46 protein-coding genes are annotated in these 57,671 nt (G+C 72.3%); 19 read left to right on the plus strand and 27 right to left on the minus strand.

Translation table 11 applies throughout. The annotated features are described in order from the left end of the window. Nucleotides 1–132: 132 nt before the first annotated feature. The 9 genes from ACFY8O_RS24185 to ACFY8O_RS24225 form a co-directional block, all read right to left on the minus strand. Nucleotides 133–3,840: a ThuA domain-containing protein gene (locus tag ACFY8O_RS24185; RefSeq protein ID WP_387905611.1), complete on the minus strand. Its 3,708-nt coding sequence runs from the start codon at nt 3,838–3,840 to the stop codon at nt 133–135. Nucleotides 3,841–4,316: 476 nt separating this feature from the next. Continuing rightward, entirely contained in the window at nt 4,317–5,321 is a 1,005-nt protein-coding gene (locus tag ACFY8O_RS24190) for a sugar phosphate isomerase/epimerase family protein (protein WP_145810604.1), read from the minus strand. A 12-nt stretch (nt 5,322–5,333) separates the two neighbouring features. Continuing rightward, nucleotides 5,334–6,554 (minus strand): Gfo/Idh/MocA family protein, encoded by a 1,221-nt coding sequence (locus ACFY8O_RS24195; protein WP_387905614.1) that lies wholly within the window; start codon nt 6,552–6,554, stop codon nt 5,334–5,336. A gap of 47 nt (nt 6,555–6,601) precedes the next feature. Continuing rightward, nucleotides 6,602–7,639: a substrate-binding domain-containing protein gene (locus ACFY8O_RS24200; protein ID WP_387905617.1), complete on the minus strand. Its 1,038-nt coding sequence runs from the start codon at nt 7,637–7,639 to the stop codon at nt 6,602–6,604. Between the two features lie 77 nt (nt 7,640–7,716). Next, a complete protein-coding gene (locus tag ACFY8O_RS24205) occupies nt 7,717–8,772 on the minus strand; it encodes an ABC transporter permease (protein WP_145810597.1) in 1,056 nt (351 codons plus the stop codon). Further along, entirely contained in the window at nt 8,769–10,292 is a 1,524-nt protein-coding gene (locus tag ACFY8O_RS24210; protein ID WP_387905620.1) for a sugar ABC transporter ATP-binding protein, read from the minus strand. Before ACFY8O_RS24210 ends, ACFY8O_RS24205 begins: the two co-directional genes overlap by 4 nt. A gap of 335 nt (nt 10,293–10,627) precedes the next feature. Next, the gene (locus ACFY8O_RS24215) at nt 10,628–11,809 is read right to left on the minus strand and encodes an ROK family transcriptional regulator (RefSeq protein WP_145810593.1); all 1,182 of its coding nucleotides are present in this window, start codon (nt 11,807–11,809) and stop codon (nt 10,628–10,630) included. 266 nt (nt 11,810–12,075) lie between these two features. Next, a complete protein-coding gene (locus ACFY8O_RS24220) occupies nt 12,076–12,753 on the minus strand; it encodes a GntR family transcriptional regulator (protein WP_387905624.1) in 678 nt (225 codons plus the stop codon). Nucleotides 12,754–12,910: 157 nt separating this feature from the next. Next, nucleotides 12,911–13,861, minus strand: a complete 951-nt coding sequence (locus tag ACFY8O_RS24225) for a beta-ketoacyl-ACP synthase III (protein ID WP_145810589.1) — start codon at nt 13,859–13,861, stop codon at nt 12,911–12,913. 280 nt (nt 13,862–14,141) lie between these two features. Between ACFY8O_RS24225 and ACFY8O_RS24230 the strand changes: the two genes are divergently transcribed. The 6 genes from ACFY8O_RS24230 (at nt 14,142) to ACFY8O_RS24255 (ending at nt 21,985) form a co-directional block, all read left to right on the plus strand. After that, nucleotides 14,142–15,131: a 2-dehydropantoate 2-reductase gene (locus ACFY8O_RS24230; protein WP_387905627.1), complete on the plus strand. Its 990-nt coding sequence runs from the start codon at nt 14,142–14,144 to the stop codon at nt 15,129–15,131. Next, a complete protein-coding gene (locus tag ACFY8O_RS24235) occupies nt 15,128–17,086 on the plus strand; it encodes a molybdopterin oxidoreductase family protein (RefSeq protein WP_387905629.1) in 1,959 nt (652 codons plus the stop codon). The genes ACFY8O_RS24230 and ACFY8O_RS24235 overlap by 4 nt, the downstream gene beginning before the upstream one ends. Further along, a complete protein-coding gene (locus ACFY8O_RS24240; RefSeq protein ID WP_387905632.1) occupies nt 17,077–18,948 on the plus strand; it encodes an NAD(P)H-dependent oxidoreductase subunit E in 1,872 nt (623 codons plus the stop codon). Before ACFY8O_RS24235 ends, ACFY8O_RS24240 begins: the two co-directional genes overlap by 10 nt. Beyond that, entirely contained in the window at nt 18,945–19,805 is an 861-nt protein-coding gene (locus ACFY8O_RS24245) for a 2Fe-2S iron-sulfur cluster-binding protein (RefSeq protein WP_387905635.1), read from the plus strand. The genes ACFY8O_RS24240 and ACFY8O_RS24245 overlap by 4 nt, the downstream gene beginning before the upstream one ends. Before the next feature lie 5 nt (nt 19,806–19,810). Next, nucleotides 19,811–20,659: a formate dehydrogenase accessory sulfurtransferase FdhD gene (fdhD, locus tag ACFY8O_RS24250; RefSeq protein WP_387905638.1), complete on the plus strand. Its 849-nt coding sequence runs from the start codon at nt 19,811–19,813 to the stop codon at nt 20,657–20,659. 246 nt (nt 20,660–20,905) lie between these two features. Further along, nucleotides 20,906–21,985 carry a hypothetical protein gene (locus tag ACFY8O_RS24255; protein ID WP_387905640.1) on the plus strand — a complete coding sequence of 360 codons (1,080 nt, stop codon included), beginning with the start codon at nt 20,906–20,908 and terminating at the stop codon, nt 21,983–21,985. 177 nt (nt 21,986–22,162) lie between these two features. Here ACFY8O_RS24255 and ACFY8O_RS24260 read toward each other — a convergent pair whose 3' ends face one another. Then, nucleotides 22,163–23,194, minus strand: a complete 1,032-nt coding sequence (locus ACFY8O_RS24260) for a bile acid:sodium symporter family protein (RefSeq protein ID WP_387905643.1) — start codon at nt 23,192–23,194, stop codon at nt 22,163–22,165. 115 nt (nt 23,195–23,309) lie between these two features. Here ACFY8O_RS24260 and ACFY8O_RS24265 point away from each other — a divergent pair, with 115 nt between their 5' ends. The 4 genes from ACFY8O_RS24265 to ACFY8O_RS24280 all read left to right on the plus strand — a co-directional run bounded on the left by ACFY8O_RS24265 (nt 23,310) and on the right by ACFY8O_RS24280 (nt 28,625). Next, nucleotides 23,310–24,203 (plus strand): LysR substrate-binding domain-containing protein, encoded by an 894-nt coding sequence (locus ACFY8O_RS24265; protein WP_387905645.1) that lies wholly within the window; start codon nt 23,310–23,312, stop codon nt 24,201–24,203. A 227-nt stretch (nt 24,204–24,430) separates the two neighbouring features. After that, nucleotides 24,431–26,230, plus strand: coding sequence for an AMP-dependent synthetase/ligase (locus ACFY8O_RS24270; RefSeq protein ID WP_387905648.1), 1,800 nt, complete (start codon nt 24,431–24,433; stop codon nt 26,228–26,230). Nucleotides 26,231–26,366: 136 nt separating this feature from the next. Next, the gene (locus tag ACFY8O_RS24275) at nt 26,367–27,203 is read left to right on the plus strand and encodes an aldo/keto reductase (RefSeq protein ID WP_145810573.1); all 837 of its coding nucleotides are present in this window, start codon (nt 26,367–26,369) and stop codon (nt 27,201–27,203) included. 459 nt (nt 27,204–27,662) lie between these two features. Then, nucleotides 27,663–28,625, plus strand: coding sequence for a LysR family transcriptional regulator (locus ACFY8O_RS24280; RefSeq protein ID WP_387905652.1), 963 nt, complete (start codon nt 27,663–27,665; stop codon nt 28,623–28,625). A gap of 28 nt (nt 28,626–28,653) precedes the next feature. Here ACFY8O_RS24280 and ACFY8O_RS24285 read toward each other — a convergent pair whose 3' ends face one another. The 5 genes from ACFY8O_RS24285 to ligA form a co-directional block, all read right to left on the minus strand. Further along, on the minus strand, nt 28,654–28,959 hold the full coding sequence (locus ACFY8O_RS24285) for a 4a-hydroxytetrahydrobiopterin dehydratase (RefSeq protein ID WP_387905654.1): 306 nt from the start codon (nt 28,957–28,959) through the stop codon (nt 28,654–28,656). A 106-nt stretch (nt 28,960–29,065) separates the two neighbouring features. Continuing rightward, a complete protein-coding gene (locus ACFY8O_RS24290) occupies nt 29,066–29,806 on the minus strand; it encodes a YoaK family protein (RefSeq protein WP_387905655.1) in 741 nt (246 codons plus the stop codon). 118 nt (nt 29,807–29,924) lie between these two features. Beyond that, on the minus strand, nt 29,925–32,219 hold the full coding sequence (gene secD / locus ACFY8O_RS24295) for a protein translocase subunit SecD (protein ID WP_387905657.1): 2,295 nt from the start codon (nt 32,217–32,219) through the stop codon (nt 29,925–29,927). A gap of 312 nt (nt 32,220–32,531) precedes the next feature. After that, complete coding sequence (locus ACFY8O_RS24300) at nt 32,532–33,125, minus strand: hypothetical protein (RefSeq protein ID WP_387905660.1); 594 nt, start codon at nt 33,123–33,125, stop codon at nt 32,532–32,534. Nucleotides 33,126–33,300: 175 nt separating this feature from the next. Then, the gene (gene ligA, locus ACFY8O_RS24305; RefSeq protein WP_387905662.1) at nt 33,301–35,391 is read right to left on the minus strand and encodes an NAD-dependent DNA ligase LigA; all 2,091 of its coding nucleotides are present in this window, start codon (nt 35,389–35,391) and stop codon (nt 33,301–33,303) included. Between the two features lie 239 nt (nt 35,392–35,630). Between ligA and ACFY8O_RS24310 the strand changes: the two genes are divergently transcribed. From ACFY8O_RS24310 to ACFY8O_RS24320, 3 genes are all read left to right on the plus strand, one after another. After that, a complete protein-coding gene (locus ACFY8O_RS24310; RefSeq protein WP_145810562.1) occupies nt 35,631–36,563 on the plus strand; it encodes a DUF1996 domain-containing protein in 933 nt (310 codons plus the stop codon). Nucleotides 36,564–36,640: 77 nt separating this feature from the next. Then, nucleotides 36,641–37,231 carry a DUF305 domain-containing protein gene (locus ACFY8O_RS24315; protein WP_387905666.1) on the plus strand — a complete coding sequence of 197 codons (591 nt, stop codon included), beginning with the start codon at nt 36,641–36,643 and terminating at the stop codon, nt 37,229–37,231. A gap of 202 nt (nt 37,232–37,433) precedes the next feature. Further along, complete coding sequence (locus tag ACFY8O_RS24320; RefSeq protein WP_387905669.1) at nt 37,434–38,486, plus strand: LacI family DNA-binding transcriptional regulator; 1,053 nt, start codon at nt 37,434–37,436, stop codon at nt 38,484–38,486. 4 nt (nt 38,487–38,490) lie between these two features. Here ACFY8O_RS24320 and ACFY8O_RS24325 read toward each other — a convergent pair whose 3' ends face one another. After that, nucleotides 38,491–40,767 carry an alkaline phosphatase family protein gene (locus tag ACFY8O_RS24325; protein WP_387905671.1) on the minus strand — a complete coding sequence of 759 codons (2,277 nt, stop codon included), beginning with the start codon at nt 40,765–40,767 and terminating at the stop codon, nt 38,491–38,493. Nucleotides 40,768–40,869: 102 nt separating this feature from the next. Next, a complete protein-coding gene (locus ACFY8O_RS24330; protein WP_145810555.1) occupies nt 40,870–41,286 on the minus strand; it encodes a hypothetical protein in 417 nt (138 codons plus the stop codon). Nucleotides 41,287–41,465: 179 nt separating this feature from the next. Here ACFY8O_RS24330 and ACFY8O_RS24335 point away from each other — a divergent pair, with 179 nt between their 5' ends. After that, complete coding sequence (locus ACFY8O_RS24335; protein ID WP_145810553.1) at nt 41,466–42,242, plus strand: MBL fold metallo-hydrolase; 777 nt, start codon at nt 41,466–41,468, stop codon at nt 42,240–42,242. Beyond that, entirely contained in the window at nt 42,239–42,859 is a 621-nt protein-coding gene (locus tag ACFY8O_RS24340) for a DedA family protein (protein ID WP_145810551.1), read from the plus strand. The genes ACFY8O_RS24335 and ACFY8O_RS24340 overlap by 4 nt, the downstream gene beginning before the upstream one ends. A gap of 27 nt (nt 42,860–42,886) precedes the next feature. Here the strand turns inward: ACFY8O_RS24340 and ACFY8O_RS24345 are convergent, their stop codons facing one another. From ACFY8O_RS24345 to ACFY8O_RS24360, 4 genes are all read right to left on the minus strand, one after another. Beyond that, a complete protein-coding gene (locus ACFY8O_RS24345) occupies nt 42,887–43,912 on the minus strand; it encodes an MBL fold metallo-hydrolase (protein WP_145810549.1) in 1,026 nt (341 codons plus the stop codon). Between the two features lie 13 nt (nt 43,913–43,925). Further along, entirely contained in the window at nt 43,926–45,164 is a 1,239-nt protein-coding gene (locus ACFY8O_RS24350) for an aminotransferase class I/II-fold pyridoxal phosphate-dependent enzyme (protein WP_145810548.1), read from the minus strand. A gap of 115 nt (nt 45,165–45,279) precedes the next feature. Next, a complete protein-coding gene (locus ACFY8O_RS24355; RefSeq protein WP_145810547.1) occupies nt 45,280–46,128 on the minus strand; it encodes an SMP-30/gluconolactonase/LRE family protein in 849 nt (282 codons plus the stop codon). Next, the gene (locus tag ACFY8O_RS24360) at nt 46,125–46,898 is read right to left on the minus strand and encodes an IclR family transcriptional regulator (protein WP_145810546.1); all 774 of its coding nucleotides are present in this window, start codon (nt 46,896–46,898) and stop codon (nt 46,125–46,127) included. Before ACFY8O_RS24360 ends, ACFY8O_RS24355 begins: the two co-directional genes overlap by 4 nt. A 215-nt stretch (nt 46,899–47,113) precedes the next feature. On the opposite strand from ACFY8O_RS24360, the gene ACFY8O_RS24365 reads away from it, so the two are divergent. The 3 genes from ACFY8O_RS24365 (at nt 47,114) to ACFY8O_RS24375 (ending at nt 50,132) form a co-directional block, all read left to right on the plus strand. Continuing rightward, nucleotides 47,114–48,610 (plus strand): bifunctional phosphatase PAP2/diacylglycerol kinase family protein, encoded by a 1,497-nt coding sequence (locus ACFY8O_RS24365; protein ID WP_387905677.1) that lies wholly within the window; start codon nt 47,114–47,116, stop codon nt 48,608–48,610. Nucleotides 48,611–48,742: 132 nt separating this feature from the next. Further along, nucleotides 48,743–49,552 (plus strand): methyltransferase domain-containing protein, encoded by an 810-nt coding sequence (locus tag ACFY8O_RS24370; protein ID WP_387905679.1) that lies wholly within the window; start codon nt 48,743–48,745, stop codon nt 49,550–49,552. Between the two features lie 226 nt (nt 49,553–49,778). Continuing rightward, nucleotides 49,779–50,132: a VOC family protein gene (locus ACFY8O_RS24375; RefSeq protein ID WP_145810542.1), complete on the plus strand. Its 354-nt coding sequence runs from the start codon at nt 49,779–49,781 to the stop codon at nt 50,130–50,132. Between the two features lie 5 nt (nt 50,133–50,137). Here the strand turns inward: ACFY8O_RS24375 and ACFY8O_RS24380 are convergent, their stop codons facing one another. From ACFY8O_RS24380 to ACFY8O_RS24390, 3 genes are all read right to left on the minus strand, one after another. Then, nucleotides 50,138–51,049: an arginase family protein gene (locus ACFY8O_RS24380; protein ID WP_387905682.1), complete on the minus strand. Its 912-nt coding sequence runs from the start codon at nt 51,047–51,049 to the stop codon at nt 50,138–50,140. 79 nt (nt 51,050–51,128) lie between these two features. Continuing rightward, complete coding sequence (locus ACFY8O_RS24385; protein ID WP_387905684.1) at nt 51,129–52,169, minus strand: NAD-dependent epimerase/dehydratase family protein; 1,041 nt, start codon at nt 52,167–52,169, stop codon at nt 51,129–51,131. A gap of 34 nt (nt 52,170–52,203) precedes the next feature. Then, on the minus strand, nt 52,204–53,388 hold the full coding sequence (locus ACFY8O_RS24390; protein WP_387905687.1) for an alcohol dehydrogenase catalytic domain-containing protein: 1,185 nt from the start codon (nt 53,386–53,388) through the stop codon (nt 52,204–52,206). Between the two features lie 326 nt (nt 53,389–53,714). Between ACFY8O_RS24390 and ACFY8O_RS24395 the strand changes: the two genes are divergently transcribed. Beyond that, nucleotides 53,715–54,176: an SRPBCC family protein gene (locus tag ACFY8O_RS24395; RefSeq protein WP_387905690.1), complete on the plus strand. Its 462-nt coding sequence runs from the start codon at nt 53,715–53,717 to the stop codon at nt 54,174–54,176. A 14-nt stretch (nt 54,177–54,190) separates the two neighbouring features. On the opposite strand, the gene ACFY8O_RS24400 is transcribed toward ACFY8O_RS24395, so the two are convergent. The 3 genes from ACFY8O_RS24400 to ACFY8O_RS24410 all read right to left on the minus strand — a co-directional run bounded on the left by ACFY8O_RS24400 (nt 54,191) and on the right by ACFY8O_RS24410 (nt 57,580). After that, nucleotides 54,191–55,279 carry a glutamate--cysteine ligase 2 gene (locus ACFY8O_RS24400; protein ID WP_145810536.1) on the minus strand — a complete coding sequence of 363 codons (1,089 nt, stop codon included), beginning with the start codon at nt 55,277–55,279 and terminating at the stop codon, nt 54,191–54,193. Between the two features lie 193 nt (nt 55,280–55,472). Further along, nucleotides 55,473–55,709, minus strand: coding sequence for a lipopolysaccharide assembly protein LapA domain-containing protein (locus ACFY8O_RS24405; protein ID WP_145810535.1), 237 nt, complete (start codon nt 55,707–55,709; stop codon nt 55,473–55,475). A gap of 116 nt (nt 55,710–55,825) precedes the next feature. Continuing rightward, on the minus strand, nt 55,826–57,580 hold the full coding sequence (locus tag ACFY8O_RS24410) for a CocE/NonD family hydrolase (protein WP_387906095.1): 1,755 nt from the start codon (nt 57,578–57,580) through the stop codon (nt 55,826–55,828). Nucleotides 57,581–57,671: the final 91 nt, after the last annotated feature.

Consider the following 57,671-nt stretch of genomic DNA (forward strand, 5'->3'; position numbering starts at 1 on the left):
CCCCTCCCCCCCCCCCCGCGGCCGCCGGGGGGGGGGGGCGCGGGGGGGCCCGGGGGGGGGGGCGGGGGGGGGGGGGGGGGGGGGGGGGGGATGGCTGTGCTTCCCCCGCCCGCCGGCGCAGGAGGTACCGCCCTACGTGGAGGGCAGCTCCTTCAGCTGGATGTCGCGGAAGGACACCTGGTCGTCGGCTCCGTGGTTCTGGAGGCCGATGTAGCCGTTCTTCAGGCTTCGGGCCGGGTCGGTGTTGGTGAAGTCGTTGATCTTGACTCCGTTGAGGAAGACCTGGAGCCGTTCGCCCTGGACCTTGATCTCGTAGCTGTTCCACTGGCCGGGCGGCCTCAGAACCTGGTCACGGGCCTTGATGTTGGCGGATTTGAAGGTGTAGACGGCCCCGGTCGTGCGGTCGGCGGCGTCCGTCGCGTCGATCTGCACCTCGTAGCCGTTGTTCACCGCGGACCACGGGTCGTCGGACTCCGGGAAGCCCACGAAGACACCGGAGTTGTCGTCGCCCGCCATCTTCCAGTCGAGCTTCAGCGAGTACGACTTCAGTTCCTTGGCCTGGTAGGTCAGCAGGCCCATTCCGCCCTGCGAGCGCAGCTCACCGTCGACGACGTCGAAGGTGCCCGGGCCCGCCTGCTTCCATCCTTCGAGCGTCTTGCCGTTGAAGATCGACCGGTAGCCGGTGTCCGGCTTGCAGTTGGCCTTCACCTGCCCCGCCGCGTATCGCAGTCCGCCCAGCAGGTGCTGGCGGAAGGCGGGTTCGGCGTAGGACTCCTTGGTGTGGCCGAGTCCGGTGTAGAAGGACCGCCCGCCCTGGTACGCCTGGCACCAGGAGATGGGGTGGTCGCCCTTCATGGTGCCGCCGGTGTAGGTGGTCTCGTCCAGCGTGGCGAGGACCTGGGCCTTGTCCCGGGGGTTGGTGCGGTAGTTGTACCACTCGTCGGTGCGGTCCCAGGCCTCGTCCAGATGGGCGGTCGCCGGGTGGTCGTGGTTCTCCACACGGACGGTCGCCGGCTGGATCTGCGGGTGCGAGTGGAAGTAGGCCCCGACCAGACCGCCGTAGAACTCCCAGTCGTACTCCGTGTCGGCCGCGGCGTGGATGCCCATGTAACCGCCGCCGGTGGAGACGAAGTTCTCGAAGGCCTTCTTCTGGTCGGCGTTCAGGACGTCACCGGTCGTCGACAGGAAGACGACGGCGTCGTAGCGCGCCAGGTTGCTGGTCGTGAACTGGCCGGCCTCCTCCGTGGAGTCGACGGTGATGTTGGTGTCCTTGCCCAGCTCCTTCAGCGCGGCGATGCCCGCGGGGATCGAGTCGTGCCGGAAGCCGCCCGTCTTGGAGAAGACCAGGACGCGCTTGGCGGTCCGGTCCACCGGGCTGTCGGAGAGTTCGAAGTCGTCCACGTCGTACAGCGCTCCCGCTCCGCCCTTGAAGACCAGGAAGAGTTCCGTGACCTTCTTCGGTGCGCCGCGCAGCGGCACGTCGATGTCCTGGAAGGAGTCCCAGCTGCCGGTCACCGGCACCGGTGCCGAACCGAGGATCTTGCCGGTCGGCGACCCGGCCCGCACCTCCAGGAAGCCTCCCGCGCCCGCCGACGAGGTACGGGCGGTGAGCTTGGTGGCGCCGTCGAGGATGTACGGCTCGAAGGAGATCCAGTCGTTGTTGTCGATGTCCCCGACGGTCCTGCCGCCGTGGGCGCTGGCCTTGCCCGGCGTGCTGATGCCCGAGGAGTCGCTGAAGTGCTCGGCCTGACGGTGGCGCGGCTGGAGCTGCGCCTGGTCACGGCCGGTCAGTGCGGCCTGGCCGCCGCCTCCGCCGTCGGTGTAGGAGGCCGAGATGCCGCCGTAGATGTTGGCGTTGGGGTCGTGGCCGCCCTCCATGGCCGTCTTGATGGTGCCCTCGCAGCCGTGCTCGGTGGTGATGTCGTGCCCGTGGCTGTCGTGGCCCAGGGTGAACTTGACCTCGACCTTGGTGCAGTCGATCGTGCCGTCCTCCGGGTCGGTCACGCTCACCTTGAAGGGCACTTCGTCACCGAACTCGAACAGCTGGCCGTCCAGCGGGGTCTGCAGGACGACGGTGGGCGCCGTGTTGCCGACGGTGACGTGCACGCTCGCCGAACCGGTGCGCCCCGAGGGGTCCTTGGCGGTGACGGTGGCGGTGTAGGTGCCGTTCTTCTTGTACGTGTGGGTGGGGTCGGCCGCCGTGGACGTGCCGCCGTCCCCGAAGTCCCAGGCGTACGTCAGGGCGTCGCCGTCACCGTCGGTGGTTCCGGCCGAGGAGAACTTCACCTTGAGCGGTGCGACGCCCGAGGTCTTGTTCGAGGACGCCTCCGCGATGGGCGAGCGTCCGCCGGTGGCGTTCTCGATGCGGTAGAGCGCGGAGTGCTCGTCGCCGCCGAACCAGGAGAGGCCGTAGTCCAGGACGTACAGCGCGCCGTCGGGTCCGAAGGCCATGTCCATCACCTGCGTCCCGGTCCACGGGATGTCGTTGACGGACTGGACGCCACCGTCGGCGTCCTGCTCGATGCGCTTGATCCACTGTCGGCCGAACTCCCCCGCGAAGAAGTCCCCGTCGTACTCCTCGGGGAACTTCACGGGCGAGTCGAGGTCCGCGTCGTAGCGGTAGACGGGCCCGCCCATCGGGGACTCGGAACCGGTGCCGAACTCGGGCACGGACGCGCCGTCGTACGGGATCCAGGCGGCCTGCGCCGGCGGCAGGTCGACCAGGCCGGTGTTGTACCGCGATTCGTTCTTCGGGGCGGCGCAGTCGAAGGCGGGGCCGGAGGTGCCCGTCGCGAAGTCATAGTCGTTGAAGGCGTCGTTGTCGCCGGTGCAGAACGGCCAGCCGAAGTTGCCCGGCTCGGTCACCCGGGCGAACTCGACCTGTCCGGCCGGTCCGCGGTTCGGGTCGGCGGCACCCGCGTCGGGGCCGTAGTCACCGACGTAGAGGATGCCGGTGGCCTTGTCCACGCTGAAGCGGAAGGGGTTGCGGAAGCCCATGGCGTAGATCTCGGGGCGCGTCCTGTCCGTGCCCGCGGCGAAGAGGTTGCCCTCGGGGACGGTGTACGAGCCGTCGTCGGCGACCTTGATACGGAGGATCTTGCCGCGGAGGTCGTTGGTGTTGCCCGCGGTGCGCCGGGCGTCGAAGGCGGGATTGCGCCCGTCCCGGTCGTCCAGCGGCGAGAAGCCGTCGGAGGCGAAGGGGTTGGAGTCGTCACCCGTCGAGAGGTAGAGGTTGCCCTGCGCGTCGAAGTCGATGTCACCGCCCACGTGGCAGCAGATGCCACGGGTGGCCGGGACGTCGAGGACCTTCTTCTCGCTGGCGTTGTCGAGGGTGCCGTCCTCGTTGAGGACGAAGCGCGAGAGCCGGTTGACTCCGTCGAACTTGGCGAAGTCGGCCGCGGTGCCGTTCTCCGGAGCGTCACCGGCGGGGGTGTCCAGCGGGGGCGCGTAGTAGAGGTAGATGGCGCGGTTCTCGGCGAAGTCGGGGTCGACGCCGATGCCCTGGAGCCCTTCCTCGTCGTGAGAGTAGACCGGGATGGTGCCGGAGATCCGGGTGTTGCCGGCGCTGTCCGTGATCCGCAGCTCGCCGCTGCGCGAGGTGTGCAGCACGCTGCGGTCGGGGAGCACCGCCAGCGAGATGGGTTCGCCGGTCTCGGCCGCGCCCTTGGCGAGCGTGACCTGCTGGAAGTCCTCGGCCGCGTCCTGCGCGGCCGTCGCCTGCGCGGTGTCCGCGGTCGCGGCGGGCGAGGAGCTCAGGGTGAGTGTCGCGGCGGCGAGCAGTCCGCCGGTGAAGAGGGCGAGTGTTTTTCGGGCGCGGAGCCGTCTGCTGCTTCTGTGCACGTGCGTCCTCCGGAGTGTGCCGGTTGTTCGGGCGGGTGCGTTCTGCCGTTCCGCGCGGGGACTGCCGCGCTCGTCCACGGGGCTGTCGGGGCCCCGGTGACGCGAGTCATGTCGTGTACACGTTGGGGACGGTAGCCGGGTTCGTCCCCGTCGGAAAGCCCTTGCGCAGGAGTTGGGTTGAGCTTTTACCCGCGTGAGGACAAAGCCGTTCGAGGGCACGCCGAACCGGCCCCTGGCCCTGGCGGGCGGGGTTCACCGCTGCCCCGACCGCCGGCCCCGCGCGGGCGGAGCGGGCCGCTCCGGGCACTGCCCGCCGAGGCGGGCGGCCGGGGCGCGGCACGGCTGGACCGGGCGGGGCCGGCGATCGGGACGCGGTGGGCGTGCGGGGCAGGGGCGCGTGGGTCCGGGGCGTGCGGGTCAGGGCCCGCGATCGGGACGCGGGCCCGGTGTGCCGTCCCCGCGAGGCGCCGGGCCCCTTACTCCCCGCCGCCGAACGCCGCGTCGAAGGACGCGCTCGGCGGGTCGAAATCGAAACGCTTCAGCGACGCCAGCGCTTCGGGCGCTCCCGTCAGCCGGTCCATTCCGGCGTCCTCCCACTCCACGGAGACCGGACCCTGGTAGCCGATCGACCGCAGCATCCGGAACACGTCCTCCCAGGGGACGTCGCCGTGCCCGGCCGAGACGAAGTCCCAGCCGCGCCGGGGGTCGCCCCACGGCAGGTGGGAGCCGAGACGGCCGTTGCGTCCGTCGAGGCGCTTACGGGCCTCCTTGCAGTCCACGTGGTAGATGCGGTCACGGAAGTCGTACAGGAAGCCCACCGGATCGAGGTCCTGCCACACGAAGTGGCTCGGGTCGAAGTTCAGCCCGAAGGCCGGACGGTGGCCGACCGCCTCCAGGGCACGGTGCGTGGTCCAGTAGTCGTACGCGATCTCGCTCGGGTGCACCTCGTGGGCGAAACGCACCCCCTCGGTGTCGAAGACATCCAGGATCGGGTTCCACCGCTCCGCGAAGTCCTCGTAACCGCGTTCGATCATGTGCGGTGGTACCGGAGGGAACATGGCGACCAGGTGCCAGATGGACGAGCCGGTGAAGCCGATGACCGTGTCGACCCCGAGCGCGGCAGCCGCGCGCGCGGTGTTCTTGATCTCCTCGGCGGCCCGCCGGCGTACGCCCTCGGCCTCCCCGTCCCCCCAGATGCGGCCGGGCAGGATGCCCTGGTGGCGCTCGTCGATCGGGCTGTCGCAGACCGCCTGGCCGACCAGATGGTTGGAGATCGCCCAGCAGGCGAGGCCGTACTTGTCGAGCAGCTCCCGCCGCCCGGCGACGTAACCGGGGTCCGACAGGGCCTTGTCGACCTCGAAGTGATCTCCCCAGCAAGCGAGTTCGAGACCGTCGTAGCCGAAGTCCCGGGCGAGCCGGCAGACCTCCTCGAGAGGCAGGTCGGCCCACTGGCCGGTGAAGAGGGTGAAGGGACGGGGCATGTGCACAACCTCCTAGAAGGGGATCGGGGTGTACGCGGAGTTCTTGGCGGCGCTCTCCTCGACTGCCGCGAGCACCCGCTGCACCTGGAGTCCGTCGGCGAACGACGGGACGGGGGCGCGTCCTTCGGTGATCGTGCGCACGACGTCACGGGCCTGGTGGACGAAGGTGTGCTCGTATCCCAGTCCGTGCCCCGGCGGCCACCACGCCTCCAGGTAGGGGTGTTCCGGTTCCGTGACCAGGATCCGGCGGAAGCCCGCGGACACGGCGGGCTCCGTGTGGTCGTGGAAGGAGAGCTCATTGAGCCGTTCCAGGTCGAAGGCGATCGACCCCAGCTCGCCGTTGATCTCCAGGCGCAGGGCGTTCTTGCGGCCCGCCGCCATCCGGGTCGCCTCGAAGGAGGCGAGGGCCCCGGAGGCCATGCGGCCCGTGAACAGCGCGGCGTCGTCGACGGTGACGGCCCCCCGTGCGGTGCCGTCCGCGGTGCCCGAGAGCCCGGCGGCCGGACCGGCGAGCACGGGCCGCTCCCGTACGAAGGTCTCGCTGACCGCCGACACCCCGGCCAGCGGCTCCCCCGCCAGGTACTGGGCGAGGTCCACGATGTGCGCCCCGAGGTCTCCCAGCGCGCCGGAGCCTGCGTGCTCGCGCTCGAGTCGCCAGGTCAGCGGCGATTCGGGATCGACGAGCCAGTCCTGGAGGTAGGTGGCCCGCACGTGCCGGAGGGTGCCCAGCCGGCCCTCCTCGATCAGCGCGCGTGCGTAGGTGAGGGCGGGCACCTTGCGGTAGTTGAATCCCACGATCGCGACCTGGCCGCGGGCCGCTGCCCGCTCCGCGGCCTCCGCCATCGCCTCCGCCTCCTCGACCGTGTTGGCGAGCGGCTTCTCGCACAGCACGTGCTTGCCCGCCTCCAGTGCCGCGATGGCGATCTCCGCATGGCTGTCGCCCGGCGTGCAGATGTCCACCAGCTGCACATCGTCGCGGGCGATCAGCGCGCGCCAGTCGGTCTCCGCCGCCGCCCAGCCGTGCCGGGCGGCGGCGGCCTCGACGGCCGTACGGTCGCGTCCGCAGATCGCGGCGAGAGCGGGTCTCACCGGCAGGTCGAACACATGGCCCGCGGTGCGCCACCCCTGCGAGTGGGCGGCGCCCATGAAGGCGTATCCGACCATGCCGACACCGAGCGTCGCCGTCGGCGGCGGTGCTTCGGTCTCCTGCTCCGTCTCTTCCCTACGGGCCATGCGGGCTTCCTCCTCGTCGGTGGTTCGGGGGCGGCGGCGGTGCGGGATCAGCTGAAGCCGGTCGGCAGGTACTGGTCGATGTTCTCCTTCGTGACCACGGCCGAGTACAGGGTCAGCGAGGTCGGGATCTCCATCTCGGAGAGGCCGGCGACACCCTTGTTCTGACCCAGTGCGCGGGCCAGGTCGATGGCGGACGCGGCCATCGTGGGCGGGTAGAGGACAGTGGCCTTCAGGACACTGTTGTCCGCCTTGATGGCGTCCATGGCGGACTTCGCGCCGGCCCCGCCGACCATGATGAACTCGTCGCGGCCGGCCTGCTGGATGGCCCGCAGCGCGCCCACGCCCTGGTCGTCGTCGTGATTCCACAGCGCGTCGAACTGCTTCTGCGCCTGGAGGAGCTGCGCCATCTTGGCCTGGCCCGACTCCACGGTGAAGTCGGCGGCCTGACGGGCCACCAGCTTGATGTTGGAGTAGTTCTTCAGCGCGTCGGCGAAGCCCTGGCTGCGCTGCTTGGTCAGTTCCAGGTTGTCGATGCCTGCCAGCTCGACGACCTTCGCGTTCGCCATGTCCTTCAGCTGCTCGCCGATGTAGTGCCCGGCGTTGAGGCCCATGCCGTAGTTGTCCCCGCCGACCCAACAGCGGTAGGCCTGCGGCGAGGCGAAGATGCGGTCCAGGTTGACGACGGGGATGCCCGCCTTCATGGCCTCCAGACCGACCTGGGTGAGCGCCTTGCCGTCGGCGGGCAGGATGACGAGGACGTCGACCTTCTTGTTGATCAGGGTCTTGACCTGGCCGATCTGAGCGGCCGTGTCGTTGGAGCCCTCAGTGATCTCCAAGGTCACCTCGGAGTACTTCTCGGCCCGCGACTTGGCGTTGACGTTGATGGCGTTGAGCCATCCGTGGTCGGCCTGGGGTCCGGCGAATCCGATGGTGACGGGGGCGCCCGGTTTGTCGTCGGCGGCGGGCTGGTTGCTCTGGGCGACCGCCTTCTCCTTGGGCTCGTTGCTCGTGCAGGCGGTGAGGAAGGCTCCCGCGGAGACGGCCGCGGTGCCGAAGAGCAGTCCTCTGCGGCTGGTTTCTGGCATGGCTGTCAAACCCTTCATCCGGTGCGTGCGTACGGAACAGCGGGTGGGTGATCAGTGCTCTGTCACGGAGCAGGTGCTCAGGTCTCGCCGTCCCGCAGTGTGCGGCGCTGGACGAGCACGGCGGCGACGATGATGGCGCCCTTGGCGATCTGCTGGACATCGCTCTGCAGGTTGTTCAGAGCGAAGATGTTGGTGATCGTCGTGAAGACCAGGACGCCGAGCACGGACCCGACGATCGTGCCCCGTCCGCCGCTCAGCAGGGTGCCGCCGATGATCGCCGCGGCGATGGCGTCGAGTTCGTACAGGTTGCCGTTGGTGTTCTGGCCCGATCCGGACAGGATGACGAGCATGAAGGCGGCGATGCCGCAGCACAGGCCCGAGAGCAGGTAGAGGTAGAGCCGCTGGCGGCGGACGTCGATGCCGGCGAGCCTGGCCGCCTCCGCGTTGCCTCCGATGGCGACCGTACGGCGCCCGAAGGTCGTCCGGTTCAGGATCAGCCAGCCCGCCACGGTGACCGCGGCGAAGACCAGGACCAGCGGCGGGATGCCCAGTACGTAGCTGTCGGGCAGTCCGAGGTCCAGGACGGACTGGACGGTGACGATCTGGGTCTTGCCGTCGGTGATCTGCAGGGCGAGCCCACGCGCCGAGGCGAGCATGGCCAGGGTCGCGATGAAGGGGACCATGCGCCCGTAGGCGATGAGGACCCCGTTGACGAGACCGGCGGCGAGGCCGACGACCACGGCGGTGAAGAGGACTCCCGCGAAGCCGAAGTCCTGGGTGGCGAGGGTCGTCGCCCAGACGGAGGCGAGGGCGACCATCGCGCCGACCGACAGGTCGATGCCGCCGCCGATGATGACCAGGGTCATGCCGACGGTGACGACCCCGATGACGGAGGACTGCGTCAGGATCAGCTGGAGGTTCCCGGTGTCCAGGAAGGCGTCGGGTTCGGTGAGACCGCCGACGGCGACCAGCACGGCGAGGACACCGAGCAGCGACAGGTTACGGACGTCGGCGCGCAGGCCGAGCGCGCGCAGCCCACCGCCCTGTTTCGACGAGGGCGGCGCGGCGGCGGGGCCGGTCACGGTCCCCTTCTCCGGCCCGTGGTGCTGCGCCGACGGTGCGGGCTGTGTCATGACGTCGGGCTCCCTTCCATGACGAGGTCGAGGACACGGTGCTCGTCGAGCTCCCTGGCATCGGCCGTGTGCACGACACGGCCTTCCCGGAGCACCAGCACCCGGTCGGCGAGGCCCAGCACTTCGGGCACTTCGCTGGAGACGAGCAGGACGGCGAGGCCTTCGTCGGCCAGCCGGCGGATCACGGCGTAGAGCTCGGCGCGGGCGCCGACGTCGACGCCGCGGGTGGGTTCGTCGAGCAGCAGCACCCGGCAGCCACGTAGCAGCCAGCGGGCCAGGACCGCCTTCTGCTGGTTGCCGCCGGAGAGCGTGCGGACCGCGGCGTCGGGGTTGTCCGGACGCAGGGACAGTTCACGGGTGGCGGCCCGTGCGGCCTTGCGTTCGGCACCTCGGTCGAGCCACCCCGCGCGGGCGAAGCGCGACAGGGAGGAGACCGAGACGTTACGGGTGACGGATTCCGTCAGCAGGAGCGCCTGCGCCTTGCGTTCCTCGGGTGCCAGGCCGACTCCGGCGGCCACGGCGGCGCGGACGCTGCCGGGGCGCAGCGGTGCGCCGGCGACGAGGACCCGGCCGGCGGTCGGCTTGCGTGCGCCGAAGACGGTCTCCAGGATCTCGGACCGTCCTGAGCCGACGAGGCCCGCCAGGCCGACGATCTCACCGGGCCGGAGTTCCAGGTCGACGGGCTCGAACTCGCCCTCACGGCAGAGCCCTTCGACCACGAGCACGGGTTCGGCCGTGTCCTGGGAGCCGGGCGCTGGCCGGTCGGGGAAGACGTACTCGACGTTGCGTCCGGTCATCAGCGCGACGACGTCGCGGGTGGGGGTGGACTTGGCGGGGAGGCCCACGGCGACGGCGCGCCCGTCCTTGAGCACGGTGACGCGGTCGCCGATGCGGCGGATCTCCTCCAGCCGGTGCGAGATGTAGACGACGGCCACGCCGTCGGCGGTCAGCCCGTCGACGATGCGGAAGAGGTTGTCGACCTCGTCCGGGTCCAGGGCCGCGGAGGGCTCGTCCATCACGATGAGCCGTACGTCGTGGGAGAGCGCGCGGGCCATGGAGACGATCTGCTGGTGGGCGGCGGAGAGGTCGCCGACGGCGCGGGCGGGGTCGATCTCCGGGTGCCCGAGCCGTTCGAGGAGGGCCGCGGCTCCCTGACGCGCCTCGCGGGTACGGACGACGAAGCCCGCGCTGGTGGGTTCGTGGCCCAGGAAGACGTTCTCGGCGACCGACAGGCCTTCCACCAGGTCGAGTTCCTGGTAGATCGTGGCGATGCCCAGCCGCATCGCTGTGATCGGCGAGGAGAGCTGGACAGGCTCGCCGCGCCAGGTGATGGCCCCGTCGTCGGGCTGGTGCGCTCCTGCCAGCACCTTGATCAGGGTCGACTTGCCGGCGCCGTTCTGGCCGAGGAGGCAGTGGACTTCGCCGGCCTGCACCTCCAGGTCCACGCCGTCGAGGGCGCGCACTCCGGGGAATGACTTGGTGATGCCGGACATGGTGAGCAGGGGCGGTTCTGGTGCCATGACGAATCCCCTCGGCGAGTGGGGTCTCCCCTGCCCGGGCGATGCCGGGAGCGGGGGAAAGCCGGTGAGCGGGCAGGGGGCAGTGCCGGCGGTGCCGTACTGCTGACGGAACTGCTGGGTGGTACAGCGGTGCTCGTGCGGGCGGTCGCTCCGGGCTCTGCGGCCCGGTCGCGCCGCGGGGCGGTCGCGTCGTGCTCTGCGGGGCGGCTCTGCTGTGCTGGTGCGGTCGCGCTGTGCTCCGGCGGGGCGGTCCTGCGGTGCGGGTGCGGATGCGGATGCGGATGCTTACGGTGGTGGCTTCGTGTCGCTCGCCGAACGGCGCGCCGGCCCGGACATCAGGCCGGCGAGAAGAGGTGGTCGCTGATGAGCCTGGCCGCGCCGGTCACCCCGGCGACGGGCCCCAGCTCCCCCAGGACGATGGGGAGGTTTCCCGTGGCCAGCGGCAGGGACTGCCGGTAGACCTGGGTACGGACGCTGGCCAGCAGGTTGTGGCCGAGCCCGGTCACCCCGCCGCCGATCACGACGAGGCCGGGGTTGAAGAAGCTGACCAGTCCGGCGATGACCTGTCCGACCCGGTTGCCGCCTTCGCGGATCAGGTCGAGCGCGGTGGGGTCGCCGGCCGCCGCCGCGGCGGCCACGTCCACGGCGGTGAGTTTCCCGGCCGCGTCCAGCCGGGCCGCCAGCTCCGCCGAACGGCCGGCGCGGGCCGCGTCCTCGGCGTCACGGGCCAGGGCCGCCCCGCTGAAGTGTGCTTCCAGGCAGCCCTTGTTGCCACAGGCACAGGCGCGGCCGTCGGGCTCCACCTGGATGTGGCCGATGTCCCCGGCGCTGCCGGTCGTGCCGCGGTAGACCTGACCGCCGACGACGATGCCGCAGCCGATACCCGTACCGATCTTGACGCAGAGGAAGTCGCCCACGGAGCGGGCCACGCCCGCGTGCTGCTCCCCCAGGGCCATCAGGTTCACGTCGTTGTCGACCATGACGGGGCAGCCCAGTTCCTGGCTGAGCGCCTCGCGGACCGGGAAGCCGTCCCACCCCGGCATGATCGGCGGTGCGACCGGCACACCCTCGGGGAAGCGGACGGGTCCCGGTACGCCGATGCCGGCGCCGTCGAAGCCCTCGGCGAGACCGGAGGCCCGGAGCTTGGCCGCCATGGCCAGCACCTGCTCGAAGACGGCTACGGGGCCTTCGCGTACGTCCATGGGGTGATTGAGGTGACCCAGGACCTCCAACTCGGCGTTGGTGACGGCCACGTCGATGGAGGTGGCGCCGATGTCCACGCCGAGGAAGCGGAGTTCGGGAGCGAGCCGGATGTTGTGCGAGCGGCGCCCGCCCCGCGAGGCCGCGAGCCCGTCGGCCACGACGAGCCCGGTCTCCAGGAGCCGGTCCACCTCGACGGCGAGCTTGGAGCGGGAGAGCTCGATCTGATCACCGAGCTGCGCCCGGGAGTTGGGGCCCCCGTCGCGCAACAGCCGCAGCAGTCGCGCCTGATGCGTGTTCGCGGGTCGTGCCGTCATGCGTCTCACGCGTCCCTCCCCGCCACATCGGCCAGTCCGTCGGGCTTTCGAGGGGAACGTAGCAGCGGTTCACCGGAGTGGGAAGAAGTTGCGCACGAATCCGATCCAACTTTCTCCACACTCAGGACAAAGATGGGCTCGGCGCCCCGCGTCCGGGATCGGTGACGCACCTCCTCACCGCGCCGTGGAGGCCCACGGTCCGGGTCCGGGCCCGCACCCGGGCACGCGAAAGGCCGGGGTGGTCGGCCCCGGCCTCGCGTGCGCGATCAGCCCTGTTCGCGCTGGTGGTACGTCTGGCGCGTGTGCTCGGTGTGCGCGCGCATGACCTCCGTCGCCCGCTGTTCGTCCCGTGCCGCGATGGCCGCGATCAGCTCGCGGTGCTCGATCCAGGACTGGGTGCCGCGCTGCCGGGCCACCGGGGTGTAGTACCAGCGGACCCGACGGTCCACCTGACCGGCGAGCTCGGACAGGACGAGGTTGCCGGCCAGCTCCATGACCTTGGCGTGGAAGGCGGCGTTCGTCGCGACGGCGAGGTCCACGTCGTCGGCGGCCACGGCCCGCTCCCCCTGGGAGCAGAGCTCCTCCAGCGCCTCGATGCCCGGGCGCCCGGAGTTCGCGGCGGCGAGCCGGGCCGCCTCGGCCTCCAGGAGGGTGCGGACCGAGAGCAGCTGGTCCGCCTCGTCCTCCGTGGGTTCGTGGACGAACGCCCCCTGGGCGGGCCGCAGGTCGACCCAGCCCTCGGTGTTCAGCCGCTGGAGCGCCTCGCGGACGGGCTGCCGTGAGACGCCGAGATGGCCCGCGAGTTCGCTCTCGACGAGATGCTGACCGGGGCTGAGGGCGCGCGTGGTGATCAGTTCGAGCAATGCCTCGTACACCCGCTCACGCAGCGGTCCCGGCCGCTCCAGCTTCGGCACCGTTCCTTGCGGCAGTCCTGCGGACAACATCGCGGTCCCCCTCCGGGCGCCGGGCAATTGCTTATCGTCTACAGTCTACCGAGCCACAATGCCACCGCGGGGCGCTTCAGGCCCACCGGACCGGCGGCCCGGAGCCACCTGACGGGCGTCGAGGGCGTTTCGCCCTCCGCCCGCACGGCTCGCTCCGTCAGGGGCAGCGGATCACCTGACCCGCGTACGAGAGATTCCCGCCGAAGCCGAAGAGCAGGGCCGGCGCACCGCTCTCGACCTCACCCCGTTCCACCAGCTTGGACAGGGCCATCGGGATCGAGGCGGCGGAGGTGTTGCCGGAATCCACCACGTCACGGGCGATGACCGCGTTGACCGCGCCGATCTTCCGGGCGACCGGCTCGATGATGCGCAGGTTGGCCTGATGCAGCACCACGGCGGCGAGATCCTCCGGGGTGATCCCGGCCCGTTCGCAGACCTTGCGGGCGATCGGCGGCAGTTGCGTGGTGGCCCAGCGGTAGACCGACTGGCCTTCCTGCGCGAAGCGCGGGGGCGTGCCCTCGATGCGCACGGCGTTGCCCATGCCGGGCACAGACCCCCACAGCACGGGGCCGATGCCGGGTGCACCGCTTCCGTCAGGTTCGGCGGTGACGACGGCGGCACCCGCCCCGTCGCCCATCAGGACGCAGGTGGAGCGGTCGGTCCAGTCGACGATGTCGCCCATCTTGTCGGCGCCGATGACGAGGGCCCGGCGGGCGGCACCCGCCCGGATCGCGTGGTCGGCGGTCGCCAGGGCATGGGTGAAGCCGGAGCAGACCACGTTGATGTCCATCACCGCGGGCGAGTCCATCCCCAGCCGGGCGGCGACGCGGGCGGACATGCTCGGGGAACGGTCGATCGCCGTGGACGTGGCGACGAGCACCAGGTCGATGTCGGCGGGCTGGAGTCCCGCCGTCGCCAGCGCCTTGGCCGCGGCGTGCGCGGCGAGCTCGTCCACGGGTTCGTCGGGGCCGCCCACGTGCCGGGTCCTGATGCCGACCCGGCTGGTGATCCACTCGTCGCTGGTGTCGACCATGGCCGCCAGGTCGTCGTTGGTGAGGACCTTGGCGGGCTGATAGTGGCCGAGCGCCACGACACGTGAGCCGGTCATGTACGGGTTCCCCTCGCTACGTTCTGCAGGAGCTAACCAGTCTTGGTTGCTACCGATCGGTACAAGGGCACGTAACCCCACAGGAATCCGGCCCCGAGCTTGGAGCGTCTCGAACAGCTCCCCGGGAACTCACGCGGACACTCCGGAGTCTCCCGGCCGATTTCGTGAGGGGACGAGGCACCCACCGTCACGAGTATTGACCCCCCACAAAGGCATACTGTAGACAATATTCTGTCGACTTGACACCCTCGCTCGGTCCTCTCACCGAACGGAGAGCCCCGTGAAAGTCGCAGTTGTCGGCGCCGGAGCCATCGGCGCCTATGTCGGGGCCGCGCTGCACCGCGCGGGCGCCGAGGTCCATCTCATCGCCCGGGGCCCGCACCTGGCGGCCATGCGCCGCGACGGCGTGCGCGTGCTCAGCCCGCGCGGTGACTTCACCGCACGGCCCGCCGCCACCGACGACCCGTCGGACGTCGGGCCAGTCGACTACGTCTTCCTCGGCCTCAAGGCCCACTCGTACGCACGGTCGGGACCGCTGGTCCATCCGCTCATGCACGAGCACACCGCCGTGATCGCCGCGCAGAACGGCATCCCCTGGTGGTACTTCCACGGCCTGCCCGGCCCGTACACCGGCCGCCGCCTCGACAGCGTCGACCCTGCGGGCTCGGTGAGCGCCACCCTGCCGCCCGAACGCGCCATCGGATGCGTGGTGTACGCCGCCACCGAGATCGAGGCGCCCGGTGTCGTACGCCATCTCGAAGGAACCCGGTTCTCCGTCGGCGAGCCGGACAGCTCGGTCTCGCGGCGCTGCCTGGACTTCAGCGAGGCCATGGTGGCCGGCGGCCTCAAGTGCCCCGTGGAGTCCGATCTGCGCAAGGACATCTGGATCAAGCTGCTCGGCAACATCTCCTTCAACCCGATCAGCGCCCTGGCCCGGGCCACCATGGGCCAGATCTGCCGCCATCCGGACACCCGCGCCCTCGTCGAGTCGATGATGCGCGAGACCCTCGACGTCGCGGCGGCCGTCGGCTGCCGCCCCGAGATCTCCGTGGAGCGGCGCATCGCCGGCGCGGAACGCGTCGGCGACCACAAGACATCCACCCTCCAGGACCTGGAGAAGGGCAAACCTCTCGAACTCGACGTGCTGCTCGCGGCCGTCGTCGAGCTGGCCGAGCTGGCCGGAACGCCCGTACCGACGCTGCGCGCCGTGCACGCGCTCGCGGATCTCCTCGCCACCACCTCCTCGGCCCCAGCAGGGAGCGCACCATGAAGAGCAGCGACCGCACCGGCGGCAGGAACCGCCCGGGCCGGCAGCCCACGTCGTACGAACGCCTCACCCACCCTCTCGTGCGCGCGCGGGACGGCGTGCTGCGCCGGGCGAGCTGGGACGAGGCCCTGACCCGGGCCGCTGCCGGTTTCCGGCAGACCCGGGACGCCTACGGCCCCGACGCCTTCGCGATGCTGTCCTGCGCCCGCGCCACCAACGAGATGAACTACGTGGCGCAGAAGTTCACCCGTGTCGTGATGGGGACCAACAACGTCGACTCGTGCAACCGCACCTGTCACGCACCGAGCGTCGCCGGACTCTCGGCCGCCTTCGGCTCCGGCGGGGGCACCTCGTCGTACGAGGAGGTGGAACACACCGACCTGATCGTGATGTGGGGCTCCAACGCCCGTTTCGCGCACCCGATCTTCTTCCATCACGTCCTCAAGGGCATCCGCAACGGGGCCCGGATGCACGTCGTCGACCCGCGCCGCACCTCGACCGCCGAATGGGCGGAGAGCTGGCTCGGTCTCGATGTCGGCACGGACATCCCGCTCGCGCACGCCATCGGCCGCGAGATCATCCACGCCGGCCTGGTCAACCGGGCCTTCGTGGACCGCGCGACCAGCGGGTACGAGGAGTACGCGGCGCTCGTCGAACCCTGGACCCTGACCGCCGCGGAGAAGGTGACCGGGGTGCCGGCCGCAGCGATCCGGGACCTCGCCCACGCCTACGCCACGGCCGAACGCGCCCAGCTCTGCTGGACCCTGGGCATCACCGAGCACCACAACGGCACCGACAACGTGCGCGCGCTGATCAACCTCTGCCTGCTCACGGGCCATGTGGGCCGGTACGGGTCCGGCGTCCAGCCCCTGCGCGGGCAGAACAACGTCCAGGGCGGCGGCGACATGGGCGCCATCCCCAACAAACTGCCCGGCTTCCAGGACATCCTCGACGCGCCCGTGCGGCAGAAGTTCGAGCGGTCCTGGGACACCGTCATCCAGCCCCGCCACGGCAAGACGCTCACCCAGATGTTCGAGGCGATGGAGACCGGCGAGCTGCGCGCGGTGTACTGCATCGGCGAGAACCCCGCGCAGTCGGAGGCCGACAGCGAGCAGGCGGTGCGCCGGCTGAGGTCCCTCGACCACCTCGTGGTGCAGGACATCTTCCTGACGAGGACCGCCGAACTGGCCGATGTCGTCCTGCCCGCCACGGCCGCCTGGGCCGAGACCGACGGCACCACCACCAACAGCGAGCGGCGGGTGCAGCGGGTCCGTGCCGCGCTCACCCCGCCTGGCGAGGCCCGCGAGGACATCGACATCCTCTGCGCGATGGCCGGACTGCTGGGCCACGACTGGAAGTTCGACGACGCCGAGACCGTCTGGAACGAGCTGCGCTCGCTCTCCCCCGACCACTTCGGGATGACGTACGAGCGACTGGCCGAGCACCAGGGTCTGCAGTGGCCCTGCCCCGACACGGACAAGCTGCCCTCCAGCTTCCTGCACGCCCGGCTCTGGGAGACCGATCCCGTGCGACGCGGCCCGGCGGCGCCGTTCGGCCTGGTGCAGCACGATCCGCCGGTCGATCTCACCGACGAGTCCTACCCCCTGCGCCTCACCACCGGACGACGACTGGACTCCTACAACACCGGTGTGCAGAGCGGGAGTTACGCCTCCCCGCTGCGCCGGGGCGAATACATCGAGCTCTGCCCCGAGGACGCCGCGTCGTACGGCGTCACCGTGGGCGAGGAGGTACGCGTCTCCTCCCGCCGCGGCAGCGTCACCGCTCCCGTCTGGATCGATCCGGGACTGCGGCCGGGGCTGGCCTTCATGACGATGCACTTCCCCGACGAGGTCGACACCAACCAGCTGACCATCGAGGCGAACTGCCCGATCGCGGGCACCGCCGAGTTCAAGGCCTCCGCCGTTCGGATAGAGAAGCTGGTGCGCGCATGGACCTGAAGTACACCGGTGCCGTCCCCTCCGACGCCGAACGGGACGCCGTGGACACCCTGCTGGGCCCGCCGCCGTCCGGCTGGGAGGGCGGGGACGAGCGGACGGCCGGGGACCTGCGCTGGGCCACGGGCGGGGCGTCGGCCGTCAGGGACCGCCGCGACCAGCTCCTTCCCGCGCTGCACGCGGTGAACGACCGCGTGGGCTGGATCAGCGAGGGCGCGCTGGACTACATCTGCCGGCGGCTGACGGTGGCGCCGGCGGAGGCGTACGGCGTCGCGACGTTCTACGCCATGTTCTCGGTGCGGCCCCGCCCCGCGAAGGTGCTGCACGTCTGCACGGACCTGGCGTGCGCGGCGCGCGGCTCGGCATCGGTCTGCGCGGACCTCACCGAGCGCCTGGGCCCGCCGGGCACACCGGCCGAGGGGGCGGTCTGGCAGGAGAGCCCGTGCCTCGGCCTGTGCGAACGGGCCCCGGCGGCCCTCCTGCTCCGGGCCGGGCCGGAGTCCGGGCAGCCCTCCTCCCAGGACGCCCCCCGTCTCTCGGCGGTCGTCGCTCCCGCCACCCCGGCGGACCTCCTCGCCACCGCCCGGACACCCGAGGCCGGCCCGCCGGAGCCGCCGGCCGCGGCGGCCGTCCCGCAGGCCGGCGACCCGGACCTCGTACTCCTGCGGCGCGTCGGCAGCGTGGACCCCGCCTCGCTGGACGATTACCGCGCGAACGGCGGCTACTCCGCTCTCCGGCGGGCCTTCTCCCTCGGCCCCGCCGGCGTGATCCGCGAGGTGCTGGACGCCGGGCTCGTCGGCAGGGGCGGTGCGGCCTTCCCCACCGGGCGCAAGTGGCAGGCCACCGCCCAGCAGGCCGGCGGACCGCACTACCTGGTCTGCAACGCGGACGAGAGCGAACCCGGCACCTTCAAGGACCGGGTGCTGATGGAGGGCGACCCGTACGCCCTGATCGAGGCGATGACGATCGCCGGGTACGCGATCGGCGCCCACCAGGGCTTCATCTACCTGCGGGGCGAGTACCCCCGGGCGTACGGACGCCTCGGTCACGCGCTGACGAGCGCCCGCACGCGCGGCCTGCTGGGCCCCGACGTCCTCGGGCAGGGGTACGCCTTCGACATCGAGATCCGGCGCGGGGCGGGCGCCTACATCTGCGGCGAGGAGACCGCGATCTTCAACTCGATCGAGGGACAGCGCGGCGAACCCCGCTCCAAACCGCCCTTCCCGGTGGAGAAGGGCCTCTTCGGCAGACCGACCGCCGTGAACAACGTCGAGACGCTGGTGAACGTGCTGCCGATCCTGGAGCGCGGTGCCGCCGCGTACGCCGCGACCGGCACCGGGACGTCCACCGGCACCAAGCTGTTCTGCGTCTCCGGGCAGGTGGCACGCCCCGGCGTCTACGAGCTGCCGTTCGGCGCGAACCTGCGGGAACTGCTCGAACTGGCCGGCCCGCCCGAGCGGTTGCGGGCCGTCCTCCTGGGCGGCGCGGCGGGCGGTTTCGTACGCCCCGACGAGCTGGACGTCCCGCTGACCTTCGAGGGCACCCGCGCCGCAGGGACGACGCTCGGTTCCGGGGTGGTCATGGTCCTGGACGACTCGGTGGAGCTCCCCCGGGTGCTGCTGCGGATCGCGGAGTTCTTCCGCGACGAGTCGTGCGGCCAGTGCGTGCCCTGCCGGGTGGGCACGGTCCGCCAGGAGGAGGCGCTGCACCGGATCGTCGACCGTACGGGGGCCGGGGCTGCCGAGGACATCGCGCTCATGAGGGAGGTCGGGCAGGCCATGCGGGACGCCTCGATCTGCGGTCTGGGCCAGACCGCGTGGAATGCCGTGGAGTCCGCCATCGACCGTCTGGGGGTCTACAAGTGACCGCTGTGCCGCTTCAGCCGCCGCGCCGTCTCGTCTCGTTCACGCTGGACGGCGAGGAGACCCGCGTCCCCGAGGGCTCGACGATCCTGGACGCCTGCCGGTCGGCGGGCAAGGACATCCCGACCCTGTGCCAGGGGGACACGCTCACCCCGAAGAACGCCTGCCGGGTGTGCGTGGTCGAGGTCGAGGGCTCCCGCACGCTGGCGCCGGCGTGTTCCCGGCGCGCCGAGCCGGGCATGACCGTCCGCACGGACAGCGAGCGGGCCCGGCACAGCCGCAAGGTCGTCCTGGAACTGCTGGCCTCGTCCACGGACCTGTCGACGACGCCCCGGGCCGAGGAGTGGATCAAGGAGTACGAGGCGAAGCCGGAACGCTTCGGCGCGGACGCCGCCCGGGTGGACGAACAGCCGAAGATCGACAACGAGCTGTACGTCCGCGACTACGACAAGTGCATCCTCTGCTACAAGTGCGTGGACGCCTGCGGTGAGCAGTGGCAGAACACCTTCGCGATCGCCGTCTCGGGACGCGGCTTCGACGCCCGCATCTCCACCGAGCACGAGGCCGCGCTCCCCGACTCGGCGTGTGTCTTCTGCGGGAACTGCATCGAGGTGTGTCCCACGGGGGCGCTCTCGTTCAGCACCGAGTTCGGGATGCGAGCCGCCGGCACGTGGGACGAGCCGGCCCAGACGCAGACCACGACCGTCTGTGCCTACTGCGGCGTGGGCTGCAACGTGACCCTCCATGTCCAGGACAACGAGATCGTCAAGGTCACCTCGCCGCACGACAACCCGGTGACCCATGGCAACCTCTGTATCAAGGGCCGTTTCGGCTTCCAACACGTACAGAATCGGGATTGACGGCTATGGGACGGGTCACCGAGCGTCGCCGCACCATCCGCATCCGGGACGGGGCGGTCACGACCCGCCCCGACACCCTTGTCGCCGAGGAGCCCCTGGAGATCCGGCTGAACGGCAGGCCGCTCGCCATCACGATGCGCACCCCGGGCGACGACTTCGCGCTCGCGGCGGGCTTCCTGGTGAGCGAGGGCGTGATCGGTGAGGGCTCCGAGGTGCAGTCGATCGTCTACTGCGCCGGGGCGACCGCCGACGGCGTGAACACGTACAACGTGGTGGACGTCAAGCTCGCGCCGGGTGTCGCCGTCCCCGACATCACGCTGGAACGGAACGTCTACACCACGTCGTCCTGCGGCCTGTGCGGCAAGGCGAGCCTGGACGCCGTCCGCACCACGACCCGCCACGCCATCGCCGACGCTCCCCCGGTCCGGGTGACACCCGCGCTGCTCGCCGCCCTCCCCGACCGGCTGCGCGACGCGCAGCGGGTGTTCGACCGGACCGGGGGCCTGCACGCCGCCGCGCTGTTCTCACCGGAGGGCGAGCTGCTCGACATCCGGGAGGACGTGGGCCGCCACAACGCGGTCGACAAGCTCGTGGGGCGCGCGCTGACCGACGACCGGCTGCCGCTCTCGCAGTCGATCCTGCTGGTGTCCGGCCGCGCCTCCTTCGAACTGGCGCAGAAGGCGGTGATGGCCGGGATCCCGATGCTGGCCGCGGTCTCGGCGCCGTCGTCGCTGGCCGTGGATCTCGCGGCCGAGAGCGGGCTGACCCTCGTCGGCTTCCTGCGGGGGCAGTCCATGAACGTGTACGCGGGGGACCACCGCATCGCCCTGGAGGCGGCGGTGGGCCAGGGCTGAGACGGCCCCGCCCGCTGCACGGGGCACGGGCCCGGCCGGCGGGGAGCGCCCCCTGCGCCGGCCGGGCCCTCTCCGGCGTGGCGCCCCGTGCCCGGTCCGGCGCAAGCGGAACAGGCGCTGTCCCTTGTGATGGTCGGAACTCGCGGAGAGTACCGGCACAGGGTGGGGGTACACCCAGGCGACCGATGGACCGTGACACGGGCAGGCACCTGACCGGTGATCCTGCCCGCTTCCGAAGGGACACCGATGCCAAGACGACTGCCTCGGGCCCGCAGGCTGCTGACGCTGGCGGCACTGCTGGGGTTATCGCTCGGCGCCGCGCCCGCGACGCAGGCCGCGCCGGCGGACGAGGGCACCGCACTGCCCATCGCCTACCACTGCGATCTCGCGGTGGATGCGCTCCACGAGCGAGTGTTCATCTCCGACTACAACACGGGCAGTGTCCTGGTGGCCGACTATCAGGGCCGTATCGTCCGGACGATCCGAGACCTGCCGGGTGTGTGCGACCTGGAGCTGTCCGCCGACTCCCGCACGCTGTACGCGCCACTCGCCCTGGATGACGCCATCAGTGTCATCGACACCGGTACCGGCCGGCAGCGAGCCCGCCACGCCACCGGCGCCGGCACCGCACCGTTCCACGCGGCACTGAGCGGCCGGACACTGTTCTTCGGTTACGGGGAGCAGTGGGAGGCGAGCATCGGCTCGCTCACCGTCGGCACCTCCGCCCCGAAGGTGCGTCTGGGGCTCATTCCGGAGGGGGACTTCAGCGGTGCGCCGCTCCTGGCCACCTCGCCCGCGGCACCGGGAACTCTGGTCGCCGGAGACCAGAACACCTCCCCGAGCACCCTCTCCGTCTACGACGTCTCGGGGACCAGCCCCGTGCTCCGCACGACGGTGCGCGACCCCGGCGGGGCCTCCAGCTTCAGCGACCTGACCATGACGCCGGACGGGGAGACGCTGCTGACGGCGTCCGGGGCGCCGTACCACCACCCCTCGTTCCGGCTGCCGGACCTGACCGAGGGCCACACGTATGCCAGTACGTCGTACCCCAACGCCGTCGCCGTCTCCTCGCGCGGCGACGTCGCCGCGGGCGTGAACAGCATCGAGCCCGACCCGGACGTGTACCTGTACCGGGCCGGAGCCGACTCGCCGTACCGCACGGTGTCCCTCGCTCCCGCGACCGGATACGACGCCGGCCACCTGCGTCCCCGTGGCCTCGCCTGGGCACCGGACGGAACCCGCCTGTTCGCGATCAGTGGTCACAGCGACGAGGAGCACCTGCGTCTCGTGGTCATACCGTCAGCACATCGGTCAACGGTCGACTAGGACCTCACGGGGTGGCCCTGCCGGCGTCCCCGCGGCGCCCGGCAGGGCCGCACCCCCTGTGGCCGCCCCGGCCAGACCGCCGGACCGGCACCGTGGACGGGATCTCCTGTCCTGGCCACGGGAGGGAGAGGGAGTGGAGAGCACTGACGGGCGCGTGGGCACACCCGGCTGCCCCGGTCAGCTCACCGGCACGGGCTGCTCCGACGCGGCTGCCCCGTCCGGCAACGGATCGCGCGAGCGGCGCTTGGCGAGCACCGCGCAGACCATCAGCTGCATCTGGTGGAAGAGCATCAGGGGCAGCACCGCGAGGCCGGCGTGCGCGCCGAACAGGACGCTGGCCATCGGCAGCCCGGCCGCCAGGCTCTTCTTCGAGCCCGCGAACTGGATGGCGATCCGGTCCTCTCGGCCGAAGCCGAGCCGCTTCGCCCCGTACCAGCTCACCGCGAGCATGAGGGCCAGCAGGACGGCCTCGGCAGCGAGCAGCCCCAGGAGCCGAAGCGGGGTGACCTGATGCCAGATCCCGGCCACCATGCCCGCGCTGAACGCCGTGTAGACGACGAGCAGGATCGAGCCCCGGTCGACGTAGCCCAGCACCGTGCGGTGGCGGCCGATGAAGCCCCCGATCCGGCGCCGGAGCAGTTGCCCCGCGAGGAAGGGGACCAGCAGCTGCACGACGATCTTCAGCAGCGAGTCGGCGGAGAACCCTCCCCCGCTCCCCCCGAGCAACACGGCGGCCAGCAGGGGCGTGAGCAGGATCCCGGCGATGCTGGAGAAGGAGCCCGCGCAGATCGCGGCCGGGACGTTGCCGCGGGCGATCGAGGTGAAGGCGATCGAGGACTGGATGGTCGAGGGCACCAGGCACAGGAAGAGGAAGCCGTCCTGGAGCTGGGGGGCCAGCACGTGGGGCACCAGCCCCCCGGCGGCGAGCCCGAGCAGCGGGAACACCAGGAAGGTGCAGGCGAGGACCGTGAGATGGAGCCGCCAGTGCTTCAGCCCGTCCAGCGCGTCGGCCGTCGACAGGCGCGCCCCGTAGAGGAAGAAGAGCAGGGCCACCGCTCCGGTCGAAGCGCCGTCGGCCACCTCCGCACCGGTCCCCGACACGGGCAGCACCGCCGCGAGTCCCACCGTGCCGATCAGCGCCAGGATGTACGGGTCGACCGGCAGCCATGACGGCAGGGCGGGGATACGGCGGCTGGTGCGGCGGCTCATGTGCTCCGTGCTCTCTGGGTGGAATCGTGGCCTCCCCATCCTGCTCCTGGGCACCGCGATCGGGAATCCCGTACACCGCACTGACTGTCATCACATTTCGCGATAACCTCGGGCTGTGTACGACCCCGTTCAGCTCCGCACCTTTCTCGCCGTCGCCCAGACCCTGAGCTTCACCCAGGCGGCGCGCAGGCTCGGGGTGCGCCAGTCCACGGTGAGCCAGCACGTCCGCCGGCTGGAGGCCGAGGCGGGCCGGCAGCTGTTCACGCGCGACACGCACCGGGTCGACCTCACGGAGGACGGCGAGGCCATGCTGGGCTTCGCGCGCACGATCCTCCAGGCCAACGAGCGGGCGGCGGCCTTCTTCACGGGCACCCGGCTGCGCGGCCGGCTGCGCTTCGGGGCGTCCGAGGACTTCGTCCTCACGCGGCTGCCGGAGATCCTGGAGTCGTTCCGGCGCCGGCATCCCGAGGTCGAGCTGGAGCTGTCGGTGGAGCTGTCCGGCACACTGCACCGCCAGCTCGCGGCGGGGCGGCTCGATCTGGTGCTGGCCAAGCGCCGGGCCGGGGACACCCACGGCGAGCTGGTCTGGCAGGACACCCTCACCTGGATCGGCGCCCCGCAGCTGCGGATCGACCCCGAGCGCCCGCTGCCGCTGATCGTGTACCCGCCTCCCGGCATCACCAGGGCACGGGCGCTGGAGGTGCTGGAGGAGCACGGCAGGCCCTTCCGCTTCGCGTGCACGAGCGCCAGCCTGAGCGCCCTCGTCGCCGCGGCCAGGGCCGGCCTGGGCGTGATGGCGCACACCCGGGGGCTCATCCCGCCCGGACTCGTGCCGGTGCCGTCCCGGGCCGGGCTGCCGGAGCTCGGGGACGTGGACTTCGTGCTGCTGCACGGGCGGCGGAGAGACGCCGCCCAGGAGGCGGCGGACGCCCTGGCGGCGGCGATCCTGGCGGGCGGCGACCGGCTGCACCGGGGTCCGGCGGCGGCCACGCACCCCGCACCTGCGTAACTTCCGCGTACAGATTCGGTGGAGATTCCCGCCCGAGCTACTTACTCCACGGTCAGAAGTGCGCCCGAGCCTTGCCCATCTGGCCCGATTTCTACGGTTGGCCTGGCCGGATGCCTCGCTTTCCCGGGCGTTCGAAACCTCCCGCGGACCGGCCCGGTGAGGTAGCGTCGCGGCGCCGTGCGGAGCGCCACAAGGAGCAGTCATTGCGCGAGTTCACTGTCCCAGCCATGGCCGCCGCCCCTCAAGTCGGCGGACTTGCCGACACCGTCTTCGACTTCGCGGAGGACGACCCCCACCGGACCGCCCTCGGCCGCAAGGACGCGCAGGGGCAGTGGCACGACGTGTCGGCCGCCGTCTTCCGCGACGAGGTGCTCGCCCTGGCCAAGGGCCTGATCGCCCAAGGCGTCCGGTTCGGCGACCGCGTCGCCCTGATGTCCCGCACGCGCTACGAGTGGACCCTGTTCGACTTCGCCCTCTGGACGGTCGGCGCCCAGTCCGTGCCCATCTACCCGACGTCCTCGGCCGAGCAGGTCCTGTGGATGCTCCACGACGCCGAGGTCGCCGCCGTCATGGTCGAGCACGAGGACCACGCCATGACGATCGGTTCGGTGATCGACCGGCTGCCGAACCTGCGCCGGCTCTGGCAGCTGGACGCGGACGCCGTGACCGAGCTCATGGCCGCGGGGGCGGCGGTCGACGACGAGGTGGTCCACCGGCACAGACGTGCCGTGACCCCCGACTCCGTGGCCACCGTGATCTACACCTCCGGCACGACGGGACGCCCCAAGGGCTGCGTGATCACCCACGCGAACTTCATGTTCGAGGCCGACACCATGGTCAGCCGGTGGCACCCGGTGTTCCTCTCCAAGCCGGGCGAGGAGGCGGCGACGCTGCTCTTCCTGCCGCTCGCCCACGTCTTCGGGCGCATGGTGGAGATCGCGGCGCTGCGCGGCCGGGTGAAGCTCGGCCACCAGCCGGAGCTGTCCGCGAAGGCGCTGATGCCGGACCTGGTGTCCTTCCGGCCCACCTTCATCCTGGCGGTTCCGTACATCTTCGAGAAGGTCTTCAACGGCGCGCGCCGCAAGGCGGAGTCCGAAGGCCGTGCCGGGGCGTTCGACAAGGCCGTCGAGATCGCGGTGAAGTACGCGGAGGCGATGGAGGAACGGGCTTTCGGCACCGGCCCCGGCCCGTCCGCCGGCCTGCGGATGCAGCACCAGTTCTTCGACAAGGTCGTCTACCGCAAGGTCCGCGAGGCGATGGGCGGCCGGGTGCGGCACGCCATGTCGGGCGGCTCCGGCATGGACCGGCAGCTCGGGCTGTTCTTCGCGGGCGCGGGCGTCACGGTCTACGAGGGCTACGGCCTGACCGAGACGACGGCGGCGGCCACGGCCAACCCGCCCGAGCGGACCCGCTACGGCACCGTCGGACAGCCGATCCCGGGCTCCTCCGTGCACATCGCACGCGACGGCGAGGTCTGGGTGCACGGGGCCAACGTGTTCTCCGGATACCTCGGCGACCCCAAGGCCACGGACGCGGTGCTGCACGACGGATGGCTGGCCACCGGCGACCTCGGCGCGCTCGACGATGACGGCTATCTGACCATCACCGGGCGCAAGAAGGAGATCCTGGTGACCTCCGGCGGCAAGAGCGTGGCCCCCGCCGGCCTGGAGGAGCGGGTGCGCGCGCATCCTCTGGTGGCCCAGTGCATCGTCGTCGGGAACGACCGGCCCTACATCGCGGCGCTGGTCACCGTGGACCACGAGTCGGTGGAGCACTGGCTCGCCATGCAGGGCCGTACGCCGATGCGCCCCGCGGATCTGGTGCGCGATCCCGATCTGGAGATGGAGGTGCGGCGGGCGGTCGTCGCCGCGAACACCGCCGTGTCGCAGGCCGAGTCGATCCGTACGTTCCGCATTCTGGCCCACCAGTTCACCGAGGAGCAGGGCCTGCTGACCCCCTCGCTGAAGCTGAAGCGCAAGGCCATCGAGACGGCGTACGCGGCCGAGGTCGACGCCCTGTACCGGTGAGGCCCGCGACCACGCGCTGACGTCCGGTCAGGGTTACGTTGCTTTCACCACCCGATCCCGGCGGCCGGGAATGTCTGGGCTCCTCTGATCGTTCCCTGTGCGACGTATCGACCGACAACGTAAGGATCGACCGCTCGTGAGCCAGGTCCCCACCATCACCCTCAACAACGGCCTCGAGATGCCGCAGCTCGGCTTCGGCGTCTGGCAGGTGCCGGACGACGAGGCCACTGCGGCCGTGACCACGGCCCTGGAGGCCGGGTACCGGAGCATCGACACCGCCGCCATCTACGGGAACGAGGCGGGCACCGGCAAGGCCCTCGCGGCCTCCGGCATCGCCCGCGAGGAGCTGTTCGTCACCACCAAACTCTGGAACACCGAGCAGGGGTACGACTCGACGCTGCGCGCGTTCGACGCCTCGCTGGACAAGCTCGGGCTGGACTACGTCGACCTCTACCTGATCCACTGGCCGGTGCCTGCCAAGGACGCCTACGTCGACACGTACAAGGCCTTCGAGCACATCCTCGCCGAGGGCCGCGCGAAGGCCGTCGGGGTGTCCAACTTCCACCCGGAGCACCTGGAACGCCTGCTGGGCGAGACGTCCGTGGTCCCCGCGCTCAACCAGATCGAGCTGCACCCGCAGCTCCAGCAGGCCGAGTCCCGTGCCTTCCACGCCCGGCACGGCATCGCCACCGAGGCCTGGTCGCCGCTGGGCTCGGGCAAGGGCCTCCTGGAGGTCCCGACGGTCGTCGCCGTCGCGCACAAGCACGGCAGGACCCCGGCTCAGGCGGTGCTCCGCTGGCACCTCCAGACCGGCAACGTCGTGATCCCCAAGAGTGTGACCCCGTCGCGGATCGCGGAGAACATCGATGTGTTCGGCTTCGAGCTGGACGCCGATGACCTGGCGGCCTTCGCCGCGCTCGACGAGGGCAAGCGCCTGGGCCCCGACCCCGCCGAATTCAACCTCGGCGCCTGATCCCCGCGCCTCCGGCGGCGCCCCCACAGCTCTCCGCGCTGTGGGGGCGCCGGTGAGGGCCTGGAGCCCTGCCCGTGGGTTCGGGGTGATGCGCGGGGGCGGCCTCGGCACGACAGCGGTGGTGACGGCCGGGACGCGCCGGCGCCCGCGCACCAGGGGGATGTCCGCGTACGCGGAGGCCTCCCTGTCCGGACGGCGGCCGAGGAGGGCGCGTCCGGCTCAGCCGGGCACCCGGAAGGCCGGCAGCCCAGCAGGGTACGGGCCGCGGGAGGGACGAGCGCGAGGACGGCGTCCGCCGCGGCCCTCGCTCGGGGCAGACCCCCGGGGGGCCTGTCGTGGCGAGCCGATTCCACGTCGTAGTCCCGCACACGCACGACTCCAGGACGATCTCCGTGCTCGTGTCGCGGAACAGACCCCCTACGTATTGCCGGTGGGTGCCCGCGGCCATAACGTGCGGCCATGGAGCTGGAGTTGCGTCATCTGCGCACCGTACGGGCCATCGCCGACACAGGGAGTCTCACCAAGGCCGCAGCCGCGCTCGGGCTCGCGCAGCCCGCGCTCAGCGCCCAGTTGCGGAGGATCGAGAAGGCCCTGGGCGGGCCGCTCTTCGACCGGGACCACACGGGTGCACGGCCCACACCGCTCGGCGAACTGGTCCTGGAACGGGCGCGGGTGGTGCTGCCCGCCGTGCGTGAACTCCAGGAGGAGGCGGTGCGGTTCGCCAACGCGTCGGCGGCCGTGGAGCGCTTCCGGCTCGGCGGGACGCACGGCCCACTGCTCGGCGGGCTGGTGGACCGGCTGGCCGCGGCGCACCCGACGGCTCCGGTGACGACGTACACCTCCTGGTCGGTGGCCGAGATCGCCTCGCTGTTGATCGACGGCCGGCTGGATTTCGCCCTGATCGGTGCCTGCGGCGAGAGCCCGCCACCCATGGCGGACCGTCTGCTCTGGCAGGTCATCGGCGTGGACCCGGTGTTCGTGATGCTGCCGGAGGATCACGCGCTGGCAGGGCGGCCGGAGCTCGAACTCGCCGCGCTGGCCGACGAGTGCTGGGCGGACGTGCCCGGTGACGGCTGCTTCGCCGACTGCTTCACCGCGGCCTGCGCCCGTTCCGGCTTCACCCCGGTCTCGGTCTACGAGACGGACACGGCCTCCGTCGTGCATCTGGTGCAGGTGGGCAGGGCCGTCGGGCTGTGCAGGGCCACGTTCCCACCGGCCCCCGGCCTCGTGACGCGTCCGCTCGTGGGGTCGCCGCTGACCTGGCGGCACCTGCTGGGGAGACATCCACGGTCCCTGGCGGCCGACGCCGCCGCGAAGACGGTGGGCGGCCACACCCGCTCGGCGTACGCGGAGGCGGTGCGGCGCAGCGACAGCTACGCGGACTGGCTGGCCGCACACCCCCGCTTCGGCCCCGCGCCCTGACGCCCGGCCTGGTGTGCCGGGCCCGGACTCACTGCGCGCCGTGTCCCGCGGCGATCGCCTCGACGCGTGTGGCCAGCTCGATGTCCTTGTGCGTCACGGCGCCGCCCGCGTCGTGCGAGTTCACCGCGAGCGACACCGTGTCGTAGCCCAGCGTCAGGTCCGCGTGGTGGTTCAGCTCGTCCTGGATGCGGGCCACGTGGACGGTCAGCCCGGTGGCGGCGAAGTGGGAGGACAGCCGGTAGGTACGGGTGATCCGGTCCCCCTCCAGACGCCAGCCGGGGAGTTCGCGCAGTGCGTCCTCGATGGCGTGCGCGGACAGCGGTTCGGCGGGCATGGGGCGGCTCCTCGTGGTCCGGTGCGCTCGGCGGTCCCCGTGACGTTACGGTCCGGGCGCTGCCGCTGTCGCGCCCGACACGGCTGCCCCGGCCGGCCCGCCGTACTCAGGCGGTGACGGGCCGCCTGGTCCACGGGGTGTCGCCGCGGCCCGGCAGGAGTGTGACGGCGACGGCCGCCAGCAGGATCACCAGCGCCACCGCCAGGGGCAGTTCACGCAGGTCGCCGAGGACGGCGAGTCCTCCGGCCACGGCTCCGGCCAGCATCGCGGCGGCGGAGAGGCCCCGCCGTCCCGCCCTGCTCCCCGGACCGCCGGCGAGCCGGCTGTCGGCGACGGTGCCGGTGAGGGTGCGCGTGAGCACCGTGGTGGTGAGGTCGGGGACCGCCAGCGCGCGGACGGCGGCGTTCTGCACCCCGAGGCCGAGCCCCAGCAGGGCGATGAGCGTGAAGCGGACGCCTCCGGTGTACGGACCTCCCGACACCAGCGACACGGTCAGGGCGCAGGCGACGCAGGCGGTCTCGACGAGGAGCGCGCGCCGCAGCTGACGGCCCCGGTCCGCACCCGCCCGGTGCACCGCGATCCCGCCGGACCACGCCCCTGCCAGGAACGACACGAGGGCCACTGCCGAGGCGAGGACCGAGAAGCCGGGGGCGCCGGCCAGGGCGAATCCCATGAAGACGACGTTGCCGGTCATGTTGGCGACGAAGACGCGGCCCAGGAGCAGGTAGCTGAAGGCGTCGACGAGCCCGGTGAGCACGGTCAGGCCCAGCAGGAGCGGCGGCAGCGGCCCGTCCGGGCCGTTCATGTCGGGTACGAGCGTGGTCCAGGCGTCACGCGGTACGGGCATGCGCGGCACACTCCGATCGGCTGGGCGTGATCCGGATTGTGCCGCAGCCGGGCACGCGCACCGCCGGTACGCGCCGGGCGGGACCTCACACGGCCCGCCCGGCGCGATCCCTACGGCCCTACACACGTGCCCCGTTGTCGGAGGGATCCCGGCGGCGTGCCCGGCCGGCCGGCACCCCGCGTTTCGGTGCGCGCTTCCTGGCCGGCGGCGGGGCCTTGCTGCTCCGCTCCAGGAGAAGCGCGCCCGGAACGGCCGTCATGACCGAGGAGTACGTGCCCACGCAGATGCCGATCAGCAGGGCGAGCGCGAAGTCCGCGAGCGAGTCCCCGCCCAGCACCGCGAGGGCGGCCAGGATGAACAGGGCGCCCATCCCCGTGTTGACGGTACGGGGAACGGTCTGCAGCACCGCGCGGTTGGCCACCTCGGCGATCGGCGTGCGACGGTTCTTCGCCCACAGCTCCCGCACCCGGTCGAAGACCACGACCGAGTCGTTCACGGAGTAGCCGATGACGGTGAGCAGCGCGGCGAGGAAGATTCCGTCGACGGGACGGCCGAGCCAGGCGAAGGCGCCGACCAGGATGACGACGTCGTGGACCAGCGCCCCCACGGAGGCGACGGCGAACGTCCACCGGAACCGGACCGCGAGATAGGCCAGTTGCACGAACACGGCGACCCCCAGCGCGATGAGCGCGTTGCGCCGCAGTTCGTCGCCGAGGCTGGGCCCGATCAGTTCGTCCCGCACCTTGGTGGTCTCGCCGCCCACCTCGGCCAGGGCCGTGCGCAGGGTGTGTTCCCCCGCGTTGTCGAGCTTGCCGGTGCGTACGGAGAGGTCGTGGTCGTCCGCCGTGGTGACCTCGGCGCCCTCGAACCCGGCGGCGGCGATCGTGTCACGGGCGGTCTCGACGTCGACGGGACGGCTGGTGGAGTACTCGACGAGCCGTCCGCCGGTGAACTCGACGCCGAGGTCCACACCGCGCACGAGGATGCCCGTCACGGCGACGAGCACGAGGGCGGCGGACACTCCCAGCCAGCGCCGCGGAGCCCGGAACAGCTGGGGGTCCCGCGCGTTCAGCCAGGTGCGGACCCGGCCCGGGCGGGCGATCCCGTTGATGCCGCGGTAGTCGCTGACGAACCGCGAGCCCGCCGCGAACTCGGTGAGCGCGCGGGCGATGACGAGGGCGGAGAACATCGAGGCCAGGACACCGATGGCGAGGGTGACCCCGAAGCCCTTGACCGGCCCGGACCCCAGGAAGAAGAGCAGGGCCGCGGCGATCAGGGTGGTGACGTTGGAGTCGGCGACGGCGCTCCACGCGTTACGGAATCCGGCCGTCAGCGAGGAGCGCAGCGAGCGGCTCCGCCGGCCCGCGTACTCCTCCCGGGCGCGTTCGAAGACGAGGACGTTGGCATCGACCGCCATGCCGATCGCGAGGACGAATCCGGCGAGCCCCGGCAGGGTCAGCGTGACACCGAGGGCCACCAGCGCGGCGTAGGAGATCAGGCCGTACGCCGCCAGAGCGAGGGCGGCGAGCGCGCCGAAGAGCCGGTACACGAAGGTGATGAAGAGGGCGGTGGCCGCCGCGCCGATGAGTGCGGCACGGGCACTCGCGTCGATGGCGGCGGCGCCCAGCGTCGGACCGACGGTCCGCTGCTCGACGATCTCGACGGGCACGGGGAGTGCGCCGCCCTTGATGAGCAGAGCGAGATCGCGTGCCTCGTCGGCGCTGAAGGAGCCGGTGATCTGGGTGGAGCCGGAAGGCAGTCCGATCTCGCAGCCGACCGAGGGATCGACCTGCGGAGAGGAGATGACCTTGTCGTCGAGGACGATCGCGACGCGGCGCTTCTGGTCCCCGGCCGGGTGGCACGCGGCGTCCGCGGTGAGGCGCTTCCACTCCGCGCCCGCGTCCTTGTGGAAGTCGAGGGCGACGGACCAGCCGGCGCCCTGCTGGGCGTCGAACTGTGCGGTGGCGTCCTTGACCCCGGCGCCGGAGAGACGCTCCGGACCGAGGGCGAGAGGAGTGCCCTGTTCGTCGGGCAGGGTGCGGTCACCGTCGGTACCGGTACCGGCCTCCTGGACCGGATGGAAGCCGAGCTGGGCGGTCCTGCCGATGACCTCGGCCGCCTGGCGCGGGTCCTGGACGTCGGGCAGTTCGACGATGATCCGGTCCTCGCCCGAGCGGGTCAGGACCGGTTCGGAGACTCCGAGTGAATCGATGCGCTGGCGCAGTACCTCCATGGTGCGATCGGTGCTCTCCCGGTCCGCCTTCGCGGTGCCGGAGTCCTTGGCCTGGAGCACCATGCGGGTGCCGCCCTGGAGGTCGAGGCCGAGTCTGGGTGACATGGTCAGGGTGATGAACACGGAGACGAGCAGAACGGCGGCAGCCAGAACCGCTCGCACCGTGGTGGCGCGAGTCATGGGATCCCCTTGCGTGGGCGTCGTCCGCCCCGGCCTCGACCGCGAAGGCAGGCCCGGCCCGCCGGAAGGACAGGCCTCCGGCCGTGCGGACCCCTGCCGCGGGCCACACGGAGACGGCCCCGGCGCGGGTCCGGGCTGGGCGCGACCGGCAGGGTCCGGACGCGGCAGCACACGGCCCGGGCCCGGCCGGCAAGGCCCGAGCTCAGCTGGAACGGCGCGCCGCGGCACCTGCGCCCGCGTCGGCGTGGACGCCCGGGCTCGGCGAGGGCGCCTGCGTCGGCACGGGCCCGTGCCCGGCGTGGACGCCAGGTCTCAGCGAGGCCGTCCTGGGCTCGTCGCGGCCGAGGAGGACGACTGGTCTGTGGAACAGGACCGGTGGCAGGCCGGCTGACCGGCCGTCGTCCCAGGAGGGCCGCGCACGCCGGGCAGCGTCGCGTCGACCCGGCCGGACACCGCATGCGCGGCTCCCGCCCGTGCCGGTGCGGGACCGCGGGGAACGATCAGACCCGGCGGGCGCGGCGGCAGGGCGCCGTGACCGGGCGGTGGAACAAGGTGCGGGGCGTGGGGACGGTCGATGCCCGCACGCGGTCCGGGAAGGGGCGCGGCCTCCGCCCACCGGCCGGGCTCGGTCAGGGCATCGGCGTGCGGCCCGTCGAGCGGTGCGGTCCGGTCGAAGAGGTGCGTGGTGACGGACGGAACCGACGGGGCGAGCGCCGCCGCGGGGGCCGTGCCCCCGAAGACGGTGAGCAGCGCGAGGAGGAGTGCGGCGAGCATCGGCGCCGGCGTCTCGCGCCGCCCGCGCGGGACGGCCGGAGGCCGGAACGACTGCCCGGAGCGCGGGAAGCGCACCGCGCCACGCGGGACGCACGGACGGCCCGGCCGCTGCCCGTCCCGCGGAGAACGCATCGCTCCTCGCCCTCCGGCCCGTCGCGACGGCCGTTCATCACGTATCAACAGGCCGATCCCCCGACAGTGAGGCGCGACCGAACCCTCACTATGCAATACACGGTCTGGAAACGCCACTGTCGCAACGATCCGAAGGGCGTGCCCCGCCTGCCCCCTTCACTCCTCAGGTCACTTCTCAGGCAGGCAGATAGGCTTTCACCAGCTCGGCGAACTCCTCGGGTCCGGCGATCCTGATCTCCAGTTCCTCCGCCTTGGCACGCTTGGATCCCGCCTTCTCCCCCGCGACCAGCAGGCTCGTGCGCTTGGAGACGCTGGAGGAGGACTTGCCCCCGGCCCGCTCGATCAGCTCGTTCATCTGGTTGCGGGAGAGCTTCTCCAGTACGCCCGTCATGGCACCGGTGACCACGACGGTCATGCCGCCGAGAGGCAGCCCTTCCGCCTCTTCGCCCCCGGTCCCGCCCTCCGGTTCGGCGCCGGGCTCCGGGGGCGGAGTCGCGCCGGGCTCGGTCATGGTGACCCCGGCGGCGACGAGCTTGCCGATCAGGGGCGCGAGCTCCTCCAGTTCCTTGACGACGGCCGCGGCCTTCTCCTTGCCTATGCCGTCGACCCGCTGGAGGCTCTCGGCGTCGGCGGCGACGATCCGGTCCATCGAGGCGAAGTAGCGGGCGATCCGCCGGGACATCGAGCGGCCGGTGCCCCGCACTCCGAGGGCGCAGAACACGCGGGACAGCGGCCGGGTCCTGGCCGTGTCGATGGCCGCCAGCAGATTGTCGGTGGAGGTCTCCCCCATCCGCTCCAGGGAGAGCAGTTGCTCCCGCTCCAGCGTGAAGAGGTCGGCGAAGTCCTGCACGAGTCCGGCGTCGACCAGCTGGACGACCCTGGTCGCGCCGAGACCCTCGATGTCGAGCTGATCGCGTCCGGCGGCGTACGAGACGGAGGCGACCACCCGGCAGTCACGGCCCCGCGTGCAGCGCCAGCGCTGCTCGCTCGTGTCGATCTCCGACCCGCACCGGGGGCAGACCTCGGGGAATTCGACCGGCTTCTCCTCACCGGTCCGCAGATGGGCGACCGGTGCCTCGATGCGGGGGATGATGTCGCCCGCCTTGTAGACCATCACGTGGTCGCCCAGGCGCAGATCACGGCGGGTGATGTCGGCCGGGTTGTGGAGCGTGGCGTAGCTGACCGTGGATCCGTCGATCTCGACGGGCTCCAGGACGGCGCGCGGCGCGATGATGCCGGTCCTGCCGACGTTCCATTCGACGGCGAGCAGCCGGGTGACCTTCTCCACCGCCGGGAGTTTGTAGGCGATGGCCCAGCGCGGAGCCCGCGTCCCGGAGCCCGCGTCACGCTGGTCGGCTGCGAGATCCGCCTTGATCACGATGCCGTCTATCCCGAACGGCAGTGAGGCGCGCAGGGCCGCGATGCCCTCCACCCCGGCCTGCACGTCCTCCGCCGTGGTGACCACGCGGGGAGCGACCGCCGTGTCCGCGGCGGTGTGCACACCGAGCCCGGCGACGAGCTCCAGAACCTCGCTGTGCGGGAGTTCGGCCAGCTTCTCCGCCAGCTCGCCGGAATCGGGCAGCGCGAGGGCGCCGTAGGCGAAGAAGGTCATCTCCACCCGGTACGGACGGTCCTTGGCCCGCAGCGTGCCCGCCGCGCCGTTGCGGGGATTGGCGAAGGGAGCGGCGCCGTGCGCCGTGCGCACCGTGTTGGCCTGCTCGAACTGGGCGTCGGTCATGAGGATCTCGCCGCGCACCTCGAGGGTCTCGGGCGCGCCGAGCCGATCCGGCAGCCCGAGAACCGTGCCGATGGCGTGCGAGACGTCCTCCCCCGCCGTCCCGTCCCCACGGGTGATGAGCTGCTCCAGCCGGCCCCGGCGGTAGCGCGCCGCCACGGCGAGACCGTCGAGCTTGGGCTCGACGCTCCACGCGGCGACCGGTCTGCCGATCCGCCGCTCCACGGAGGCGGTCCAGGTGACGAACTGCTCGGCGGAGAAGACGTTGTCCAGCGAGAGCATCGGGACGGTGTGCGGCACGTCCCCCGTCGCCGCCCCTCCCGCGACCTTCCCGGTGGGCGAGGCGTCCAGCACCTCCTGCGGATGCTCCTCCTCGTAGGCCGCGATACCGCGCACCAGACGGTCGTAGGCGTCGTCGTCGAGCGCACTCTCACCTGCGGTGTAGTACGCGGCGGCGGCACGCTTCGCCTCTTCCACGGCAGCCGCGTAGGCGGCGGTGTCGGCGAGGACGCCAACTGAGTTCGTCGTCATGACCACCATCCTGCCGTCCGGCACTGACAATGCCCTCCGGCGCGGGGTGACAGCACGCCAAGGAGAGCGCTCCCCTCCCTCCTCACGACTTCAACTCTGTTCATTCAGCAGGTAATTGACGGTATTGCGCACGGTCTTGACATGCTTCCGTCACGCTTCTACGTTCTCGAAGAGAGCGCTCTCTCACTCCGGCCGGGCTCCCGGCCGAAGGAACCCCACTTCCTCAGAACAGGAGTGCCGTGCTCTTCCTCAGACGACGCACGACCGGACACGGCGGGCGCAGATCCCTGCCGCCGTGGCGCTACCGCATCGCGGGGCTCGCCGCCGCCGCACTCGCCCTGTCCCTCGTCCAGGCCTCCGCGGGCAACGCGGTGGGCGACCGCGCCGCGACGGGCCGGCCCGAGGCCGCCGACGTGGTCCGGGTGGCCGAATTCCTCGCCGAATGCCCCTACACGCACCGGGCGCCCGACGACCCGATCGTGCTGCCCCATCTGCCCGGCGCCTCGCACATGCACAGCTTCTTCGGGAACGACTCCACCGACGCGCACTCGGACCTCGCGTCGCTGGAGAGGGCCGGCACCACCTGCGCGCCGGCCTCCGACCTCTCCGCCTACTGGGTCCCGACCCTGTACGACGGCGACCGGGAGGTGGAGCCGACCGGCACCACGTTCTACTACCTCGGCGAGGGCGTGCGCGACGACATCATCCGTACGATCCGGCCGTTCCCCCGGGGCCTGCGGATCGTGGCGGGCAACGCGAAGGCCACCGGCCCCGGCGACAACACCATCTCCCGCTGGTCGTGCCTCCACCACGGCGAGGTCGATCCGTCCCACGACTTCGTCACCTGCCCCGCGGGCTCGATGATGGAGAGCTATCTGGACTTCCCGCAGTGCTGGAACGGCAAGGACCTGGACTCGGCCGACCACAAGAGCCACATGGCCTACCCGGTGGGCGGCGCCTGCCCGTCGACCCACCCGGTCCCGGTTCCCAAGCTGCGCCAGGTACTGCGCTATCCGGTCAACGGCGACCCGGCCCGCTTCCGTCTCGCCTCCGGGCGCGGCTACACGATGCACGGCGACTTCTTCAACGTGTGGCCCGAGGCGGAGCTGGCCCAGCGGGTTCGCGACTGCATCAACGCCATCATCAAGTGCGGCGCCGACGGCACTCCCTGACGTGACGTCATCTCCCTGTCCAACGGCGCCCGTCCGGCCCGGCCGGGCGGGCGCCCCGGTGCAAGGAATCACCCACCATGGCACCTCGTCGCCTCCCCACGGCACTTCTCCTGCTCACCCTGCTGACCGGTTGCGCCGGGGAAGAGGGGCGAGAAGCCCCGTCCGGGCCGGGATCCGTACAGGCGGGTACGACGCCGGCGCCCCTCTCCCCCTCCGCCGACCCCACCGACACCGCCTGGGTCCAGTTGATGATCCCCATGGACACCGGGGCCGTGGCCCTGCTGGACCTCGCGGCCCACAGGGCCTTGGGCCCCCGTCTGCGCTCCTGGGCCGCGGGCCTGCGCGCCGCCCAAACCTCCGAACTGGCCGCGCTGCGCGGGCTGCGGGACCGGATGGGGCTGCCCGGCACCGATGTGCACGAGGGGCACGACATGCCCGGCATGGTGACGGCGCACGACCTCGCGGGCGCCCGCGCGGCCGAGGGGACCGCCTTCGACCGCCTGCTCGTGACGCTGATCCACGAGCACCTGGAGCACTCGATGCGTGTCTCGCGCTCCGAGATCGCGGCGGGCGGCGGTGCGGCGGCCAGGGAACAGGCACGGGCGCTGGTGACCGCGCGCGGGGAACAGCTGGCCGGACTGACGGCGCTGCGCGACCGCGACCACTGACGGTACGGCCGCCGGTCCCGTCCGGCCCCGCCGCCACCGGCACCGGCCTGCTCGTGCCGGCGAACGCCCGGTCCGCCGAGGCGCGCGGACGGACGGGGTCACCGACGGGCCGCGAGCGGGCGGGCCGCGCCCCGGCCGGCCGGTGCCGCTGACGTGCCGGAACCCTCCGCACACCTGTCGGATCACCCGGTATAAAGACTGCATGACTGCCGACGTCTCGCCGCCCGCACGCCCCACCACCCTGGAGGACGTGGCCGCGGTCGCGGGCGTCTCCCGGGCCACGGTGTCCCGTGTGATCAACGGCGCGACCACGGTGGATCCGGCGCTTCGTCGCATCGTCGAGAAGGCCGTGGCCACCACGGGCTACGTCCCCAACCGCGCGGCCCGTTCCCTGGTGACCCGGCGGACCGACTCGATCGCCCTGGTGGTCTCCGAGCGGGAACGCCGTCCCGTGGCCGAGCCGTTCATCGGCCGGATGTTCTCCGACCCGCACTTCGGGCGTGTGGTCGGCGGTCTGATGGAGGTGCTGCGCCCCGCCGGGATCCAGATGGTGCTGATGCTGGCCGACGACGAGGCGTCGCGCAACCAGTTGCTGTCCTATCTGCGCCAGGGACACGTGGACGGGGTGGTGCTGATCTCCTCCCACGCCGACGACCCCCTGCCCGACCTGCTGCACGAGACCCGGCTGCCCGCCGTGCTGGCCGGCCGGCCCCGCCGGCCCTCTCCGCTGACCTACGTCGAGGCGGACCAGCGGGCCGGGGCCCAGATGGCGGCCGACCATCTGGCGGCCCTGGGCCGACGGCGCGTCGGGACGATCGCCGGCCCGCAGGACATGCCCGCCGGGCAGGTGCGGCTGACCGGCTTCCTGGAGGCGCTGGAACAGCACGGCATCGGGGACGTGGTCACCGCCGAAGGGGGCTTCACCCACGCGGGAGGAGCTTCGGCGATGCGCAGACTGCTGAGCGAGCGGCCCGACCTGGACGCGGTGTTCATCGCCTCGGACCTGATGGCGCTGGGTGCCCTGCCGGTACTGCTACGGGCGGGCAGGGACGTGCCCGGCGATGTCGCGGTGGTGGGCTTCGACGACAGCAACGCCGCGGTGGCCTGCGATCCGCCCCTCACGACCGTGCGTCAGCCGGTGGAGGAGATGGCGGCCGAGATGGCCCGGCTCCTGCTGAAGCAGATCGGCCGGCCCGGTGTGCCCGCGCCGTCGGTGGTCTTCCATCCGACACTGGTACGGCGCGAGTCCGCCTGATCCGTCAGCCGCGTGCGCCGGGCACCGCGTCGCCCGGGTCCGGCACGGCCTCCTCCGGAACGGGACGGTCCAGGACCCGCCCGTCCGGCACCGGCTCGTCCAGGACCGGGCGGGTCACGGTGGTCGCCCCCTCCCTCACCGAAGCGGCCTCCGGAACGGATTCGTCCACCAGGGCCGCTCCCGCGAGCCCTTCCTGCAGGAGCGGCACCTGCGGCCCCGAGAGCTCCCGGAGCCAGCGGGCGAGCACCCGGTGCACCTCCTCCGCTCCCACCAGCCCCGCCCCCGCCTCCCCGCCGGGAGCGTCCGCCGCGACGGCGTCCAGCGGGTCCGCCAGCGTGCGCGGCCAGAGCAGGAACGGCCGGGACTGCCGGCCGCCGAGCCCCCCGTGCGAGCCGATCTGTTCCTCGAAGGCGTGTACGTGTCCGGACTCCGGGTCGTACATGGAGTTGACCATGACGTCCGCCACGTGCGGGAAGGTGTCGGTGCGCCGCACCGCGTCCGCCGCGCCCGCACCGAAGACGGCGATCGGGCCCTGCCCGTCCCTGAGCTCCGCGACGGGGACCTCGGCGCCGTCCCGGCCCAGCACCACCGATCCGTGCTTCTGGCTCCGTACGAGCAGGAAACCTATCCCGGGATGGGCCGCGAGCGTGCTGAGCAGTGCGGGGTGACGGCGGTCCAGCTGCTCGCGCGTGGCCCGGCCCTCGATGTCGGGGAACGACAGGAGCCCGAGGTTTCCGGAGGCCAGCACGACGGGGTCGGACGGCTTGTCCGGGTGCTCCGCCTCCTGTTCGCCGTCCACGGGCCTGTGCAACGCGATGCGCACGGCGTCGCGTGCCTCCGACGCGCTGCGGGTGCGCTGGGCCCTGCGGGGGACGGGCAGCCCGCAGCCGGCCCGTACGAGGTCCTTGAGCGTGAGGCCGTAGCGTCCCGCGAACGTCTCCCCGGGGCTCTGGCCGTGGTCGGACAGCAGCACGACCCGGTAGTCGCGGGGAGTGTGTTCCGCGATCTTCAAGATCAGGCCCAGCGAGCGGTCGAGCCTGGTCAGGACCTTCTCCGCGTCCCTGCTGTGCGGTCCGGAGTGGTGGGCGACCTCGTCGTAGGCGACGAGATCGGCGTAGACCGCCGTGCGTCCCGCGAACATGTCGCCGATCACCGCGGCCACCACGACGTCGCGCTCCACGACGGTCGCGAACGCGCGGATGAAGGGGTACAGCCCGCCGCGCTTGACCCGGGGGGTCTCCTTGCGCAGCCGGGCACGCGTGGACTGGCCGATCTCGCGGACCACCTCGGCGACGAAGGAGAGTGCCGTACGCACGGCGTTGGCCGGGTCGGAGAAGTAGGCGAAGTAGCCGGCGCGTGAACGGCGGCCCTTGCCTCGCCTGGCGGCCATCGACAGGACCAGGGCCAGCTGGTCCGCGCCGCCGCTGAAGAGGTTGCCCCGGCTCGCGCCGTCGACGGTCAGCAGTCCTCCGTCGCGGGTGCGGGCGATGGCCCTGCGCTGCAGTTCGAGGGCGCTCGCCGGCCTGCTGGAGACCATGAGGGTGCCTGTCTCCTTCTCGAACCAGCGGAAGGCGGGCACGTCGTGGTTGCTGCCGTGCAGGATGCCGAGCTGGCTGGCGCCCGTCTGGCTCGACCAGTCGGTCGTCCACGGGGTGAGCCGGTGCCCCGCCTCGTCGTCGAGCAGCGAGGCCACGGTCGGCATGATCCCGCCGGCCGCGGCCTCGGCGAGTACATCGTGGCCCACTCCGTCGAGCTGGAGGAAGACGATGCCGGGCGGACCGCCCCGTCCGCCGTCCGGCGTGCCGGGTGTGCCGCCGCGTCTGCGGCGCCGGTCGGCCAGGCGGGAGAGTCTGCGCCGGTAGGCGTCGTCGTCGCGGACCGCGAGAGCGGTGGACACCGCGGAGGCCACGGCGGACATGACGGCGGCGACGACCACGGCCGTCTCCGGGTTGGCGTCCCCGCGTCCGTCCGGGATGAGCCGCAGGGCGATCAGCAGCAGTGAGCCGTTGAGGAAGAAGACCAGGGCGCCCAGCACCAGGGCGGGCACGATGAGCAGGGCCCTCACGAGGACGGGCCACACCAGGGCCGAGAGCAGACCGAAGGCACCCGCGCCCCACGCCGCGGTGAAGGCGGTCCTGGTGACGGTGTCGCCGTCGTCGGACTGGAGGCGGAAGTCGGGCAGGATGCCCGCGAGGGCCAGCATGGTGAGCGTGGAGACGGCCCACACCGAGACCACGCGTACCAGCGTTCCGCCCGCCGTACGCCATCGCCCGTCACTCACGCCGTTCCACCTCACGTCCGGGCCCGTCGTTCGTCGTGGACCCGCGTCAAGCCTGTCACAGCCTTTTCGGGATCCTTCGGGGACCCGGCTGCCGGCTCCGCGTCAGCAGCCGTCGTACCCGGCGGTCGGCATGGAGAGTCTGCGGTGGACGCTCGCCTTGGCGCGGGCGGTGTAGACGGGCTCCTCCAGCCCGGCGTACTCCAGCCGTACGCCGCGCCGCTCGCACTCCGCGGCGAAGTCCGGCACGGAGACGACCGCCCGGGCGAGGACCCGGTCGTTGGGAGCCACGAACAGCTCGACCTGCCCGCTCTCGGAGCCCGCCCACAGAGCGTGGTGGTCGGGACGCAGGCCGTAGACGCGCAGCTGGCGGGTGACGACGTATCCCCGGTCGGCGGCCCACCGGGCGCACATGGCCTGCTGGCCGCGGGTGTCGACGAGGAAGGGATCGCCGTCGAGCTCCTCCAGCGGTGTGAGACTGGCGATGGCCGCCACCCGTACGTCCGCGACGCCGTCCCCCATGAACCGCTCCCCCCGCACTCGGATGCTGGCGACGACCCTACCTCCGGTGTGCCTCTCCGTAGCCCTGCGTGACCGTACCGGGGAGGGCGGAAAGGAGCACTCCGGCGTGGGAGGGGCGCGGACCGCATACCCTCGTACGCGTACGAGGCCGACGGGGGCGCGGAGGAGGAGGCAGGGCGGTGGAGGTCACCTGGTGGGGTCATGCCACCTGCACGATCGAGGACACCGGCGTCCGGGTCCTGACCGATCCGCTGTTCGTACGCCGCTTCGCGCATCTGCGCCGCCGGCGGGGCGAGCTTCCGCCCCCCGAGGCCGCCGTCGCCGACGTGGTGCTGATCTCGCATCTGCACTCCGACCACCTGCACCTCCCCTCCCTGGCCCGGCTGGCCCGCGGCAGCCTGCTCGTCGTCCCCCGGGGGGCGGTCGGGGCCGTCCCGGGTCTCCGGCTGCTGCGCCGGGCGCGCGGGCTGCGGATCACCGAGGTCGGCCCGGGTGACGTGGTGCGGGTTGGTGAGCTCCTGGTCCGCGCGGTCCCGGCCTCGCACGACGGGCGACGGCTGCCGGTCGGCCCGCACCGCGCGCCGGCCCTGGGCTATGTGGTCGAGGGCGAGGCGCGGACGTATTTCGCCGGGGACACCGGGCTGTTCGACGGGATGGCCGAGGCGGTGGGGACGGTCGACGTGGCGCTGCTGCCGGTCGGCGGCTGGGGCCCGTACCTGGGCCACCACCATCTCGACGCGACGCGCGCCGCGCAGGTGCTGACCCTGCTGGAGCCTCGGTCCGCGGTGCCGGTGCACTACGGCACGTACTGGCCCATCGGCATGGACGGGATCCGGCCGCACGAGTTCCACTCGCCGGGTGACGAGTTCGTGCGGCACGCGGCGAGGCTGGCGCCCGGGGTGTCGGTGCACCGGCTGGGGCACGGAGAGCATGTGAGGCCGGAGGCCCGTAGGTGATCGAGGAAGTGCTGCGGCAGCTCCCGACGGAGTCGACGCAGCAGGCGGCCGGTTATCCGTCGCTGTTCTTGCTGGTGGCGCTGGGATCGCTGGTGCCTGTGGTGCCCACGGGCGCGCTGGTGAGTTCGGCGGCCGTGGTGGCGTCCCACCAGACCTCACCGTTCGCCCTGCTCGTGGTGTTCGCCGTGGCGTCGGGTGCGGCCTTCCTCGGGGACATGTGCCTGTACTGGCTGGGGCAGCGCGGGGTGGGGTCGAAGAACGGCTCGCGGTGGCTGGAGGCGATCAGCAGCCGGGCTGCTCCCGAGCGGCTGGACCAGGCGCAGCAGAAGCTGGAGGAGCACGGCACGGTGGTGCTCGTGCTGTCCCGGCTGGTACCCGCCGGACGGATACCCGTGATGCTGGCCTGTCTGCTCGGCGGGATGCCGTTGCGGCAGTTCGCCCGGGGCGACGTGCCCGCGTGCCTGGCCTGGGCGGCGACGTATCAGCTGATCGGGATCCTGGGCGGTTCGCTCTTCCCCGAGCCGTGGCAGGGTGTGCTCGCCGCGGTCGTCCTGACGTTGCTGATCAGTGGGACACCCGCGGTGTGGCGGCGGCTGCGGGCGCGCCTGGCCGGCTGAGGGGGCGGGGCACCGGCCGGACACCGGTCAGGCTTCCAGGACCCGCGAACCGCCGACCGGCAGGTCCCAGAGGTCGGCGCGGGAGTGCCCGGCCCGCTGCCAGGCCGTGCGGAGCCGGGTGAGGGGTTCGAGCACGGGTTCCGCGGAGAGCAGGAACGTCGCCCAGTGCATGGGCGCCATCGCGCGCGCACCCAGATCCTCGAACGCCTGTACGGCCTCTTCGGGGTCGGTGTGCACGTCCGAGAGCCACCAGCGCGGTTCGTACGCCCCGATCGGCAGCATGGCCAGGTCCAGGCCGGGGTGGCGGCGGCCGATCTCCTCGAACCAGTGGCCGTAGCCGGTGTCCCCCGCGAAGTAGATCCGCCGCCCGCTCGGGGCGCCGAGCACCCAGCCGCCCCAGAGCGACCGGCAGGTGTCCAGGAGGGTCCGCTTGGACCAGTGGTGGGAGGGCACGAAGTCGAACCGGACCCCTCCCAGCTCCACCGATTCCCACCAGTCGAGCTCGGTGACGCAGGTGAAACGGCGGCGCCGGCACCAGCGGCCGAGCCCGGCGGGGACGAGCAGCGGGGTGTCCCTGGGAAGCCTGCGGAGCGTGGGCGCGTCGAGATGGTCGTAGTGGTTGTGGCTGATCAGGACCGCGTCGATGCGCGGCAGCTCCTCCCAGCGGACACCGACCGGGGTGATCCGGGCGGGGGTACCGAGGATGCGGCGCGACCAGACCGGGTCGGTGAGGACCGTGAGGCCACCGATGCGGACGACCCAGCTCGCGTGACCGGCCCAGGTGACGGCTGTCGTGTCCGCGTCCACCTCGGGCAGCGCCTGGGGGGCGTAGGGCAGCCGGTGGATCCCCCGCAGCCCTTCGGCGTTGGGCCGCAGGGCGCGCTCCCTGGCCAGGCGAGTCATGCCCCTGACACCCGGAAGCGGGGCGGAGAGCCGGTCCGCGAAGCTGCGCGGCCAGATCCGGAGCTCGCCGAGGCGGCGCGGCACGGCGGCTGGGCGGCCGGTGGGCGCGTGGCCGGTGCCCGCGTAGGGGCGCTCGGTCTGTTCCGTCATCGAGAGGCTCCTGTCATCGGAGTTCATCGAGGGCTGCTGCGAAAATGCTCAGTGCTCGGGCGACATGGGGCAATTTCAGGGGCTCCACCGCAGTGAGGGACTCCATCTGCTGCTCCGGGGTTGAGCCGAGCAGCGGGCCGGTGCTCAGTCGCGCCCGCAGCGCGCCCAGTTCGTCCCCGAACCTGTGCCCGCCGGGAGCCGGGGCACCCAGGCGTTCCGTGAGGTACTCCTCCAGCTCCAGCGAGTCGGTGACGCCACGGGCGGCCAGCCGGGGGCGCAGGGGCCCGAGGTCGGCGTAGAGGTGACGGCCGGCCTGCGGGGGCCTGGCCAGGGCCCCCGCGGTGAGCACGGCACGGTGGGCGGCGGAGGCGACCTCGGCCTGGAGCCCCGCCGCCTGGCGGATCCTGGCCGTCACGGCCTCGGGTTCGCGCAGCGCGTGGGCGGCGGCGCGGGCCACCGGTTCCGCGACGAGCGCGCCGAGCGCGGTGAGGATGTCCAGCACGCGGGCCCGCCCGGCCGCGGCGCGCGCGGTGGCGGGGAAGCGTGCGACCGCCACCGGCCAGGCGGACGGGGTGAGCGCCCCGGCCAGGTCGGAGACCACGGTGACGTCGTCGGGGCACATCTCTGCGGGGCTGAGCACGACGGTGTCGTGGGGCCGGTGCAGGGTGTCGCGCCAGGTCTCGTCGCTGACGATGTGCAGGCCTTCGGTCACCGCGGCCTCGCAGGCCTCCCGCACCAGCTCCGGCGGGGCGAGGGTCGCCGTGGGGTCGTCGGCCACAGAGATCAGGAGCAGCCGGGGCCTGCCGCCCTCGGCGCGCACCCGGCGCACGGTCTCCAGCAGGGCGTACGGGTCGGGAATGCCGCCGCACTCGGCAGGGGTGGGCACGTGGTAGGCGGGGCGGCCCAGCAGCCGGGCCTGGGGCATCCAGCCGGCCGGACAGGGCCGGGGCATGATCACATCGCCGCCGTACGCCGCAATCAGCGCGAACACAAGCGGCTGGACCCCGGGCGCCGCCGCGACGTCCTCGGGCCCGCAGTGCAGGCTCCGCCGCGCCCAGTAGGCACAGGCGGCCTCCCGCAGGATCGTTCCGCCACCGGGGGGCTCGGGGCGGGTGCGCGCGGCGGAGGCGGCCAGTACGCCGGCGAGCTCCGGCAGCACGGGAAGACCGGGATCGGGCGCGGGGGGTCCGTACCGCACCGGGCCCCGGTCCTCCCTCAGGGGGTGGGGCCGCTTCCGCTCGCCTCCGTGCATCCCGGGTCTCCGTCCGCCTGCGTCGCCCTCAGGGCCCTTTATACGGAGGTTCCCCGGGGTCCGCCCCCGCACCGGTCCGGGAGGCGGCCGGATCGCGCGGCCCGCCCCCGCCGGCTCAGCCGGCGAAGGGCGTCCCTGGCAGGCCCTGTCCCACGCCGGGGAGCACGAGCAGCGAGCCCGACAGCGGGTGCGGGGCGTCCAGACCCGTCCGGGCGGTGGAGACGTACAGATCGCGCAGGCCGGGGCCACCGAAGGCGCAGGCCGTGGGCCGCCGGACCGGCAGCTCCACCACCCGGTCCAGCTGACCGCCCGGCGTGTAGCGCCGGACCGCCGCGCCGTCCCAGAAGGCGACCCAGACGCAGCCGTCCGCGTCCACGGTCAGCCCGTCCGGCCATCCGGCACCCTCGTCGACGGTGACGAAGGGCCGCCGGTTCACCACCCGCTCCCCCTCGACGTCGAAGACGTCGATCCGGCGCGTCGGGGTGTCCGTGTAGTACATGAGCCGGCCGTCGGGGCTCCAGCCCGTGCCGTTGCTGACCGTCACCGCGTCCAGGACGCCGCTCACCGTGCCGTCCGCGGCGATCCGGGAGAGGTTCCCGCCGCCCTGCGCCTCGTCGTAGCGCATGGTTCCGGCCCACAGGGCGCCGTCCGGCGCCACGGCCGCGTCGTTGCCGCGCCGTCCGGGGACGGGATCGTGCACCAGCCAGGAGAAGGCGCCGTCGGCGTCGTAGAGCCCCACGCCGTCCCGCAGGACGGTCACGAGGCCGCCGCCCGCCCGCGGCTTCGCCGCGCCGACGTGCTGCTCCGTGGCCATGACCGTACGCCGCCCGGTCGAGGGGACGTAGGTGTGGACGCGGGCGGAGAGGATGTCGACCCAGATCAGCCGCTCCCCCGCGGCGTCCCAGGTCGGCCCCTCGCCGAGCTCGGCCCGTTCCCGCACCGCCACGTCGATCGAGGTGCTCATACCTGCCCCCGGTGGTGTCCGAGCCGGCCGGACAGCGCGTCGGCGCCACCCGAGGCGAGCTGCGCGAGCTCCGCCTCACGCTCCTCGCTCCAGCGGATCATCGGTACGGAGATGGAGAGCGCGGCGACGACCCGTCCGGACCGGTCGCGGACGGGCGCGGCCACGCAGCTCACGTCCGGGTTCGACTCCCGGTGCTCGACCGCTATGCCCCGCTTGCGCACGACGGCGAGCGCGGCCCGGAGCTCGGCGGCGTCGGTGAGGCTGTTGTCGGTCATGGCGACGAGCTCGCGTCCGTCGAGACGGGCGTCGAGTTCGGCCTCCGGGAGCGCCGCGAGCAGCAGCTTGCCCACGGAGGTGCAGTGGGCGGGCAGCTTGCGGCCCGCCGCGGAGACCATGCGGACGGCGTGCGTGGAGTCCACCTTGGCGATGTAGATGACCTCCGTGTCCTCCAGGATCGCCACGTGGACGGTCTCCCCGCAGGTCTCGGCGACCTCCCGGGCCACCTGCTGGCCCTCGGCCGCGAGGTCGAGCTTCTCGGCGTAGCGGCTCCCGAGCTGGTACGTGCGCACGCCCAGCCGGTAGCGCCCCGGCTGCTCCGGGACCGTGACCAGGTAGGAGCGCGCGGCGAGCGTGGTGAGCAGCTCGTGGACCGTGGTCCTCGGCAGTTGGAGCTTGCGCGTGACCTCGGGCGCGGAGAGGGTTCCCTCGCCCTGGAGGAAGAGCTCGAGAACATCCAGCGCCCTGGTCACCGCAGGGACGAGTCGCCCCATGATCGCCCGCCTTCTCTTGTTCGACACTCCGGCCAATGGCCGGAATCACGAACGCAGGCTAACGGCAGTGAAGTTGTCCGGGCAACGTCCGCGCCGTCGCGGAGCGGGCGGAGCAGGGGCGATTCACCACACACTTCGCGAATCGGCCGGATCCGTCGGAGCCGCCCCTGCGCGCCTCCTGGTTCACGCTCCGGTCGCAGGGTATTCGCTGTCCCATGTCGACATCGAGCGGTTTCTCCTTTCCCGGCCGCTGGCGGGCCACGTTCCACCAGCGCGATCTCGCCGTGTTCCAGCGCGTGGCCGACAGACACTGGCCGGGCGCAGAGCCCGTCCTGCCCCGCCTGAGCCGCAGCGCCAACCACGGACTGCTGTGGTTCGGGGCCGCGGCCGGCATGGCCGCTCTGGGCAGCAGCGCCCGTTCCCGCAGGGCCGCACTGCGCGGGATCGCGTCGCTGGCCGTCGCCTCGGCCGCCATCAACACCGTCGGCAAGGGCGCGGTGCGCAGGGAGCGCCCGATAGTGGATCTGGTCCCGGTGATGAGGCAGCTGAAGCGGCAGCCCTTCACGACCTCCTTCCCTTCCGGTCACGCGGCGTCCGCCGCGGCCTTCGCGACGGGCGTCGCCCTGGAGTCGAAGGGGTGGGGCGCGGTCGTCGCCCCGGTGGCCGCGGCGGTGGCCGCGTCCCGCGTCTACACGGGCGTCCACTATCCGAGCGATGTGGTGGCCGGTGCGGCACTCGGCATAGGGGCCGCCTTCGCGCTGCGCGGCGTCGTGCCGACCCGCGGCCAGCTCCCGCCCCCCGGCCGGCCGCCGGCCGACGCGCCGGCCCTGACCGCGGGAGAGGACCTGGTCGTGGTCGTGAACCGGGAGTCCGGGTCGGCGACCGCGGCGGCGGCCGTGATCCGCGACGCGCTGCCCCTCGCGTCGACGGTGGAGTGCGCCCCGGCCGACCTGCCGGGGTGCCTGGAGAAGGCCGCCCGGCAGGGCAAGGCACTGGGGGTCTGCGGGGGCGACGGCACCGTCAACATGGCCGCGGCCGTCGCGGCGACCCATGGCGTTCCGCTCGCCGTCTTTCCCGGCGGGACCCTCAACCACTTCGCGTACGACCTCGGCATCGAGACCGTGCACGACACGGTGACCGCGCTCACCTCGGGAGACGCGGTCCGGGTCGACCTGGGCCGCTTCCGGCCCGGCCCGCAGGGACCGGAAGGCGCGGACGGATATTTCCTCAACGCCTTCAGCCTGGGCGTCTATCCGGAGCTCGTCCGGACCCGGGAGCGCTGGGCGCCCAGGATCGGCGGATGGCCCGCGGGGGTACTGGCGGCCTTCGAGGCGCTGCGCGGTTCACGCCCGCTGACCGCCGAGGTCCAGGGCAGGGAGCGCCCGTTGTGGCTGCTCTTCGTGGGCAACGGCCTCTTCCGGCGCGTCGGGCCCGCGCCCGGCCGCCGTCACAACCTGGCGGACGGCCTGCTCGACGTCCGGGCGGTGCACGGAGGCCGGACACCGGGCCTGCGCCTGCTGGCCGCGGCTATCGCCGGACCCCTGACGCGCTCGCCCGTGCACGCGGCGGTACGGCGCCGCAAGGTCCGGCTGTCCGGGCTCACGCCCGGCACTCCTTACGCCTACGACGGTGAAGTCGCTTCCTCCGGTACCGAGTTGACGATCGACAAGCTTCCCGAGGCGCTCACGGTGTACTGCCCGATGCCTGCGTGAGACCCCTGCGGGCGAAAGGGGCGATCCCTGCTCGCCTCGACCGAATGATGAGACGCCAATCTCACGATGCGACATGGAGGCGTACGGTCGGTCCATCGCCTGCGACTGAGGTCCGAGAAAGGACGTACGGCCATGCCGAAGGAATCCGCCGTCTACACCCACGGTCACCACGAGTCGGTGCTGCGCTCGCACCAGTGGCGGACCGCGGCCAACTCCGCCGCCTACCTGATCCCCGAACTCCGTCCGGGCCAGGCGGTGCTGGACGTCGGCTGCGGGCCGGGCACCATCACGGCGGACCTCGCCGGGCTCGTGTCGCCCGGCCGGGTGACCGCGGTCGACGCGAGCGGCGAGGTGCTGGAGAAGGCGGCGCGTACCGCCTCGGAACGAGGTCTGGAGAACGTGGAGTTCGCCGCCGCCGACGTCCACGCCCTGGACTTTCCCGACGCCTCCTTCGACGTGGTCCACGCCCATCAGGTGCTCCAGCACGTGGGCGACCCCGTGCAGGCGCTACGCGAGATGCGGCGGGTCTGCCGGCCCGGCGGTGTCGTCGCGGCCCGCGACAGCGACTTCGCGGCCATGGCCTGGTATCCGGAGGTGCCCGGGATGACGGAGTGGCTGGACGTGTACGGCCGGGTGGCGCGCGGGAACGGCGGCGAGCCGCACGCGGGGCGCCGGCTGCTCTCCTGGGCCCGGCAGGCGGGTTTCACCGACATCACCCCGTCGGCGGCGGCCTGGTGCTTCGCCACACCCGAGGATCGCGCCTGGTGGAGCGGTCTGTGGGCGGACCGGACGACCGCTTCGGCGTACGCGAAGCTGGCGGTGGACGGCGGCCACGCGAGCGCCGGGCAGCTGGCGGCGATCGCGGACGCGTGGCGCGCGTGGGGCGAGCAGCCCGACGGCTGGTTCATGGTGCCGCACGGCGAGGTGCTCTGCCGGGTGTGATCCGGTGACGGGGCGCCCTGCGGCGGCGGGTGATCCGGTGGCGGGGCACCCTGCGGCGGCGCGGTCGGTCCGGTGGGGCACGCCCCGACGCACGGCGCGACCGCGACGAGCGGCGACCCGGTGGCCCGCGTCACCCGGTGCCGGGCGCGACCCGATGACCGCCGCGATCCGGTGACGGGAGGGGAACGGATCACATCGGGCCGGGTCGGCAACTACCCTCGTCCGCATGGAAATCCTGGGAACCACGCTGCGTATCTGCGTCGACGACCTGGAGGCCTCGGTGGCCTTCTACGAGGGCCTGACCAGCACTCCGGCACTGCGCTTCGAGCGCGGCGGGGTCTCGGTGGCCGCGATCGGCTGCTTCCTGCTGATGAGCGGCCCCGAGTCCGAACTGGAGGTGCTGCGCAAGGTGTCGGCGACGATCGCGGTCAAGGACGTCGAGGAGGCCCACGCGGCACTGACCAGGGCGGGCGCCCGGGTCATCGCGGGGCCGGTGCCCACCCCCGCCGGCCGCAACCTGATCGCCCTGCACCCGGACGGCTCCGTCTTCGAGTACGTGGACCGGAACGCGCCCGCCTGAGGACGTCAGTCCTCGCCCGGCCCCGCCTCGGCGAAGGCATCGACGATCAGGTCGGTGAGCAGCGCCGCCGCCGAGGCGTCGGGGTCCAGGTCGGGATCGTAGATCGTGACGTTGAGCCCGGCGCAGCGTGGCGATCGGACGAGCGTCCGCAGCAGCGGGGCGAGTTCCCCGGGGAACAGGCCCCCGTCGTCCGGGCTGTCGACGGCGGGCATCACGCTCGGGTCGAGGACGTCCGCGTCCAGGTGGACCCAGAAGCCGTCGAGCACGGGCACGTCCAGGCTCCGCACCACGCCGCGGGCGATGTCGGCGGGTCCCCACTCCCGGATCTCCCCGACGGTCGCGTGGGAGATCTTCAGCTCGGTCAACTCGGCGCGGTCCTCGTCGTCGTCGCGCATCCCGAAGAGCCGGACGTCCTCGTCCCTGAGATAGGGCCGCAGCCCTTCCAGGTCGGTGAGGTCGGCCTGCCCGCGGCCGGTGGACAGAGCCAGCTCCTCGCCGCCCGCCGCGCCGATCCGGTCGCTGTTGCCCGGGTGCCGGAAGTCCGCCGAGCCGTCCACGGCCACGAGCCCGTACCGCCCGATGCGGCGCAGCGCGAGGGCGGCGCCCAGCTGGATGGAGCAGTCCCCGCCGAGGACGACCGGGAATCGGCCGGCCCTGACATGGCCCTCGATCCGGTCGGCGAGCGTGCGGGTGTAACGGGCGATCGCGGCGGCGTTGAAGACCCCGTCGCCCTCCTGCCAGTCCCCGCGGTCGTAACGCGGGGGTACGACGACTCCGCCCTCCAGGGCCCCGAGCCGCTGCACGATGCGCTGCTCGCGGAGCGCGCCCGCGAGTTTGCAGCAGCCGGGCACGGTGCCGGGGGCGGGGGGCCGCAGGCCCAGGTTCGACGGGGCGTCGAGTACGACTCGTGTGACCATGGGGCCTATCGTCGCCGCCCGGTCCGCCGTCTGTCCCGCGGTCGGCGGGAATCGTCCGGCCCCGGCCCGTGCCGCTGGTTCATCCCCATCGCTTTCCCGCCAGCGGAGCGGTGTCCTCGCCCTCTCCGTGGGAGACGCCCCGCAGGAAGGCGCGCAGCGCGTCGGAGGCCGAGTGGGCGGGCCGCCAGCCCAGTTCCTCGCGGGCCCGGGCACTGTTCATGACCGGGAGGCGCAGCACGGCGTCGAAGAGGTGGGGCGAAGCGGGCACGGCCCGGGCGCTCCAGGCGGCGGCCAGCGCACCGCGCACCAGGGAGGCCGGGGCGCGTACGACCCGTGCGTCGAGGAGTTCGGCGAGCTGCCGCGCGTCGGTCACCGCGTCCGCGGCCAGGTTGAAGGCCCCGCGGACGTCCCGGGTGACCGCGAGCCGGTAGGCCTCGGCCGCGTCGTCGGTGTGCAGCACCTGAAAGCGCAGCCCCGGGAGGTCGGGGACGAGGGGCAGCAGGCCGGGCCTGAGCAGCCCACCGGGCAGGAACCGGCCCGCGAAGATCCGTCGCTGTTCGCTCGCCGACGTCCTCTTGAAGAGGAATCCGGGGCGCATGCGCACGACGCGGATCTCCGGATGCCGGAGCTCGAAGGTGTCGAGGACACGCTCCAGATAGGCCTTCTCCCGGCAGTACGCGGCATCCGGCCAGCCATGGGTGGGCCACTGCTCGTCGACCCCTGGCTCGTGCTTCGGCCCGGGTGAGTACGCGCCCACCGACGACGCGTGGACCAGGACCGGCACGCCGGCGTCGCGCACCGCGCCGAAGACGCGCATCGACCCCTCGACGTTGCTCCGCCAGGTGACCACGGGGTCGTGCGTCGGCTGGAAGCGCCAGGCCAGGTGGACCACCGCGTCGGCGCCGGCCAGGTGCACCGCGAGCCTGCGCGCGCTGTCGTCGTGTCCGAGATCGACCGTGCCCCACTCCACGCCCGGTGCGCCCCGTCCCGGGAGCCGCCGGGCCAGACCGAGGACGGACGCCACGGAAGGGTCCTCGGACAGGGCCCGCACGACGCTGGTACCGACGTTCCCGGTGGCGCCCGTGACCACGACACGAAGGCCCTGGGCTGCGTTCGTCATCGCTCCTCCTGCTCCTGGTGGATCACGGCCTGGGTCACGGCCTGAGCAGGGTCTTCACCATGCCGTCCGCCTTGTTCCGGAACGTCTCGTAAGCCTTGGGTCCCTCGTCCAGCGGCAGATGGTGGGTGGCGAAGTCGTCCACGCCGAGAGGATCCTCGTCCACCAGGAGCGGCAGGATCTTGGGCACCCAGTTCCAGACGTTGGCCTGGCCCATCCGCAGCTGCATCTGCTTGTCGAACATGCGCAAAAGCGGCATCGGGTCCGCCGCCCCGCCGTAGACGCCGGAGACGGAGACGGTGCCCCCGCGTCGCACCGCGTCGATGGCGGTGAACAGGGCACTGAGGCGGTCGATGCCCGCCCGCTCCATGAGGACGCGGGCCGCGGCGTCGGGCAGCATGCCCACCGCCCACTGCCCCGCCTTGGCCACGGGCGCGCCGTGCGCCTCCATGCCCACCGCGTCGATCACCGCGTCGGTGCCCCGGCCGTCGGTGAGCCCACGGATGGAGTCACCCAGGTGCTTCCCGTACTCCCGCAGGTCCATGGTGTGCACCCCTCGGGCCGAGGCCCGGTGCAGCCGGTCGGAGACCAGGTCCACCCCGATGACCTGCCCCGCACCTCGGTGCAGGGCGATCCGGGCGGCCATGTCCCCGATCGGCCCGAGCCCCAGCACGGTCAGGCTTCCGCCGGGCGGCACGTCCGCGTACTCCACGGCCTGCCAAGCGGTCGGCAGGACGTCCGACAGGAAGACGAAGCGGTCGTCCGGCGGGCCGTCGGGGACCTTCACCGGCAGGGTGTTGCCGAAGGGGACGCGCAGCAGTTCGGCCTGGCCGCCCGGCACCTGTCCGTAGAGCTTGGTGTAGCCGAAGAGCGCGGCCCCGCTGCCGTGTTCGCGGACCTGAGTGGTCTCGCACTGCGACTGGAGCCCCTGGTCGCACATGAAGCAGCTGCCGCAGGAGACGTTGAACGGGATCACCACCCGGTCCCCGCGTGTGACAGCGGTCACCTCGGCGCCGGTCTCCTCCACGATTCCCATCGCCTCGTGGCCCAGGATGTCGCCCGGTTCGAGGTAGGGGCCGAGCACCTCGTACAGGTGCAGGTCCGAGCCGCAGATGCCGGTCGAGGTGACCCGCACGATGATGTCCGTCGGATCCTGGACGACCGGGTCCGGCACCGTCTCCACCCGGACGTCCCGCCGTCCTTGCCAGGTCAGTGCACGCATGCGCCCTCTCCTCGCTCTTCCGAGTCGGTTCGCCGGTACGTTCTCCCTCATCCGTTCTACCGCGCATCCGCTCCCACCGTGAAACAGGAGTCCGCACGGTCCGGCGCCGGTGGGTGCGGTCGCCGGTGCGGGCCTCGTACGGACGCCCGGACCCGCGATTAGCCCGAACGGGTGAGGCCAGGAGCAGCGCAGCCGCCACCTCCCGGCCATGTCGGCGAACTCCGGCGGGCGCCGCCGACATGTCGTGGGCCTGCGGGCTGCGTAGCATGACGAGTGACCTCGCCCGTGATTCCCACCGGCCGCGACATCCGTGCGTGGAGGCGTTCATGGCCATTCGCCATCAGCTGATCCATCACCCGCCCTCGGCCCTCTGGGCGGTGCTCGAACAGCCGCACCAGTACGCGCAGTGGGTCGTGGGCACGAGCGACTCACGCCCGCTGGAAGGGCTCTGGCCCGAGGTCGGGTCCTCCATCGCCTACACGGTGCGGCTCGGCCCGCTGGAGCTGGAGGGCCGCACCACGGTACGCCGCCTGGAACGCCCACAGGCGCTGGAACTGGAGGCCTACAGCGGCTCGCTGGGGACCGCCAGGATCGCGTTCGACATCCGGCCCTGGGGCGAGAAGACCCTCGTGCTGCTCAACGAGCACCCTCTGCAAGGGCTCGGCGGCACCCTGCACAACGTGGCCCTGGACGCGTTGCTCCAGATCCGGCACCGCGCGATGCTCGGCCGGCTGGCCGCCGTGGTCGACGCGCAGGCGGCCGGGGAGGGGTCCACCACCGGCGGGTGAGCCCCCGGGCCCGGTCAGCCTCGCGTCCGGGCCGCGCACTCGGTCACGACGGTCCGCAGGCTGCCCGAGTCGGCCAGCAGCGCGCGCTGCGCCCTCGCTCCCGTGCCCCGCTTCAGCACGTCCCGCAGCCCCGCCTCCGCCGAGAGGGCGTCACCGCTGTCCTCCAGGGCGTCCCGCACGTGCGCGAGCAGGGCCTGCAGTACGTCGGCCGCCGGTTCCGGGCGCATGGTCAGCGGATGGAGCAGCTGCCCCTCCACCCCCGACCGGGCCGCCTGCCAGCCCGCCATGCGCACCAGGCTGACCGGCACCGGCTCCGGTGGCTCCCCGGCGCGCCAGGCACGCGCGGCCGTCTCGACCAGGCCCCGCACGAGCGTGGCCAGCAGCACCGTGTCGGCGGCGTCCAGGCACACGTCCGCCACCCGGACCTCCACCGTGGGGTAGCGGTGCGAGAGCCGGGCGTCGAAGTAGATCATTCCCTCGTCACGCAGCACGCCCGTCTCGACCATCGCCTTGACCTGCGCGTGATAGCTGTCCGCGGAGCCGAACACCTCCGTCGGCCCGGCCGAGGGCCACCGGCCCCAGACCCTGCTCCGATAGCTGTCGTACGAGCTGTCGCGGCCGTGCCAGAAGGGGGAGTTCGCGCTGAGCGCCAGCAGGACGGGCAGCCATGGACGTACCCGGTCCAGGACGGCGACCCCCTCGGCGTCCGACTCCACCGACACGTGCACGTGGCAGCCACACGTGAGCTGCTCCTGCGCCGTCAGCCCGAACCGCTCGGCGAGCCAGCGGTAGCGCTCGCCCTCCCCTATGGAGGGGCTCACCGGCAGCGGGGAGGTGGCCAGGGCCGCCACGGCCGCACCCGCCTCCGCTGCCCGGTCCGCCGCCATGGTCCGCCAGCGGCGGATCTCGTCCGCGAGCTCGCTCATCGCCGCCCGGGGCTCGGTGGCGAACTCCAGCTGATGATCATGAAGTTCGGACTCGAAGACCGAGTCACCGTCGGCGCGGCGTTCCGCCAGCGCCAGTACCGCCGTCGAAAGGGCTTGTGGGTCACCGCTCTCGTTGTCGACCAGCAGGAGCTCTTCCTCGACACCAACCGTGCGCACGCTGCGTCCTCTCTGCCGGCTTCCGGCGTTCCGTACACCAGTAGCAGGTGATGAACGGCGCGTACCCGTGGAATCGCCTTTCAGGCCGCCGTGACGGGGTCGCTTGTCGCTGGGCGCGCGGAAGTGCGACGGGGAGGAGGAGAGGGCGCACGGCTCCGGGACGGGACGCCACGCCCCGGAGCCGTCCGGTTCCCTACCTGGCCTTCCGCCTGCGGAACAGCAGGAATCCGGCCCCGCAGAGCACTCCCGCCAGGAAGACGCCCAGCAGGGCCGCCCAGAGGGGCATGGTCACCTTCGGGATGATCACCCGGATGGTGACCTCCTGGGTGTTCACGCAGATGAAGACGATCGAGAGGATCGCCAGGGCGGTGACGGCGATCCGGGCGGGGGTGAACGCGCTGGTGCCGCCGGATCGGTCCTTGTGCCTCATGCTCGGCCCTTTCGCCAGGTCCCGTGGTCCGGAGGCCAGGAACAGCCGTCCCCGGACACCAGGATGCCTCCGTCCCGGGTCCGGGGAGCTGTGGAGCAGGGCCGTACGGGTGAGGGTCAGCCGATCACCGGGAGCTGCAGGACTCCGGTGTCCTGCGGTGCGCTGACCACGGTGACCGGCTTGATGCCCCGGTTGCCGAAGTACGCGCTGTCACTCGCCGCGATCACGAACCGGAGCCGGTGCCCCGCCTCGTACCGGTGCACGATCGCGGGCAGTTCCACGGTGAAGGGGCGGGTGACGTCCGGGACGCGGACCGGTGCGACCAGACGGTTCACCAGCTTCTGGGTCCCGTCCGGGGCCACGTCGTACACCTTCGTGAACAGCACCAGCTTGTCCGCGGCGTCGCCGCTGTTCTGGACCCGCTCCGCCGTCGGCGACACCACCTTCAGGGTGGCCTTCGGTGCGCCGACGACGTCCAGCGGTGCGCTCAGGGGGGCGCTGGTCCAGCCCAGGTGGGTGCCCTTCGTGTCGTACGGTGCCGGGTCCGGGAGCCCGATCAGTCCGGCGAGGGAGCTCTCGGAGTGACTGCTCGGCAGCAGCCAGTTGGTGTACTGACGGCTGCCCCGGCTCACCTCGGAGCGGCTGTCGACCAGGGTGCCGTCGCCCGAGAGGTACATCGTGCGCGACGGGGAAGGCAGGGCGGCCGCGGTTCCGTAGCCGCTCGCCCAGTCCCGGTAGTACGCGAACTCGGGTCCGGTGCCGGTCTCCTCGTCGTGGTGGAGGTAGCGGTCGAACCAGTCGAGGATCCGCCGGCCGACGTAGCTCGTCTCCAGATTGCCGGTGGCGAGGTCGAGTTCGCCGGGCACCTGGCCGCCGCTGTGGCCCCAGGACTGCCAGATCATCTTCGCCGTGGTGCCCTGCGCCTTCAGTGCCCGGTAGGTGGCGGTGGCCTCGTTGAGGGTGAACAGGCTGTCCGCCTGGCCCTGGACGAGCAGGGTGGGTGCGGTGACGCCGGAGAGGTAGGAGACCGGGGAGACGCTCCGCGCGTACGCGAGCATCCGCGCGGTCTCGGCGGCGGGATAGCGGCCGGAGTTCAGCAGCCGGATGGTGTCGCAGGCCTCGGCGGCGAAGTGCAGGCAGGTGAGGCTGCCGAAGCGGGACGGGTCCAGGCTCGGGACCAGCAGCGGCTGCCCCTCCCCCATCAGGTAGAAGCCGTTGGTCCACTGCCACTTGAAGACGCCCGGGGTTCTGGAGGAGACACCCCGGGAGGCTCCGGTGGTGTTCGGGGAGAGCGAGTGGGCGAGGTCGTTCCAGGTGATCAGCGGAACCAGGGCGTCGATCCGCCGGTCGGCGGACGCGGTCGCCAGCTGGACGGCGCCGCCGTACGAACCGCCGATCATGCCGACCACCGGGTCGCCCGGAGCGTCCGTGGCGACGAAGTCCGCCTCGGTGCCGTCGTCGGCGGCACGGGTGCCGGCGAGGAAGTCGACGAGTCCGGACGCCGCCTTCCCGTCGACGGCCGGGTCGTCGAGGGTGATGAGGCAGCCCGATTTGCCGAAGCCCAGACCGGAGTAGACGAGACCGACGTAGCCGCGTTCGGCGAAGGCCTTGCCGATCGCGTCCGTCGAGCCGTCGGACTTGCTGCCGCCGAAGCCGTTGGTGGCGAGGACGGCGGGGGCCGGGTTCCGCGCGTCGGCACCGGCAGGGCGATAGAGGTCGGCGTCGACCGTGCAGGAACGGTCGCCCGCCCGCACGGTGAACTCCAGTGGTGTGACGGTGTACCGGTCCGCCGCCGACGCCGGTGGCGCGCCGGTCAGGGCGAGCGGAGCGAGAAGCGCCGCCCCCGCCAGCAGAGTGAGGGGACGACGGATTCGGGGCACAGCACGCGACACATGGACCTCCACGCCGAGGACACATTACCGACCGGTAAGTACCGGGCTCGGCCCATCGTGTGACACACGT

Source organism: Streptomyces argenteolus (genome assembly GCF_042902585.1).
GTDB lineage: Bacteria > Actinomycetota > Actinomycetes > Streptomycetales > Streptomycetaceae > Streptomyces > Streptomyces argenteolus.

Coding starts and splice junctions, on each gene's coding strand:
- ACFY8O_RS24190 (WP_145810604.1), bottom strand. CDS start 5,321: ATGCCCCGTCCCTTCACCCTCTTCACCGGCCAGTGGGCCGACCTGCCT.
- ACFY8O_RS24195 (WP_387905614.1), bottom strand. CDS start 6,554: ATGGCCCGTAGGGAAGAGACGGAGCAGGAGACCGAAGCACCGCCGCCG.
- ACFY8O_RS24200 (WP_387905617.1), bottom strand. CDS start 7,639: ATGCCAGAAACCAGCCGCAGAGGACTGCTCTTCGGCACCGCGGCCGTC.
- ACFY8O_RS24205 (WP_145810597.1), bottom strand. CDS start 8,772: ATGACACAGCCCGCACCGTCGGCGCAGCACCACGGGCCGGAGAAGGGG.
- ACFY8O_RS24210 (WP_387905620.1), bottom strand. CDS start 10,292: ATGGCACCAGAACCGCCCCTGCTCACCATGTCCGGCATCACCAAGTCA.
- ACFY8O_RS24215 (WP_145810593.1), bottom strand. CDS start 11,809: ATGACGGCACGACCCGCGAACACGCATCAGGCGCGACTGCTGCGGCTG.
- ACFY8O_RS24220 (WP_387905624.1), bottom strand. CDS start 12,753: ATGTTGTCCGCAGGACTGCCGCAAGGAACGGTGCCGAAGCTGGAGCGG.
- ACFY8O_RS24225 (WP_145810589.1), bottom strand. CDS start 13,861: ATGACCGGCTCACGTGTCGTGGCGCTCGGCCACTATCAGCCCGCCAAG.
- ACFY8O_RS24235 (WP_387905629.1), top strand. CDS start 15,128: ATGAAGAGCAGCGACCGCACCGGCGGCAGGAACCGCCCGGGCCGGCAG.
- ACFY8O_RS24240 (WP_387905632.1), top strand. CDS start 17,077: ATGGACCTGAAGTACACCGGTGCCGTCCCCTCCGACGCCGAACGGGAC.
- fdhD (WP_387905638.1), top strand. CDS start 19,811: ATGGGACGGGTCACCGAGCGTCGCCGCACCATCCGCATCCGGGACGGG.
- ACFY8O_RS24255 (WP_387905640.1), top strand. CDS start 20,906: ATGCCAAGACGACTGCCTCGGGCCCGCAGGCTGCTGACGCTGGCGGCA.
- ACFY8O_RS24260 (WP_387905643.1), bottom strand. CDS start 23,194: ATGAGCCGCCGCACCAGCCGCCGTATCCCCGCCCTGCCGTCATGGCTG.
- ACFY8O_RS24270 (WP_387905648.1), top strand. CDS start 24,431: ATGGCCGCCGCCCCTCAAGTCGGCGGACTTGCCGACACCGTCTTCGAC.
- ACFY8O_RS24280 (WP_387905652.1), top strand. CDS start 27,663: ATGGAGCTGGAGTTGCGTCATCTGCGCACCGTACGGGCCATCGCCGAC.
- ACFY8O_RS24285 (WP_387905654.1), bottom strand. CDS start 28,959: ATGCCCGCCGAACCGCTGTCCGCGCACGCCATCGAGGACGCACTGCGC.
- ACFY8O_RS24290 (WP_387905655.1), bottom strand. CDS start 29,806: ATGCCCGTACCGCGTGACGCCTGGACCACGCTCGTACCCGACATGAAC.
- secD (WP_387905657.1), bottom strand. CDS start 32,219: ATGACTCGCGCCACCACGGTGCGAGCGGTTCTGGCTGCCGCCGTTCTG.
- ACFY8O_RS24300 (WP_387905660.1), bottom strand. CDS start 33,125: ATGCGTTCTCCGCGGGACGGGCAGCGGCCGGGCCGTCCGTGCGTCCCG.
- ligA (WP_387905662.1), bottom strand. CDS start 35,391: ATGACGACGAACTCAGTTGGCGTCCTCGCCGACACCGCCGCCTACGCG.
- ACFY8O_RS24315 (WP_387905666.1), top strand. CDS start 36,641: ATGGCACCTCGTCGCCTCCCCACGGCACTTCTCCTGCTCACCCTGCTG.
- ACFY8O_RS24320 (WP_387905669.1), top strand. CDS start 37,434: ATGACTGCCGACGTCTCGCCGCCCGCACGCCCCACCACCCTGGAGGAC.
- ACFY8O_RS24330 (WP_145810555.1), bottom strand. CDS start 41,286: ATGGGGGACGGCGTCGCGGACGTACGGGTGGCGGCCATCGCCAGTCTC.
- ACFY8O_RS24345 (WP_145810549.1), bottom strand. CDS start 43,912: ATGACGGAACAGACCGAGCGCCCCTACGCGGGCACCGGCCACGCGCCC.
- ACFY8O_RS24350 (WP_145810548.1), bottom strand. CDS start 45,164: ATGCACGGAGGCGAGCGGAAGCGGCCCCACCCCCTGAGGGAGGACCGG.
- ACFY8O_RS24355 (WP_145810547.1), bottom strand. CDS start 46,128: ATGAGCACCTCGATCGACGTGGCGGTGCGGGAACGGGCCGAGCTCGGC.
- ACFY8O_RS24360 (WP_145810546.1), bottom strand. CDS start 46,898: ATGGGGCGACTCGTCCCTGCGGTGACCAGGGCGCTGGATGTTCTCGAG.
- ACFY8O_RS24365 (WP_387905677.1), top strand. CDS start 47,114: ATGTCGACATCGAGCGGTTTCTCCTTTCCCGGCCGCTGGCGGGCCACG.
- ACFY8O_RS24370 (WP_387905679.1), top strand. CDS start 48,743: ATGCCGAAGGAATCCGCCGTCTACACCCACGGTCACCACGAGTCGGTG.
- ACFY8O_RS24375 (WP_145810542.1), top strand. CDS start 49,779: ATGGAAATCCTGGGAACCACGCTGCGTATCTGCGTCGACGACCTGGAG.
- ACFY8O_RS24380 (WP_387905682.1), bottom strand. CDS start 51,049: ATGGTCACACGAGTCGTACTCGACGCCCCGTCGAACCTGGGCCTGCGG.
- ACFY8O_RS24385 (WP_387905684.1), bottom strand. CDS start 52,169: ATGACGAACGCAGCCCAGGGCCTTCGTGTCGTGGTCACGGGCGCCACC.
- ACFY8O_RS24390 (WP_387905687.1), bottom strand. CDS start 53,388: ATGCGTGCACTGACCTGGCAAGGACGGCGGGACGTCCGGGTGGAGACG.
- ACFY8O_RS24395 (WP_387905690.1), top strand. CDS start 53,715: ATGGCCATTCGCCATCAGCTGATCCATCACCCGCCCTCGGCCCTCTGG.
- ACFY8O_RS24405 (WP_145810535.1), bottom strand. CDS start 55,709: ATGAGGCACAAGGACCGATCCGGCGGCACCAGCGCGTTCACCCCCGCC.